Origin of the sequence: Tissierella praeacuta DSM 18095, assembly GCF_900128955.1 — a bacterium.
GTDB lineage: Bacteria > Bacillota > Clostridia > Tissierellales > Tissierellaceae > Tissierella > Tissierella praeacuta.
Map to the genome: position 1 here is coordinate 115,343 of NZ_FQTY01000005.1, position 57,671 is coordinate 173,013.

The following is a 57,671-nucleotide window of genomic DNA, read 5'->3' on the forward strand; positions in this document are numbered from 1 at the left end:
ATCCTAAAATTATAGGAATCTCTTTATTTTCAGTGTATCTACTTACAAGGTTTTGAAACTCTAGGGTATTTACATTAAACTTTGAAGATTTAACATTATATATCCAATCCATAATAAGCTCCTGATCTGAAGTATCTGGTTCTATAATGTTTAAATTAAACTCCCCAAAAATATTTTTGTAAATCTTTACTTTATAAGTTCCTTTTGTTGCTAGAAGTAAATAGTTCTTATGCTCAAAGTTTGCCTTTAGATATGAACCCGTTTCATAAATCATATTCAATATCTTGGTTTTAGTATATTTAATAATCTCGTTATAAAAATAATGAGCTGTATTACAAGGTATTGCTATATAATCTACTCCCATCATTTCCAATCTTCGAATAGACTTTATCATTTCCGGCATAGGATCCTGTCCTATACCTAAAATATAAGCAGTTCTATCAGGTATTTCTACATTGCTATCAATTATAATATGCAAATGCTCCTGATCTTTAGTTGCAGGTGTAAGGTCTGTTATCCTTTTGAATAAATCACAAGTAGCAGCAGGCCCCATTCCTCCCATTATTCCAAGAATCATTTTAATCACCTCTATATAATAAGCTTCTTGCTTATTATATGCAAATTATATGCCAATAAATAAATATTAAAATTTCAAGGATTAATAAATATTAAGCATTTTTTAGGGTGAAAATTCTTCCCATTATGTAACCCATTCTTCTTTAATTTTAAACTTATTACCATTTTAAAATAGAGAATATGTCTATCTAATATCATAAATTGAATATATTAGATTATATCCTTTTTCCGTCAGTACCGTTCCCTTTCTTCCTGTATTAGACTCAACTAGACCTAGTTCCTCAACACTATTAATTAGACTTCTAATCTTTCCTTCTGTCAAATCAATTTCTTCTTCTTTCGCCAGCTCTGCTAAGGCTCGTCTACCCAAACCATTAGAATCCATAATTTTTTTAAGCATCCATATTATATTTTCTCCCAAAATGTCTGTTAATATAGAACCTTCTAGTTTTTCACCTCTATCTGTAATATACTCTGGAAGTTCTTTTATAGACAGCTTTTTATTCATTCTACTAATACTAGCTATATATTCAATAGCATTTTCTAATTGTCTAATATTTCCGGGCCAATTATATTTATATAATAAATTAATAGCTTCCTTTTCTAAGATTTCCTCTATATTATTAATTTTATTCATGCTATGCTTTTTTAAAAAGAAATTTGATAATATTAATATATCTTCTTTTCTCTCTTTTAAACTCAACATTCTAACTGGTAAAACATTTAATCTATAGTATAAATCTGCTCTAAATTTACCTTTTTTAACTTCAGATACTAAGTCTTTATTAGTTGCAGCAATTATTCTTACATTTATGGGTATCTCCTTAAGTCCTCCAACTCTTCTCACTTGCCTTTCTTGTATAACCCTCAATAATCTACATTGAAAATCTAAGGAAGCATCCCCTATTTCATCAAGAAAAATAGTTCCCCCATGGGCTTCTTCAAAAAGTCCTCTTTTTCCACCTTTCATTGCTCCTGTAAAAGAGCCTTCTTCATAACCGAAGAGTTCACTCTCTATCAAGCTAGTGGAAATTGAAGCAAAATTCACTGGAACAAATGGTCCTGATGACCTATGAGAGGCTGAATGAATAGATTGTGCAAATAATTCCTTTCCTGTTCCACTTTCTCCTTGTATTAAAATAGTAGAATCTGTTGAAGCAAATGATTTTACCTTATCTATTAATGCTTTCATGTTGCTGCCTTTATAAATAAGATCATCAAATGTATAGTATTTTGTTCTAATAGCATTTTCAGAAGTTCTTCTACGTATCTCATGTTCATTTTTTTCAATATCTTTACTTTTTTCAAAGGTATATATAATCCCATCTTCACTGCCTTTTCCCTTTATAACCTTTAATGTAACAAATAAGTCATTATTATGAATTCTAACAACATCTACTTCATCATGACTATCTATCTTGGCTATTTGAGGTAATATATCTTTAATATTTCTACCAATAATTTCTTCACAAGGAGATTTTAATATATTACTCATTTCTTGATTGCTAACAATAACACTTCCAGATTTATCAACATATATAATAGCCTTTCCTAGACAATTAGCAACGGTTTCTAATCTGCTGCTAATAATTTTCATATCCTTAGCTGTGTCATTTAACCTGTTTAATAAATTTATTATATGATTTATATATTGAGATGAAAGTCTGTCACCTAAAGCCTTCATTAAACCAAGTCTATTGGCTATGTCAACTACTGTTACAATGTCTATTTGCCTAGTTCCTATATTAATTACTTTCTTTACTCCAAAAGGAACAAGATGTGGTTCTCCAACTGTAACGGATATGTCTAACTCAGGATAAGAAGTTATGCCTGGATAGTATGGATAATATTTTATATAGTTCACTCCTAAAGCTTGTAATTGAACCATTGCTTCATAACTAGATTCTGGTCTGTCATTAACTAATAATACCTCTGTACCCCTGGGTAAATTCAATAATTCAGATATATATCTATGGTTTATTACCCTTTGTGCTACAATATATTCTAAACCATTATCTATTAAATTTTGTATTCTTTTATCCATAGTATTGGGTGAAGAAAGAACAACTAATGAATCTGTAAAATCAAAATCTAGTTCATCTTCTAAACAATAAGATTTTACCTCTGTATATTCACCAAAAATACTTTCAAGTTGAATGGCTAGATTAACGGAAGTTACTTTTCCAGGAGTAATCATTACAATCTTCTTCATTATATTTACCTACCTTTCCATATTATAATAAAGATTAATAATGTTTTTAATATTATATAATATAATACTGAAAATTTGTACAATTAAGGAAAATAATAAAGGCTTCTATCTAAGGATTATTAGATTAAAGAAGCCTTTTTGAAACTCATTTAAAATTAATTTTTTATTGAGAAAAACCAATAGAATTCATCTTCAATTCTCCATTTTCCACAGAAACTGTTATCCTATCCTTATCTTTCAAATCTCCCTTAATAATCATTCTACCAATTTCAGTTTCAAGATGCTTTTGTAAAAATCTCTTAACTGGTCTTGCACCATATTGAATTGAATAAGCTCTATTTAAGACAAATTCCTTTGCTTCTTCTGTTAATTCTATGGAAATTTGTCTATCTTCTAGACGAGAGCTAACCTCTCCTATTTGTAAATCTATTATCTTAAATATTTCATCTCTCTGTAATGGTTTAAACATTACGATTTCATCCACACGATTTAAAAACTCTGGTCTAAAAATTCTTCTCATTTCATCCATTACTTTATCTCTTGCTGATTCATCTATACTTCCATCTGGTCTTATACCTTCAAGTAAATATGAAGAACCTATATTAGATGTCATTATAATAACAGTATTTTTAAAATCTACCGTTCTACCCTGATTATCAGTTAACCTCCCATCATCTAGCACTTGAAGCAATATATTGAATACATCTGGATGAGCCTTTTCTATTTCATCAAATAAAATAACTGAATAAGGTTTTCTCCTTACTGCTTCTGTTAATTGTCCTCCTTCATCATAACCTACATATCCTGGAGGTGCCCCTATAAGTCTTGATACAGAATGCTTTTCCATATATTCAGACATATCTATTCTTATCATATTTCTTTCATCATCAAATAAAGATGAAGTTAAAGCTTTAGACAGCTCTGTTTTTCCTACTCCTGTTGGGCCTAAAAATATAAAAGATCCTATAGGTCTATTTAAGGGTTTCATTCCAGCTCTTGCCCTGATTACAGAATCTACTACAGATGCTACTGCTTCATCTTGACCTATTACTTTCTTATGAAGGATTTCACCTAAAGATAAAAGTTTTTCTCTTTCTGTTTCAACTAATTTAGACACTGGAATTCCAGTCCATTTAGCTACTACTTCAGCTATTTCTTCTTCTGTAACTTCTTCCTTTAACATTCTTTCATCTTTTTCATTTTTTTCATTTGCTTCTTGTAGTTTTTTCTCTAATTCAACTAAAGTGCCATATTTTAATTGTGATAGTTTTTCTAAGTCATATTTTCTTTCAGCTTCTTCTATTTGCCTTTTTACTCTATCTATTTCTTCCTTGAGCTCTTTGACTCTAGATATATTCTTTTTCTCGTCTTCCCATTGAGCTTTCAGCACATCATATTTTTCTTTAAAGTCTGATAATTCTTTTTCTAACTTCTCTAGTCTTATTTTAGAGGCTTCGTCTGTTTCTTTTTTTAATGCGGCCTTTTCTATTTCTAATTGAAGTATTCTCCTTCTTATTTCATCAAGCTCCACAGGCATGGAGTCTATCTCTGTTCTTATCATAGCCGAAGCCTCATCCATCAAGTCTATAGCCTTATCAGGTAAGAACCTATCAGATATATATCTATCAGAAAGAGTTGCAGCAGCTATTACAGCACCATCTGATATCCTTATTCCATGATGGATTTCATATTTTTCTTTTAATCCCCTGAGTATGGATATGGTGTCTTCTACTGTAGGTTCTGTTACCAATACTTTTTGAAATCTTCTCTCTAAGGCTGCATCTTTTTCAATATATTGTCTATATTCATCTAAGGTAGTAGCACCTATGGTATGAACCTCTCCTCTTGCCAGCATAGGCTTCAAAAGATTTGATGCATCCATTGCCCCGTCAGTTCTACCAGCACCTACTATATTATGGAGTTCGTCTATAAACATTATTATTCGACCATCTGACTTTTCTATTTCAGATAATACTGCCTTTAATCTTTCTTCAAACTCTCCCCTATACTTTGCACCAGCTATTAATGCTCCCATATCTAGGGCAAATATAGTTTTATCTTTAAGCCCTTCTGGCACATCTCCATTAACTATTCTCTGAGCCAATCCTTCTACTATGGCTGTTTTTCCTACTCCCGGATCTCCTATTAAGACTGGGTTGTTCTTAGTTCTTCTAGATAATATTCTAATTACATTTCGTATCTCACTATCTCTTCCTATAACAGGGTCAACTTTTCCAGCTTTAGCCTCTTCTACTAAATCTCTTCCAAATCTAGTTAATGCTTCATAAGTTGCCTCTGGGTTGTCTGAAGTAATATTTTGATTTCCTCTTATTTTTTTCAAAGCCTCTAGGAATCTTTGAAGATTAATATTATATTTATTAAATATTCTCTCTGATGTAGTTGCCTTTTCCTTTAGAAGTGATATATAGATATGTTCAACCCCTACATATTCATCCCCAAACTTTTTAGCCTCCTCTTGGGAATTAAGCAAAATCTTGGTATATATCCTGCTAGGATATAAGGATGCTCCACTACCAGATTGTTTTGGTAGTTTATCTACTTCTCTCTCTACATCCATGGTAATCAACTCTGGATTTTCTCCCATGTAAGACAATACTTTTGGAATTAATCCATCATTCTGCATCATTAGGCCATAATGAATATGAATTTCTTGGAGTTCAGGATTCCCATTTTTTATGGCCATGTTTTGCGAATTTTGTATTGCTTCTAATGATTTTTGTGTAAATTTGTTTAAATCCATATTTATTCCTCCTTAAATTCACTTGATAATTAACAGTATTAATATCCAAATGCCACCTATGAAATTTAAAATATTGAATTTCATTGAAGATATTAATCCTTTAATCTTTAATTTATAATAGTTAATTATCTTTATTAATTGTTCTTTATTCCCTTTTAAGTGATAATTGCTTAAGTTTTTCATATAATTTAATTTCTTCTTCTGTCAAATTTTGTGGAATTACTATGTTCATTTCAATATATAAATCTCCTTGGTTACCTTTCATATCTTTATATCCCTTTTTAGGTACCCTAATCTTTTTCCCAGATGAAATGGATTTAGGAATATCTACTTTGATCTTTCCATCTAAGGTAGATACTACTACCTTATCACCAAGGGCAGCCTGCCATGGATACAGGTCTAACCTTGTTATTATATCCAGACCATCAAGTTTATTTTTACCATCCTCCACAAGATTTATTTTAAATAAAATATTTCCCTTTATTCCCCATTTTTCACCCTTTACCTTCAATTTTTTCCCGGGCAATATTCCCTTTGGAACATTTACAGATAGGGACTTATTCTCTCCACTTATATTGAGATTAACATTTTTTATTACACCATTATACCCTTCCTCTAATGTAATATTTAACTCTGATTCATATGATGGTGTTTGCCTTCCCGTAGACTTTCTACCACCACCAAATAAATTCCCTAAATCAAAACCACCCATTCTACTACTAGTTTTTTGACTTCCACCAAAAAACATATTAAAAAAATCACTAAAATCTCCAGAGGTAGTATAAGTATAACTTCCATTTCCAAATCCATATTGAGATGGATCAAAGTCTTGTCCCCCTGTAAAATTATAACCTGATCCAAATGTATCGTATTTTTTCTTTCTATCTGCATCACCTAATACTTCGTAAGCTTCATTTATTTCTTTAAATTTTTCTTGTGCCTTATCGTCATTGGGATGTAAGTCTGGATGATATTTTTTTGCCAGTTTTCTATATGCTTTTTTTATTTCATCTTGGGATGAAGATTTGTCTACTCCTAATATCTTATAATAATCTTTATACTCCATATGATCTGCTCCCTTTTTTAAATTCGATTTTATTTTTGACTTTCTTTGACCTTCAAATTAATTATACCCATTTTACTAAATAAAATCAATATAATATAAATTATTATATATCATAAAATTTTTCTTCAATTCTGTTTTCACTTTTAATATATTTTATTATTAATTCATCAAGTTCTTTGCTTATTTTTAATATTTCTTTATATTCATCATTTTTTATTGCTTTATGTAGCAACTCTCTTAACTTTTCTACTTCACTTTTTCTAACAGTCATTATTTTACCTCCACTAAATTCTATTGTATTTATTATATAATATCCGTTATGCTTAATACAATCCCTTTTATGCAAATAGGCAATTATATTTATATGCCAACAGCCAATTTAGTTAAGACCAATAAATGTATACAGTATAATTGAGGTGGCAAATATGAATGAAATTAAAAAGACATTAAATTACAACGACATGGGCTTGAGAATCAGATTAGAAAGGGAAAAACTAGGAATATCCAGGGAAAAATTTGCTGAAATAGTTGGACTTTCATCATTTTATATTGGCCAGATTGAAAGAGGTGATCGTAAGATGAGTTTAGACACCTTAGCAAATATCGCCAGTAGTCTAAATATATCCGTAGATTATCTTCTATACGGTCATAGCCGCTATATGGAAAACATGATTATTTTGGAAGCTTTTGATAATAGTTATAAAGAGTCTATTGATGATGAACTAAAAGAAATATTAAATATATTAAAAGGCAGCTCTAAAGAGCAGCTTTCCTTAATAAAGGATATCTATAAACTTATCTTGTCTTCTTCTGGAAAATAGCTAGAAATATCTATATAAGTTTGACCATTCCTGACCTTTAATTTAACGATAATTCTTTTTTGTAGGGAAATTTAAACCATAATTATTGCATAGTTATTACTGTAGTCTTCTTTCTTCTTCTAAATAGTATTGGACAATAAGTCTATCTAATTCTTCAGAGATTTCAATTATACTTTTTTTTGTAATTTCTTTAAGTTCCATTTCCTTATGCAATTTTTCCCTAATTTCATTTATTTCATTTTTCACATCTCTTCACTCCCAATAGCAATAATATTACTATTATACGGCAAAAAATATTGGTATACAATGTTTTTTTAGGAATATCTTATAAATTATATTTTAAAAATTTTAATAGCTTGTTGTTCACAAGCTATTTCTACATTTTTACTTTATATATTTATCTATAATATTTATTATTTCTTCTATCTTTTCTTCACCTTGCTTTTCACCTTCTAAAATTGCTGTAGTTACACAGGATCTTATATGTCCGTTTAATACATCTATATTTGCCTTTTTTAGAAGTCCTATAGCAGATAGGATTTGTGTAGAAACATCTACACAATACCTATCTTCTTCTATCATTTTTATTATGCCGTCTATCTGTCCTCTAGCCGTCTTTAATTTATTTGCTGCCTTCTTTTTTCCTTCATTCATTTAATCACTACTTTCTACCTTATTTCTATTAAATCATATCCTGCATCCTCTATAGCTCCTTTTATAAGAATATCATTTAAACCCTCTCCTTCAATTTCTACCTTTTTTGACGATAAGTCAACTTCTACCTTTAATACTCCATTTAATTCTTTTAATGCATTTTTTACCGCCTTCTCACAATGTCCACAGGACATACCTTCTACTAATAATGTTTTTTTCATTTTTATTCCTCCCATTTTTATCAATTATTAATTAACCATTAACGATTGTTAATTGAACTTTTTCAATCTTAGTGAGTTTGTCACTACAGATACTGAACTAAATGCCATTGCTGCCCCTGCAATCATTGGATCTAAAAATCCTAATGCTGCAAAGGGTATTCCTATACTATTATAAAAAAATGCCCAAAACAGATTTTGCTTTATAGTTCTCATAGTTCTATGACTAAGCCTTATGGCTGTAACTATACTAGATAAATCTCCCCTCATAAGAGTAATATCTGCAGCTTCCATAGCTACATCTGTCCCTGTACCTATGGCGAACCCTACATCTGCTGCTGCTAGGGCAGGAGCATCATTGATACCATCTCCAACCATTCCTACATTCTTACCTCTAGATTTAATCTCCTCTACTACTTCTGCTTTGTTCTCAGGCAATACTTCTGCTAATACATTAGTAATGCCTACTTCCTTAGCTATTGCTTTTGCTGTCCTTTTATTATCTCCTGTTATCATATATATATCTAATCCCATATTTTTTAATTCTTCTATGGCATCTCTTGATGTTTCTTTTATTTTGTCTGCTACTGCTAGTATACCCGATAATTTATTATCTAAGGACAATAACATTGCAGTTTTTCCTTCTTCTTCTAACTTTAATAAAATTTCTTCTCCCTTAGCTATAGAAATATTATTATCACTCATTAACTTTCTATTGCCAATAAATACTTCTTTTCCTTCAAAGGTAGCTTTAAGTCCCTTGCCTGGAATAGCAATAAACTTTTCCGGCTCTAATAGTTTTAATAACTCTTCTTCACCTTTTTTTACTATAGATTGACCTAGAGGATGCTCAGAAGTCCTTTCCACTGATGCAGCTATTCTAAGTATTTCATCCCTATCCATGTCATTAAAAGAAATGATATCTGTTACTTCTGGTTCACCTTTAGTTATTGTACCCGTTTTATCAAATACTATTGTATCTATTTTATGTGCTCTCTCTAAATGCTCTCCTGACTTAATTAATATTCCGTTTTCAGCACCTTTACCTGTACCTACCATAATAGCCGTAGGTGTAGCTAAACCCAATGCACATGGACAAGCTATAACTAGAACGGCAACTGCATTTATGAGTCCAATATTAAAATTCCCTCCTATAAGGTAAAATCCTAAAAATGTTATTAAGGCAATAACTACAACTACAGGAACGAATACTCCAGCTATTTTATCCGCCAGTCTTTGAACTGGTGCCTTTGAACCTTGGGCATCTTCAACAAGTTTAATTATCTGAGATAATACAGTATCCTTGCCTATTTTAGTTGCTCTAAACTTAAATGTACCGAATTTGTTAATAGTAGCACCTATTACTTCATCATCTACAGTTTTATCTATAGGAATACTTTCTCCCGTAATCATAGATTCATCTACAGCTGAATTTCCTTCCACAACTATCCCGTCTACTGGAATCCTTTCTCCTGGTCTAACTACTACAATATAACCAATTTCCACCTTTTCTATGGAAATATCCATTTCTACTCCATCTTTTATAATTCTAGCTGTTTTTGGTTGTAAACCTATTAATTTCTTTATTGCCTCAGAAGTCTTTCCTTTTGCTACTGCCTCAAAGGTTTTTCCTAAAAGAATTAATGTTATTATAACTGCAGAGGCCTCAAAATAATATTCATGAACTCCTGTTATAAGATTATATATACTATAAAAATAAGCTGAAGATGTTCCCATGGATACTAAAACATCCATATTAGCTCCTCCACCTCTTAAAGAGTTATATGCACCTTTATAAAATCTATAACCTATAAGAAACTGTACAGGAGTTGCAAGTATAAGTTGAAACCATCCATTGGTTAAAATAGTATGAATTCCAGCCATATGAAAAAACATAGCTGAAAATAAAGGTAGACTAAGTGCTGCAGAAAAGATAAATGATGTCTTAAGAGATTTAATTTCCTTTTCTCTTAATTCTTTTTCCCTATCTAAATCTCTTTCTATCTCTACCTCAGCTTTATACCCTGCCTTTTCTATAATCTTAACTAAAATATCTTCATCTATTACACCAGATGGATATTCTACTACAGCCTTATTAGTAGACAAATTTACAGTAGCCTTGACTACGCCTTCCTGTTTATTTAATACCTTCTCCACTCTAGAAGAACAAGCAGCACAAGTCATTCCTTCAACAATTAATGTTGTTTTCAATAATGGAACATTATATCCTGTTTTTTCTATAACTTTAACCAACTCTTCGGGCTTAATCTTATCTGTATCAAATTCAATATTCGCCTTATTCGCCAATAAATTTACTACTACAGATAATACTCCCTCCTGTTTTGCTAATACTCTTTCTACTCTATTAGAGCAAGCTGCACAGGTCATACCGACTATATCTATATTTACTTTTTTAACTGTCACTATATCACTCCTTTCCTTACCCCCCCACCAGGGGGGTGTGGTTATATTTTATTCTTCTTTAATTACTTTGTCAATATTATTTTAAAATAATATTGAATTATACATAGAGACCTCTGAAAATTTTAATTTTCAGAGGTCTTTTAAATATACTAAATATAAATATAAATTAATCTGTGAAAGTTTACAACTCTACTTTTTGTTTCTTCTTTTTTAAACTTACCTGTGGTTCTGATGGTATATTAAATAATGGAATAAACCTATCAAGCCCTGTCAATGTAAGAATTAACATTGAAAATACAGCTATTATTGCCATATAGTTATACTTAATAATATCTATAGCCGTGATTTCCTTCAAAGGATAAACTGCCATGCATATTGCTACATAAAATCCCATATAGCAATGCCAAGGAATAAGCTGAGAACCGAATACCCCCATTGCATCTGAAAAAGTAGCATTTCTTAATCTAAGTTTATACATATCCTCTTCTGATGCCTCTACATTTTTATCAGTCATTTCTTTTATTATTGGACCAATAGTTACTATTTGTGCCATCTCATCAGCTAAAGCCGCATTACCAATTATAGAAAGAAGACCATTGTAAAACATTAATTGCCTTACTGATTTAGATATTCTAAGTACAAAATTAGATATTGGTTCAAAGGCTCCAATACTGCTCATAATACCCCCAAAGGCACCTATCCAAAGCATCATAACAACTGACCAGCTGCCTGCCGACTCAAATCCAGCCTGAACTAATTCTAAAAACTCATTTAGAGAACCTACTGTACCAGCAGCTAATCCAAAGATTAATGCAGATATAATTCCTATGCCAAGACAAATCATTGTAGGAACTCCCTTGAATGCTATAGCTATTACAAGAAACATAGGTATTACCATAAAATAGGGGACTCCTGATTTTACCTGCTCTAATAATGTAACTGCTGCAGGTCTAACTTCTGCCAACCTTTCAAATACATCTGCTGGTATAGAATCAATAGCATCAGCAGCATTACCTACTGTATTAGGCAGCCCCATTGAAATACTAACTAAATATATTACTAATCCAGATATTAAAAGAACTAATGCAGACCATACTCCTTGATGTCTTACTCTATCTGTTACATTAACTTTTTGCAATCCCGAACTAACAACTGTAGTATCTGAAATCAAACCAATATTATCTCCAAAACAGGATCCTCCAGCTATGGCAGCTGCTGTAAGTAGGACATGACCTCCTACTATATGGTTGAGCCATAAAAATACAGGAGCACAAGATGCAAAGGTTCCCCAAGAGGTTCCAGTAGCTATTGATAAAAGTGATGTAACTACAAATCCTACTATTGCAACAGTCTTTGCAGTAACTCCAAGTTTCAAAGAAATTATTATAATAGATGCCCCAACTCCTGTAGCCATAAAGGTTTCTGCCACTGCATATGCAAACATTAAAATGAAAAATACAAGTATCATTTCCTTTACAGCTTTAAAACCATTTTCCATTATTTCATCATATTTATGTTTTTCAGTAAATCCAGCTATGAATCCAGCATAAATTGTAGCTAAAGGTGCTGCCATAACCAAATCCATACCAGATATCATTAAACCTGCTAATAAAAATATAGGTGTTAATTTAATAATTGCCATCATATTACCTCCTTATAATTTAAGTTTGTTAATATTCTGTCAATTTTCCCAATTTTCTGAAAGTTCTTCTTATAAAATAAGGTTTCAATATACTCCTGAAACCTTATATATAATATCCATTTTGTATCCAACCTTAATTCTATAATATCCTGCTAATTTTTTATCAGTTGTTTCATCTCCTGTATAGATTAAGAGAGGATTTCCTCTTAAATCAACTATTTTAGAATTAGGAGCTATTATTAAAATATTATCTTTTCCAATTATTTTAAGTACTTTGGGGCTTATTTGTTGATTACCTCTTCCTAAAAGATATCCTTGCCCTCCTGTTGGAGTTATGATTAACCTTCCTTTTTTATCAGCTAAAACATTTAATATATCTTCTTCATTACAGTCTAATTTAATTACCTTTTTATCCTTAACAATATCTACACCTAATAAAGTACTAGGAAGATTCAATGTTTCCATAATAGCCCTAGTAGTTGTACCTGGTCCTATAATATAATATATTTCTTCTTCCATATTATCTATAATATCTAAGGCAATAGCTTTTTGACTTGCTTCCTCTATCAAAGGAGTAGGAGCCTTTTTATTTTGCAATAATTCTTTTTTATAGGGTATTTTCAAATAACCAAAAAGTTGAGTTCTTACTATATCATTTCTAAAGGCTTCCTCATCTATATCAATAACCTCTTCTTCTTTTACATTAAGATTGTCACCCTTTAGATATAATAGAGCTAATTCTCCAGCAGATTCTGGTGTGTTTCCATAGACTGGAGAGTGAATTTTTACTCCTGCGGGAATACCAAGTACGACTACCCTATTATTTATAGCCTCATATATATTCCTAGCAGTACCATCTCCACCTACAAAAATAATTAGTTCTACACCTCTTTTCTCCATTAATTTAGCTGCATTTATAGTATCTAAAGCATTAGTTTCTTGGGTAGATTTATGAATTATTTCATAATCAAAACCTAAAAGTTTACATTGATTCTCTCCCATATCAAAAGAAGAAGTTAGTATCAACAATTCTTCCTTAATGGGCTCTAGCTTTTTTAAAGCCTTAACGGCTTTACTAGGGGCTTCTTTCACAGCCCCTAGCTTTATTGCTTTATCCAAAATTTCCCTACCGTCAGTTCCCTTTAGTCCAACTTTACCACCCATTCCAGACACAGGATTGATAATTAGTCCAATAGTTTTCATAATGCAGTACCTAATTAATCTTCTTTTGTCTTTCTAAGATAAACCCTCCAAGATGGACACCATTTTTCCGGATCATCAAGGCTTGATTCATCTACTTGATGGATAGTACTATTATGAGGTGCTTTATGAATTATTTCTGGAGATTCATAAGCCTCATTAAATATATGATGTAGCGTATCTATATACTCATCTAAATCTTCCCTAGAAGGTGTTTCTGTTGGCTCTAAAGTAATTGGCTCTGGAATATAATACGGATGATGACTTGACCATATATGCATGCCAAAATCCATTACTCTGCGGGATATATCAGCAGAAGTAATTCCTGTATCCTCAGTTATTTTCTCAACAGTATATCTAGCCTGTTCAACTCTTTGAGTATCTATTTTATAAGGAACTGTTATTCCTTTATGCTCTAATAGTCTTTTAATTAAATAAACATTGTTAAGAGATGCTACCTTAGCAACTTCATATAATCCTTCTGCTCCCAAACTCATTATCCAAGCATATGCTTTAAGAACAACTTGCGGTGTACCATAAAAAGCCTTCACTTTTCCAATACTATTCTTTAAATCATAATCTAAAAAATATTTTTCTCCATCATAAGCAATTAATGGCTTTGGTAAATATTGTTTCAGTTCTTCTACTACCCCTATTGCACCAGAACCTGGTCCTCCACATCCATGTGGTGTTCCAAAGGATTTATGAAGATTGAAATAACACATATGAAATCCTGCTTCCTTTGCCCTAGCTACACCGAAAAGTCCATTGGCATTAGCCTGATCATAACAATTTAATCCTCCCGCCTTAGTCACTAAATCTGTAAACTCCTTGACTCTTGGATTAAATATACCAGTATCTTCAGGGTTTGCTACAACAAAAGCAGCTGTTCTATCACTTACTGCGGCTTTAAAAGCCTCATAGTCGGGATGTCCATTTTCATCGGCCATAATTGTAATTATCTTATATCCCTTTAAAGCTGGTGCTGCTGCATCAGAAGGATGAGAGTATACAGTAGTTATTATTTCATCTCTTTTTTCTTCTTCTCCCCTTAATCTATGATACATTCTAACAATTGAGGCCATAGTCATAGTGGCTTGAGAGCCTCCTCCAGGTTGGAAACTAAAATAATCCATACCTGAAATTTCCCTCATCATTAAATCCGTTTTATACATTATTTCTAATATACCCTGAACTGTACTTTCATCTTGTAAAGGATGAAGTGCTGTCATCTTTTCAGTATTAGCAATTTTATCATTGATCTTAGGATTATATTTTACAGTACAAGTTCCTTGACCGATTTCCACATTTATATCTCCACCTAAAGTTTCCTGTGAAAGTCTTAAATAATGCATTAAAACTCTCTTCTGATTTATTTCTGGTAAATTAGGTGCTCCATTTCTTCTCATAGATAAAGGAAGTTTAGACAATCCATCTCCCACTTGATTAATTATAGCTTCTTCTGCCTTGGGAACTAACACTCCCCTTTCGCCCTTGCGACTTAATTCAAATATAATTGGCTCATTCCATCTTGCTTGATGAAAGTCTCTAACCTTAGAGCTTCTCTTTATTCTCTTCATTTAATCAATCCTTTCTATAGATTATCCTTCGATGATTTTTCTAATGGCATTTACTAAAGTATCAATATCTTCCTTTAAATGAACTTCAGTAACACAGTACAAAGCCGATTGACCTAATTCAGGGAACTCCTCAGATAAATCTTTGCCACCAAATATACCTTCATCTAGTAATTTCTTATTTATCTCATTTACGGTTTTTCCAGTATTATTGAAATCAACTACAAATTCTTTAAATCCTATATTATTAAACCTTGAGCCTTTAACGCCTTTTACTTTAGATAGTTCTTCTATAGCGTATAAGGATTTCTGTATAATATTTTGCCCTAATTCAACCATTCCCTTAGGTCCCATTAAAGACAAATAAACTCCTGCTGTAATACCAAGCAGAGCAGTTTGTGTACCTACGTATTCCTTACCTTTCTCTCTCAAGTTTCCAAAGGAAGTTCTTTCATAGGCTATATCTCCAAATCCATATTCTCCTTCTTTTATAGTGGGAGCTACACCGAATAATCTAGATGGATACTCCATTACAAATCTTTCTTCATCTCTAGTAGAAATAAAACCTGATTGTCCTCCACCATAATTCATATGCATCCCCAAAGGTTGAAGATCTCCACATATAATATCTGCTCCATAGGATGATGGAGGTGCTATAACTCCCAAGCTACTTGGATCAACACCTACTACTGATATTGCACCAGCTTCATGAGCTATCTTAGAAATCTCAGCCCCTTGGTCTTCAATAAATCCTAAATATGAAGGATTCTCAAAATATACTGCTGCAGTATTATCAGAAATCTTTTTCCTCAAATCTTCTAAATCCATCTTTCCAGTTTCTTTATCATAATCAATTAAAGTAATTTTAACCCCTGGATCACAATAATTTTTTATTATCATCAACCTTTCAGTACTTATAGTCCCAACAACTAAAGCTTCAGACCTTTCAGTAATTCTAGATGACATCCTGAGGGATGTAGCAGCTCCTTGAGCCCAATCAAAGGTAGGAACATTTACAACATCCATATCAAGTAATTCCGCTAATAAGGACTCATATTCAAACAAAGTCTGAAATCTACCATGGTCATTATATGGCTCTCCAGCATAAGCAGTCAAAAATTCAGATCTGCTATTTATTTCATCACAAACTGCTGGTACATAATGCTGCCAGCATCCTGCTCCTAGAAAATTCAAATATTCCTTAGATGATATATTCTTTCTCAAAATTTTATCTATGCCTCTTTTTAATTCATACTCTGACTCAAAAGGCTTTGGCAAATTCAACGGTCTTTTTAATTTTAATTCTTCTGGTACTTCTGCATGTAATTCATCTAAAGATTTTAATCCTATTTTTTCTAACATTTCCCTTTGAACTTCTAAATCTGAATTTGGAATATAGGGATGATTTTTAAATCCACGTATTGTCATACTTCTACCTCCTAAATTTTATTATGCAATTCCTCCACCATCTACAACTAAAGCAGTTCCAGTAACCCAAGTTGATAAATCACTACATAAAAACAGTACTGCCTTTGCAATATCCAATGGTGTTCCCAGTCTTTCTAGGGGTCTGCCCTTAGCTGATTCCACAAGGAAAGCATCTATCTCCTTTTCTCCAAGCTGTCTTCCTTCATCTCTTAACATTGCTGTGTCAGTATCCCCAGGATTTATAGAGTTAACTCTAATATTTTGTGGTCCATGATCAATTGCCATGGCTCGAGTTAAATTTACAATTCCACCCTTTACAGCACAGTAAACAGCGGCCTTATCTCCACCTTTTAGTCCCCAGCCTGAACCAGTATTTATTATGCTTCCTCCTCCATTTTTAGCCATAATTGGTATTGTATATTTAGATAATAAATATGTTCCTTTAAGTCCTACATCAATTACAAAATCCCATTCTTCTTCTGTTAAATCTACTACTGTCTTTCTAACAGTAACCCCCGCATTATTAAATAATATATCAATTCTGCCAAATTCTTCTTCTATTGATTTAATAGTATTTTTACAATCTTCATTATTAGTCACATCGCATTTCTTGAAAATAGCAAAACTACCCTCATTAATGATTTCTTTAGCTGCCGAGTCTCCTTTTTCTTGATTAACATCAAGTAGCACAACCTTTGCACCATGTTGAGCTAATAATTTTCCCGTTCCCAGTCCAATACCAGAAGCTCCACCTGAAATAACCGCTACTTTTCCCTCTAAATTTAATGGATTATTCATAATTCTCCCCCTCACAAAATAGTTTTCGCCAAATGCTATTGGTATTACTATCTTGCATAAATCATGCCAAAAAATTAGATAAAAAATATCTTTTAGCAATCTACCTATTTTTTCAGACTTTTAGCAATTTTATAATTGTTTTATTGAGTTAATGTGGTATAATTAAATTGTCTTTATTGACAAATATAGCAACTTTTTTGCTAGATATGGCAGGTGCCTGATATGATTGATTTAAAAAGCTTAAAAAGTAGTTTAGCAAATATAGTATCAACAATGGCTAACTTAACCAATATGGAATATGCAATATTTAACACCAATGCTGAATTAGTAAGTAGTACACAAGTTTATTTGCAAAGGAAAGGTCTAAAAGTACATTTAACCTCTATAGAAGAAGTCTTAAATCAAGGAAATGTAATTGTGAATAAACCTGGACTTATGAAATCATGTGTTGGATGCAGATTTGTTAATAACTGTCCTTCTACTATAGAAATTCTATCCTGTATAAAACTAAATGGAGAACCTATAGGTGTAGTGAGTCTCACATCATTTTCTCAAGAAGGACATAATATGATTGAAGAAAACATTCGAATATATACAGATATGTTGGAGGATATTTCAAACTTAATATCTATGTTTGCATTTAATGAAAACTCAAAAAAAGATACTCAAGTCTTACATGAAATAATTAGTAACATTATTGAAGAAACAGAAGATAACTATCTTATAGTAAATAATAGGGGTCTTTTAATTCATTGGACTAAAGGTATTGAAGAACTATTTTCTTATTGCGATTTATATACACAAACTATTGATTTAATGTTTCCTAAAGACATTACTAATTGGATATTTAATGAAGAAAAACAGGGGAAAAAATATTGTGTTATAGAAGGATTTAAAGGAATTTTATACTCCAGACCTTTAAAAATAGAAGAAGATATAGTGGGTTACATTCTAAAATTAGAAAAAGATAAAAATAGTTCAAATTCACATATTAAAGAAGATTATTTAGGCTCCATTATCTCCAATGATTACAAAATAGAAAATATAAAATCACAAATAAAAAAAATATCCAATTCATCTTCTTCAGTTTTAATAACTGGTGATACAGGCACAGGAAAGGAAGTAGTGGCAAAAGCAATTCACTATACAAGTAAAAGAGCTAATAATCCTTTCATTCCAATTAACTGTGCTAATATACCAGACTCTTTATTTGAATCTGAACTCTTTGGATATGAGGAAGGTGCTTTTACTGGTGCAAAAAAAGGTGGTAAATTAGGTTTGTTTGAATTGGCTAATGGTGGTTCAATCTTTTTAGATGAAATTGGTGAATTGCCAATTTACTTACAAGCCAAATTACTTAGAGTTCTTCAAGAAAATGCTATACAAAGATTAGGTAGTATCACAAATATCCCAGTGGATATTAGAATAATAGCAGCTACTAATCAAGATTTAGAGTCAATGGTAAATGAAAATAAATTTAGAGCTGATTTGTTCTATAGATTAAATGTTATACCTATTTATTTACCTCCATTAAATCAAAGATTATCGGATATAGACATACTCTCAACCCATTTTATAGAAAAATATAATAGAAAACTAATGAAAAACATTAATAATATTTCCAAAGAAGCCTTGGAACTTATGAAATCATATTCATGGCCAGGAAATGTAAGAGAACTTGAAAACACTATAGAATATGCAATTAATATGGAAGATACAGAAATTATTCATATTGAAAGCCTTCCCCATAGAATAAGAAAAAAAGCTAATGGAAAAAACGATTTTAAAGAGCTAATTGCACAAAAAGAAGCAGATTTAATTATAAATGTCCTCAATAAACACGGTTGGGATTTAGAAGGAAAACAAAAAGCATCAAAAGAATTAGGAATTAGTATTAGAACATTATATAGAAAACTCAAAGAACTGGAAATATAGGTTCCTGAAATAATAGACAAGTAGCTTATATGTAAGTTGCCTGTCTATAATAAATTTATTGCATTTATCTGAGAAATATATTATACTTATAACGTTGATAATCGTTATCATTATGGCTTATTTTGTATAAAATGGAAGGATGATATTTATGAGCACTTTATCTTTAGTTTCTTTAAAGCCTAATGAATGTGGAAGAATTAAGGAAATCTCAGGATGCTGTAAGGCTAAAAAAAGGTTGTACGAGCTTGGTCTCCATAAAAATGCCTATGTTAAAGTTATAAAAAATGATTTTGGTCCTCTAATCATTAGTTTATCCGGTAATAAATTGGCTCTAGGTCGCGGGTTAGCCTGTCATATTATAGTTGAGCGTTAATTTTTTGTTATTAGTTGATAATGGCTATCATTTATAAAGGGGGAATTTTTTTGAATACCATTGCTCTTGTAGGTAATCCTAATAGTGGAAAAACTACATTGTTTAATGCTCTAACTGGTTCCAATCAACATGTTGGCAATTGGCCCGGAGTTACTGTTGAAAAAAAAGAAGGAAAATTTAAATATAAAGGAAATCACTATAATGTCGTCGACTTGCCGGGAACTTATAGCCTTGGAGCTTATTCAGAAGATGAAGTAGTTGCTCGTGACTATATACTTAAAGGAAATCCAGATATTGTAATTAATGTAGTTGATGCTACTAATATAGAAAGAAATTTATATTTAACAACACAATTAATCGAAATGGGTGCAAAGGTTATTATAGCACTTAATATGATGGATGAAGCCAAGCAAAAAAATATTGAAATTGATTTAGAAAAATTATCTAAAGAGCTAGGAGTTCCAATAATCCCTACTGTAGCTTCCAAATCTAAGGGGTTAGATATGCTAATAGAAAAATCTATTCAATATGCGGAAAATAAAGAAAATCCTAATTTGAAATTTAGTTATGGAGAGGACATTGATAAAGAAATTGAAGATATAAACTCAATGCTTAGTAATTCAAACTTAGAATACCCTGGCAAGTGGGTGGCAATAAAACTCTTAGAGGGTGATAAGGAAGTCTATAGACTTATAGAGAATAAAGGTACTGCACCTATTAAAGAAAGATTAATATCATTAGAGGAAAAGTCCACAGAATATGAATTACAAATTGTAGATAAAAGATATGATTTTATAAACACTATTGTAAATAAGACTGTGAAAAAACCATCTGATACAGTAGAAACTCCAACTGATAAAATAGATAAGATTATTACACATAAATATTTAGGACTTCCTATATTTGCTTTAATTATGTTTACCATATTTCAACTTACATTTGTTCTTGGTCAAGATATACTTGGTGGATATGTAGCAACTATTGTGGAAACCATTGGAGAATATGTAGTTAATCTATTAGTTATGATAAATGCTCCTGAATGGGTGCAATCTTTTATTTCTGAAGGTATATTTGCTGGGGTTGGTGCTGTATTTGAATTTGTTCCTCTCATTACAGTATTATATTTTTTTATAGGTATATTAGAGGATACAGGTTATATGGCTAGAGCTGCTTATGTAATGGATGGATTGATGAGAACCCTTGGTCTTCATGGTAAAACTTTTATTTCCATGATAGTAGGCTTTGGATGTAATGTCCCTGGAATAATGTCTGCTAGAACCTTAGATAATAAAAAGGATAAAATGATTGCTATTCTTATTAATCCATTTATGTCTTGTGGAGCAAGATTACCTATTTATTTAGTGTTTATTGCTGCGTTTTTCCCTAAACATGGGGGAATAGTATTGTTTTCTCTTTATACTCTCGGTATTATAATGGCTTTATTAGTTGGTAAAATATTTTCAAAAACACTATTTAAAGGTGAATCTTCACATTTTATTATGGAACTACCTCCTTATAGACTACCTATATTTAAGTATGTTATAAGGGATATGTGGGATAAGGTATGGGATTTCTTATATAGAGCTGGAACTATTATATTTGTTGTAGTTTCTCTACTTTGGGTTTTATCTGTATTGCCATTTGGAGTAGAACCCTATAGTCAAGAAAGTATTTTAGGTAAAATAGGTACTATTTTAGCTCCTATATTTATACCTGCTGGATTTGGTACTTGGCAAGCTACAGTTAGTTTGTTTGCAGGTATAGCAGCTAAGGAAGCTGTAGTAGCTGTTCTAGGTATGGTTTATGCTGGAGTATCTGAAGGTTCTCAGCTAGTTAGTGCTTTACAAAATGTATTTACTCCTCTTACTGCTATATCTTTTATGGTAATGGTACTTTTATACACACCCTGTGCCGCAGTAATAGGTACTGTAAAAAAGGAAACTAATTCTACTAAATGGGCAGTATTTATGACAGTTTATCCTTTTATAATAGGTTGGATATCCTCTGTACTTGTTTACCAAGTTGGTAGATTATTAGGTTTTTAGGAGGGAATTTAATGCTTAGGGACGTCTTAAAAGAAATATCTAATGCTAAAGTATTTTCTGTTTCTTTGATAGCAAAAAAGTTAAATATATCTGAAACTTTAGTTGAAGATGCAGTAAAAGAATTATCTAGAATGAATTACATTATAGAAGATATGGGTTCCCCTACTTGTGAAACAAAATGCAGCGGATGCTCAATGAAAGCTTTTTGCAATACAGTCCCAATAAAAACCATTAGTTTAACAGATAAGGGAATGAAGTTGTTAAAACATTAATATAACTTTTTGTAATTTTTCAATATTTTACTTGACTAACTTGTTAAAGCGATGTATAATTAATTTAAATAAAACTTTAACTTTTCCACCCTAAAGATTTAAAAAATTTGATAGTTTATTTTATTAGTAAGGATTGGAAAAACAATAGTTAGTTTGTAGTATAATAAAAAAGTATTCTGTGTAGTAAAATGTAGAAACCTTTTAAACCCTCATTAAATCAACGTAAGGAGTGTATCAGAAGATTGAATTTAGTAGTTGAATTAAATCAATCAGGTTGGAAAGGTTGTAAAAAGTTTTATTTTAAATAATAGGTAGTTTCTAGAGATATTAGAGACTACCTATTTATTTTTTGTTATTTCCTTTGTTGAACTTTCTTTGCTATAGGTCTATAATTAGAGTAACAATATATAAAAAGGAGACTACCGATGATAAGCTTAGATTGGAAAGAGAGAAAAAATCTTACTATGTTAGCAGATTTCTATGAATTCACTATGGCCAACGGATATCTAGAAAATAACATGGAAAATCAAATTGGATATTTTGACATGTTTTTTAGGAGTATACCAGATGATGGTGGATTTGCTATTATGGCTGGTGTTGAGCAATTAATAGAATATCTAAGAAATCTTAAGTTCAATGAGGAGGACATTGCCTATTTTGAATCCAAGAAAATTTTTGGAGAAAAGTTTTTAAACTATTTAAGAAATTTTAAGTTTAAATGCGATGTATGGGCAATTCCAGAAGGTACTCCCATATTTCCTCAAGAACCTATAGTAATTGTAAGAGGACCTGTAGTTCAAGCTCAACTTATAGAAACCATGGTTCTTCTAACTATAAACCATCAAAGTTTAATTGCTACTAAAGCTAATAGAATAGTTAGGGCTGCAAATGGAAGAACTGTAATGGAATTTGGTTCTAGACGTGCTCAGGGTTATGAAGGTGCTATCCTTGGTGCTAGAGCTGCTTATATTGGCGGATGTATCGGAACCGCTAATACCATAGTGGATAGGGATTTTAATATTCCAGCATTGGGAACTATGGCTCATAGCTGGGTACAAATGTTTCCTACTGAATTAGATGCTTTTAGGGCATACGCTAAGATTTATCCAGATAACTGTACTCTTCTAGTCGATACTTACAATACCTTAAAAGAAGGCATTCCAAATGCAATAACAGTATTTAATGAGGAAATTGTACCATTAGGATTTAGACCAAAGGGAATTAGAATAGATAGCGGAGATATTGCTTATCTATCTAAGGAAGCCCGCAAAATGCTTGATGAAGCTGGATTCCCTGATTGCATGATTGTAGCATCATCCAGTTTAGATGAATATGTTATAAGAGATTTATTAATCCAAGGTGCACAAATTGATTCTTTTGGCGTTGGTGAAAGACTTATAACTGCAAAATCTCAACCTGTTTTTGGCGGGGTCTATAAATTAACTACAATAGAAAAGGACGGAAAACTTATACCAACAATTAAAGTTAGTGAAAATGTAGGTAAAATAACTACACCAGGATTTAAACAAGTTTATAGATTATTCGACAAAGCAACAAATAAAGCTATTGCTGATGTCATTACTTTACATGATGAAATCATTGATGACACTAAGCCCTATGAAATCTTCCACCCTTTATATACATGGAAGAGAAAGACCTTAGAAAATTTTTATTCTAAGAAACTATTAGTAAAAATCTTTGAAGATGGACATTGTATTTATGAAAACCCTACTATTCATGAAATAAAATCTTACTGCAAAGACCAATTAGATTTAATGTGGGATGAAGTCAAGAGATTTGAAAGACCCCATAGATATTTCGTAGACTTATCTCAGAAACTATGGAATATTAAGGATGAATTATTAAAGAAACATAAATAAGTGTAAATAATAAGTGCTATTTTTGATATCAAATACAAAAATAGCACTTATTATTTTTCTAAAATATATCTGGTTATATCAATATTTTTACTATCAAAAAAAGTAGTTTTGGGGAATTCCATATTCTTATCTTTAAACCTATTTACAATCAAATAATAATCTTTTTGGGATATATCTTCTTTTTTAACAATATCTCCAAAATCTAATTCAAAATGTGAAATTCTCCTATTATTATTTTTCCCATAAACAATATATAATTGATGCTTATCCTTACAAGCATCAGTGATATAATAAATATTAAATAAATATGGAGAAGCTTTATTTGCTGCAAGTCTGATATACTTATTTATAAATACCTTTTCATATATAACTAACCCAATTTCATTTGAATTCTTTATAGAATAAATTACATATAAATATTTTTTATCATGATCATCATAAATAAATTCCTTTATTTCTATAGGTCTCCCCTCTTTTAATTCAATATCCAAAGCTAAGTTTTCATATTTTATTGGAGGAGTTGAAAATAAATATTTACTACTAACTTTATATATAATAGACATCCATATGAATAAAATAATAAATAGCACAAAAATATATCTCAAATTTTCATTGATACGATCCAAAACATACACCTCTTTTTTTGCTAAATCAATAGAATAGGAAGAAACAATATTTTATCTATAAGTTCATTCTACATTATTAGAAGTTATTTAATATGAGTTCAAAAGATATTAATTTTAGATCCGTTTTTATATTAATTAAATATAGTGCTTTAAAACCTCAATGCTATTAATAAAAAATATATATAATATAGGACATATAACTTTAAAAAATCACCACTTTAACAATTGCATCTTAATAATAAAATGAAAATTAAAAACACTGGTTTTCAGATTAGTTCTGAAAACCAGTGTTTTTTGATTTAATGGATTTGAACAGATTAAATAATCTGGCTACTAGGTTTTCATTGAAAAAGTCAAATTATTAACCTTTATTATATTGTTAATGCAAATCTGTAGAAATTAATTATGTTTGATATTAAAAAGTAATCTTTCCAAAACTCTTGTCTTATTTCTTTAGAGCCTTAGGTGCCTTAGGTTCATAATATAAAAATGCAGAAATTGTGTTTGGAGATTCCTCTGCAACTTTTTTTGCTACCTTGCTTATTTTCTCCATCCCTTTACTTAAAACTTTCTTCATATCCATCTTCCTCCCCTTTAGTTTTATTATTAATACTTAATGCCACTATCATTAAAGAACTACTAATGGCAAAGAAGTAATTAATTTCATTTACTAAGCCTAGTACTGTTAATATATGGCATATGGTTGCTAAAGCCAAGATAACACTTAACCATTTATCCTTTTTCGTATTGCTTTTATTTATAATCTCTTGATTTACAATTCTATTTTTATGTACTGTAGGTTTAGAGAGATAAATTTTTATAGTAGCATAAATAATAAATATTATTCCTATAATTTCTTTTAAATTCTGATTCAGCCATTTTTCTAAAAACACTATAATAATAAAATTTATACTTGTAACAGATAAACATCCTAAATATGTCTTACTATGATAGCCTCCAACATTTCTCCTAAGTAAAATCAGTGTACCTAGGTAAATCACAGCAGATACTGCTTGTCCCATAATAATTCCAATCAATATAACAATTAGAGATGTTAAGATACTAGTTCCTATTATTTTCATTCCATAAAATATTATTTCAGCTTCATCTTCATCCATTGTGGATTGTGAAAAACAATATCTAATAAACTGATTTATCACTTTCAATCCTAACCCCTTTCTCTTACAATAATTATAACAAGTAAATTTTTAAATAGTTAAAAATTGGAGTAAGTGGTCTTTTTTTGGATTGAACGGTTATTTAAGAGTGAATACCATAAATAACACAATAAAATCTTATGTGAATTGCAGTGGAAAGAAAAGATATATTTATTTAAAATTACATCCTCATAAAAATTCCCTACGTAATAAAACAAAAACATATATATGCCTGTTAATAATAATTTCCTTAATAAAATCAAAAGCAATGTATTTCCTCTAGACATTGCTTCAGTATAATAGAATATATTATAAATAAATATATTGGATTTATGAATAACTCGATTGTTATTGTTCTTTTTAACTCCTCCTATTTATTGTTTATAAATTTTTCCTTCAAATGTTGCTAAATAGTACCCCGTTATGGGGTCTATAGTTATGCTTCCTACTCGTGCAAGTACTCCTGACCACCAGTACCCATCTGTGTATTCACTGTATTCTACAGCTGCAGGAATATTATTCTTTGAAGAATATCTTTTTTGTATACTTATAAATTTTCCTCCAAAAAGCGGTTCAGGATTAGCTTTTATATATTCCTCATACTCCTCCTGTGAAAGATTAGGTGAATGTTTTATTGAATCCTGTGTATATTGTCCCTCACTTTGTCTATTAAAGTTGTTTTCAGCAAATATTGTATTGTAAGAAAAAAGTACAGACAAAAGAATCATCATTGATAGACAAGTACCTAATTTTCTTTTCATACCATTTACCTCCTTCTATTTTTGTTGTTCTTTTTATACCATATATGTCTGCTTTTTATTACTGATTTTTCATTCTTTACCAATGATTTATGGTGGTATTTACAAGGAAAAATGTAAATTCTATATTTGTTGACCCTTCTGTATTCTTCTTTACTTCATTACTTATTTTCTCCATCCCTCCCACTACTGTTGATACATGACATATTGTTGCTAAAGCTAGGATAATACTTAGCCATATATCCTTTTTTGTATTACTTTTATTTATAATTTCTTTTAAATTCTGATTCAGCCATTGTGGATTGTGAAAAACAATATCTAATAAACTGATTTATCACTTTCAATCCTAACCCCTTTCTCTTACAATAATTATAACAAGTAGATTTTTAAATAGTTAAAAATTGGAGTAAGTGGTCTTTTTTTGGATTGAAGGGTTATTTAAGAGTGATATTCTCAATATAGTTATGAATAAAATAAGGTACATACATAACTCCATATGAGTACTCATATATACATCTGCTTATATTAGAAAAAAAGAGGGCTGTTTAACCCTCGATAATCAGTTATTCAACTAAACATGGTACTCCACCACAATTACAGCCACAACCACATCCACAGCCACTCCCAGAACTACAACCACGTCCGCAGGAACATCCTTGTACACAGCCTGCACCACATCCTGCAACTATCAAATCTCTTAAACTTCTCTCATCTCTTAAAATTTCCATAATCTTATTCCTCCCCTCATATAATATATATCACTATTCCCATGGGGTAATAATACAGGTAGATGTTGTGATTTCCTTTTTCCACCAAACCAACCAAGTAATTACTCATATCATAGGAATTAGAGATGTCTTCATTTTAAACATAGTATTTCGCCTGGGTTTGATAATATTTAGCATAATCTCCATTTTTATCTATAAGTTCTCTATGAGAGCCCTGTTCAAATATAGTCTTATTCTTTATAAAAATAATTTGATCAGCAGTTGATGCACAAGTCATTCTATGAGAAATATAAATAACAAGTTTATCTGCAGCTAAATTCTTGAATTTGCTTAATAAATCATCTTCAGATATTGGGTCTAATGCAGATGACGGCTCGTCCAGCATTATTACTGGTGTTTCTCTAAACAAAGCTCTAGCCAATGCAAGCTTTTGATTTTCTCCTCCTGAAAGAATTACTCCGTCTTCATAAAAAATCTTATCAAGGTTTGTATGTATCCCTTTAGGTAAAGTTTTAATCTTACCACCTAATCCAACTTCTTGAAGATATGAAGAAATCTTAAATTCATTACTATCATTGGATTTATTCAAAGCTACATTTTCAGCAATTGTAAAAGAAAAGTATTTAAAATCTTGAAAAACTATGCTAAATATATTTCTATAATCCATATAATCTATTTGATTTATTGGAATATTATTTAAGTATATGGTTCCTGAAGTTGGTTCATATAATCCGCTTATTAAATTAATTAGGGTACTCTTTCCTGCTCCATTTTCTCCAACAATAACGTAGACTTTACCATATTCAAAAACATAATTTATATTTTCCAGAACATATTTATCTGTTCCTGGATAAGCAAAATATACATTCTCTAAACGTATTGTTAAATCATTACCTTTTAATACACTCTCTATTGTTTTTATTTCTCCATTTTTTAATAAGATATCATTATTTCTCTTAATATCACTTTCCAGCTCCATAAATTCTCTAAAAGATTCTATATACTTTCCATTTATATTTAATTGAGTTATAAATCCTACAAAGTTTAATATAGCACTTGAAAGCTGACTTGTAGCAGTAAAATATTGAGAAAATTGTCCCACAGTTATATTACCAATAAAAGTTTTCCATGCTAAATATAAATAAATGCCGTTACTTTTTAAATTTTCTCCTATTATACTTACTATTTTAATATTCATACTCGTATTGTATAATTTTTTCAATCTAATTCTTAAAAAGCTTAGAGTAGTCAAATATTTGTTCATAATCCAGTCAACAAATCCAAACATCTTCATTTCTTTTGCAGAACTACTCTCCCCCATAATCCTTATATAATAGTTAAGAATACGTGTTAAATATATATTTTCATCTCTTTGTGAGATTTTCCAATTCTCCGATTTTAAATTTAGATAAACAGAAAAAAATGAAAAAAGTATTATAACGAAAATTAAATTAATATCTGCAGAGATTATTATAATGGTAGTAGATATAATTAATACTATACTTGATAAAGAATGAAATAAACTATTTATTAAATTGATACCTATTCCTTTATAGATTATATCTTGGGCTAAAGCTAATTTTTGATGAGTTTCCGGCAAGTCTAATTGTGCCATATCTAATGATACGACCTTTTTATTAATAATTAATAAAAAATGCATTGCATAAAGATGCCCATTAAGATTCACATATTTTTCAGTCAAAATCGCAGTAATTAGTGATGCTGTCAATTGAATTAAAATATAAATTAAAATATAGTTTACTATTTCACTAAAATTCTTACGGTTAATTAATCCATCAATTATTAGTTTCGGTATTATTATATATATTAATGGAATTAAACCTTCTATAATTGAAATTATTCCTTGGGATATGACATAGGATTTACTAAACTCAAAAACATATTTGAAAAAATAAAAATTATTCTTTATATTGTTTTTATAATTTTTTTTAGAGTCCATATAAGCTCCTTTTTTCTTGATAATATAAACATCAAGGGGCTGGTATTTAAATAAATAACAATTTAAGTACCAGCCAACTGATATTTAACTAATTTGCAGTCCCGCAGCCGCAGCCACAGCCCATTCCATTTGGAGGGCAGGTATTACCGCCACCTTCACCAGAACAATTACAACCACACCCATAGCCAGGATAATCCCCGCCATTCCCTGGCGGAAAGCCTGTACAGCCACAGCCATAACCATTTTGACAACCACAGCCACAACCCATACCAGGATTATCATTACCATTAAAGCATGAATTTCTAACTATCTCCATGGAATATCACCTCTTTTCTAAAATATATTATTAATATATTTTAAGCCCATGAATTAATAAAATATTGTCTGAAATAAACTAGATTACTATATTCATACTCATTTATATCTTTAAAATCTCAATATTTTAATATACGATTTTCATATTAATACCTACTAATCAAGTCCTTAAAAATTACATACTTTGAATTATGCTTTAGTCCCACAACCACAACCACATCCACATCCGCAGCCACATCCTGCCCCACTAGCCATAATCGATATACCATTATTTTTTTCATCTCTAATTATATCCACATTATCACCTCCACATTAATATATTATTTATTATTCTATATTCATGTGCTTAAAACCAAAGAATTTAAGCATATTACCTATAAGTACTTATTAAATTTTCTAATTCGCTTTCTTCAATTTTGGGATCACAAAAATATTTTTCCCCATGAACACGTCCATTTACACATCTACCGCCAAAACAAATTGGTAATACCCTACACTCCTTGCACTCATCTTGCAAGTCAACCTTATTACTAATCCACCTAGAATGTTTATCTTCAGCTAAATTCATTGAACCATCTTCTGATATGTATCCAATTTTATTAAGATCATCATCTAATGATAAGGTACATTTTAAAATCGAACCATCATAATCAATTATTAAATTATTGTGTTTAGAAGCATAACATACCCTACTATAAGGTCGTGTCATAACATCCACCACATCATTGTTTATGTTTAGCTGTTTTATTACTTTAGCAATATTTACAGAGGATTTAGCAACATCTAATTTATCTAGTATATCTAATTTATCATCATTACAGCCACCAAGTCTTTTTATACCTTCATAATATATACTAAACCTATTATCAAAATTTTCTTTTATATATTTATAAAATTCTTCTGCCCGTAAAAATACTTCATCATTAAAATTAGTGCGTATTGTTACTTTAAAATTATAATCCGTGCTAGCCATATATTTCAAATTTTCCATTATCTTGTCCCAACTACCTCTACCATCAACACTAGCCCTATACTTATCATGAGTTTCTTTAAATCCATCTACTGTTATCTGATAATATCTACAGTTTAAAGAAGAAAGAACTTCAAACCTTTCTGGATATATCAACGCACCATTTGTTGTTGCGCTTGCACTATAAGGAATTCCGTACTCTTCACATAATGATTTTACTTTTCCTAAAAAAGCTACAACTTTATCATATTCTACAAATGGTTCTCCGCCAAAAAGTGATATAGCAACACCTGTATATAATTTATTTCTTAGAGAATTATCTATATACTTCAATATACTGCTATAAAGGTCTTCTGTCATAGCTTTATTCTCATGTTCTTCATAGCAGTAAATACATCTGAGATTACATTGCCTTGTTACAATTAAAGTCAGTACTAAGGTAGTATCTCTTACAACATCCCTTTCATAACAATACCTAGCAAATTCATATTCTCTTCTATCTTTAGGAACTAGAATCCCTTTTTCATAAAAAGTCAATATCATCTCATCAGAGTTATCATAAATAATTGTATCTTTTTCCATTATCTCTCTCAATTTTCTAACATTTATTTCTGAATAAATGTAAATTATTGCACCAGAAAGAGAATTATAAACCAAATATGTACCGTCCTCTTTAGGTATAAAAAAATTATAATAGCTTTTTTTCAATACATTTGGTTTTATCATAAGCTTTTCCATTAAATCATCTCCTCATATAATATGATCATCCCCAACTTATAAGCCACCTAAGTATATTTAATTCTTTACATAGCTATATTTCCCCTATCCTCCCCTCTAGTTTTAATATCATTAAAAAACTGCTAATGGAAAAGAAGTAATTAAATTTCATCCATTAATCACATTACTGTCAAATTTATTATTGTTAGAATTAAGATAATAAGCCATATATCCTTTTTGCATTGCTTATATCATACTCTTTCCCTTATAATAATAATAGCAGGTACGATTTTAAATAGTTAAAACTTGGAGTAAGTGGTCTTTTTTTGGGCTGAACGGTTTTTAGGAGGATAGTTATGTTCAAAATTGGGATTTGTGAGGATAATAAAATTTTTTCATTAGAATTGAAGTCAATTATTGAAAGAAAATTTACTCAGTACAATTTAGAATCTAAAATAAATTGCTTTTATTCAGGAGAAGACACTCTTGAAGGTATTCTAAATGCAAAGGAAAGGTATGATATTATATTTTTTGATATAGAGCTACCAAAATTAAATGGAATAGAAGTAGCACGAAAAATTAGGGAATTATATGATGATACCATATTTATATTTATCACATATCTAGATGAAAAGGTATATGAAGCTTTAGATTTAACAATTTTTCATTTTATTAGAAAAAGTCATTTTCAAAAGGAAATTAATTTAATTCTTGATTCATTAATAAAAAAACTTGACTATTTAACTGAAAAATATGCCTTTCCCATAGGGGAAGATAATGTTTATTTTAGACTTTATGATATTTTATATCTTGAAATATTAAATAGACAATTAATTATACATACTAAAGAAAATGTATATACTTCAACCTATCGTTCCTTAAAAGATATTTCATTTGATTTAACAAAAAAACATTTTTATGAAGTATATCGAGGGATTATGGTTAATCTCAATCATGTAAAGGATTTTATAGATAATAAAATTATCCTTTCTAATGGAGATATAGTTTATATAGCAAGAAGAAGACTCAATGGATTTAAAGAAGAATTCTATAAATATATTTCATCCAAGAGAGAGGGATAATAATGTCACGTCTTAATATTATATTAAACTTTTTATTCTGTATAATAGATGCTATGATCTTTATAAATCTGTTATATATTTTTAAAGATAATAAAAGCGAATACAAATTCACTGATAATATCTCTATAATAGCAGGAATATCCATTGCAATATTCTTCTTTACTCAGTTGGGAATTATTCCTTACACTAAGGTAATCCTTATTTCAATAGTTCTGTTTTTTATAACATTTTTATATGAACTTAGATTATATCAACAACTTTTAATTGTTATATTATATTATTTTATATTAATTATATCAGAATTATTAATTACATTATTAGCTTCAAATATTTTAAGTGTAGGTGTAGATAGTATTGGAAAACACAACTATTCTTTCTTTTTTTTAGGAACAATTAGTAAGTTCTTATCTATATTAATTCTTTCGTTAGTTAAAAGAAGATTTGCCAATAGGAAAATCATACTTCCTATAATTCTAAATTATATTATTATATTGATATTACTAATATCTACTATTTCAATGGTTTTATTGTTTTATTCTAATTTAAATTCGCATTCTAAAAGTATTCAATTTATTTTATTTCTTGTTTGTTTATTTACCTTATTTACTAGCATAGGCATCTTGATAATTTATTTTTATGCAAACGATTTTTATATTGATTTACAAAAAGAAACTACTAAAAAAATTTATGATAAGTCATACGAAAAATTTATAGCTAATGCTGAATTGAGAAATGACTCTTTAGCTAAAATATGGCATGATATAGGAAACCATATTAAAGTCTTAGAAAAAATGAACAAAATAGAAAATAATACTGATATTGAATATATTAATTCAATAAAAAATAGACTTAAATCAATTCCCAATACCATAAATACTGGAAATAAATTAATAGATATAATATTGAATGATAAGTATTCAGAAGGTATTATGAAAGGTATAGACTTTGATATAAAAGCAATAGCTCCTCCTAAAATAGACATTGATGATATGGACTTAAGTTCTATATTGTTTAATACTATAGATAATGCAATAGAAGCTTGTCTAAATTATAGTGGGAAGAATAAATATATTTATTTAGAGTTATATCCAGATGGAAACTTTTTATGTTATAAAATTAAAAACACATATACTCCTATTAAAAATACCTCTGTTAAAAATTTTTACTTTAACAAAAAACAATATATTTCTTCTGGATATGGGCTTAGTATAATAAAAGATATTGTAAATAAGTATGATGGCTACATGGATATAAATAAAGATGATAAAGAGTATTCAGTTACTATTGTTCTTCATTTAAATAACCAATCAGTCCAAGAAATAACCACTTAGTCCAAATTTAAACTGTCTTTAGTTTTGTTTGTTATAATAATTATAAAATTTGGTACAAAATAAAGGAGGTATTTATGAAGGATTTTGTAAAAGATTTTTTTACAAAAAGATTAGAATTAAATTTTATTAATATTTTAATGATAGCTTTACTTGTTTATGTCTATAATCTTTCTGGAAACAAATATTTTTTAGTCTACCTTTTTTTCTTTAGACTTATTGCATTATGTATAGATTATCTGACAGATTATTTAAAAAATTAAATACATCCTAGCCTAAAATTTTCTTAATCAAAATTTTTCTTGAAAAATCATTCACCTTATCTTTAGATTTTTATATATTTTAATTTTAAAGATAAATAAACCTTTTATAATAAACAGACAGTGGCTTTATGTAAAGCCACTGTCTGTTTATTATAAATTACAAATCATAATCGTCCCAATAAAAATCAAATTCATCTCCCATATTATCTATATAATATTTATAATCACGATCTTCATATGCCCATATAGATTCTCTACCCCTATCTCCTTCATAATTTCTATATGGACCACCATTATAATAAAACCTCTTAAGATTAGTATCATATAATTTGCGTGCTATCCCAATCACTATACATAGTAGCAGTACCCTTAGCGTAAATATAGCAATTAATATAGTAGCAATATTAGAAACAGTAGCATTTTTTTCAATTCCATTATCATCAAATAGCTACTATCAATGATTAATTTACAATAAGTATAACAGATATAATTGATTTATTGCTAAAGCTTGGATTAAATTGAATGGGATACTTAATAATATTAAACAATAAATATTCAGAAAGAACTATGAAAAATATAGACTTTGATATAAAAACAATAATTCTTCTTGAAATAGACATTGATAATATGGACTTAAGCTCTATATTGTTTAATACTATAGATAATGCAATAGAAGCTTATCTAAATTATAGTGGGAAATAAATATATTTATTTAGAGTTATATCCAGATGGAAACTTCTTATGTTATAAGATTAAAAATAGTTATGCTCCTATTAAGAATACTCCTGTTAAAAATTTTTATTTTAACAAAAACATTATATTTCTTCTGGATATGGTCTTAGTATAATAAAAGGTATTATAAATAAGTATGGTGCTACATGGATTATAACCTTGCTATATTTCTTTTGAATTAAAGTTCTTAATTTCTTTCAACAATCCTAGTTTAGGTTTTTATATCTTATTTATTAAATATTAAATAGTTTCAAAATGAATTCTATTTTTTTATTATCCATCAACAGTTAACAAAAGTAAAATGATACAATTCACAGCAAATATCAGCAATAATAAGGACTCAATTTTGTTCATTTGTGAATATGTTACATATATTTTCCCTATTATTATTGATATAAGAAAAATAATTAAAGAAAAACCTGTTTTTTTATTTTTTTCATTAATATTTCACCCCTCTCATACTAATATATAAGTTTCATTGCTTGTCTACTCCTAATAAAGGAAATGAACCCTTAAATCCTTTGCTACTTCATCCAATAATCATAGTTCCTTTAATAGTTTCACAATTGTTATTAAGTTTATTGCTAATAGTAATTTATTTAGTGTATACAAACCCATAATTCCAATGACTTACTTGTTTGTGGAATAATATTATATATCTTCTTTATTTAAGATTTCTTACATTTTATAGGGACACATTTCTTTTTCTATGTTTAAGACCTATTTGAATATTTAAATTTAATACTATTGTGATTTATATTTTCATATCATGTAATTCATAAATCCCATTCTCTATTATTTATATCCACAACTCTATTTCCATCTTATATATTAAATTCTTGAAATCATAATATCCTTATATTTGTAAAAATTATTTTTATATTATAATTATATAACAGAGGCAAAAAAAGAACTCCAATGAGTTCTTAGTATTATCTAGCTGCTTTTAACTTTGCTATGTCGTTCCAATTCTTTGATGTGACTATTTCCATCGTATAAAATTCCTCTGCTAATTTATCTATTTTATCATTAATTTCATATCTAAATTCAGTTAGTTCAGCTGTTTGCTCAATTATAGCTTTTATATCTCTCTTGATTTCTTCTTGGTCTCTTCTAATTTGTTCTTGATCTCTTCTAATTTCCTCTTGACCTTTTTCAAGATTCATCTGACCCTTTTCAAGATTCATCTGCCTCTCTTTAAGATTCATCTGACCCTCTTCAAGACCACCTATCCTGTCTTCAATATTACCTAATTTCTCAAGTACTATCTTTTGAAATTCCTCGTTAGTCATTTTCTAAGACCTCCTTCATCTCATTTCAATTATAACTTAATAATAATTATATATTATTATAATTATTTATACAATGAATATCATATAATATAAAAGTTGTTTCATAAACTACTTATAAAATAATTGTATATGCCAAATAATTAAATAACTCTTCTACTGGAAAATATCTTAAGGGATTTCCAAATTCAACATCTAAAAGCATATCTTTATATTTTATAATATGAATTGAAAGAAAGTTAATCTAATACTAAACTAGGTTATAGATATTATAATTTTACATCATGAATTTTGCAAACTAGAAAGATATAAAGAAGGTTTTCTCTTATATTAAAATATTAGTAGTTAATAAAAGATTTTAAAAAACTTATATGGGGAAATTTTTACCTATTATACTTTAATTAAATTAAGAATAAAAGATAATCATTTCTTATATCCCTAGTTTATATATAGTCTTCTAAGGATATTTTATTAATGTTAATGGAATTTCGCTAGTTTCATCATTAAAGCTTATAACTACATATACATCTTTGTAGTTTCTTTCTAAATATTTATTTGAGTCAAAAGTAGACTTATATACACCAAATTTTGAAAAATTCTTGTTTTTTATTATTCTTAACTTATCAGTATATATACTTTTATTCTTCACTAAAACATCAACATTTATTTCAGAAGGCAATTCAAATTCATCTGTAGCTGGTGAAATTACTAATTCACAATTATACCTTGGAGTTATGTTTAGAGATGCTCTCCAAAAATCATTATTTCCTCTTACATCAACAATATCTGTTTTCACACTTTTTGTATAAAGAATTGAACATATACTTATAAAGATAATAATTATTAAAATTTTAGAAATGTTCTTTTTCACAAAATAATCTTCCTTTAACTTTTACATATCTAATTATGATACTATTATACAAACATATACAGTGAAATGTGTAACTATATATAATTATGGAATTAATTTAGTTATATATTGAAATATTTATAATTACTTACTATTTAAATTGTACACCCAGCATAGGCTAAACTATATGAAAAATATTCTTAAAATCGTTACTGCTAATAATACAAATATAATGATATATCTTTTTCATCTTATTAATCCTTCTACTTCAAAGAAATTACCAGAAAATATATTTATTTTATTTCATATTCCAGATTCATGAGTTTTAGATTTCCATAGCTGAAAATATATCCTTATTTCAATATGTCTACAACAATTTCAAATTTCTGTCCATCACCTTTACAATTAAAAATATATACTGGTCGGTAGAATCCCTTTGAATCCAATTTATAGTCCATATATACATCCAAAACCTTAATGGAATTAATCTCCTCAGCTGAAAAGAATATCCATGCATTTCCTTTCAGTATTTTCTCAGCTGCCTCTTTCTCACTTATAATAAGAACATCTTTTACCTTGGTATAAGTAATTATATTATTTTTGATTGTTTCGATTGTTCCATCATCATAACATATACACTCCAGCTGTCCATCCGTTAATAAATCTCCATATATGTGCTTGTCTATTTTCCATGTATAGGTGTTGTCATTTTGTGAGCTAAATATTGCTCCTTCCGGAATTTTTATATTAAAATAACTTAATTCTTCTAGCAATATCTTTTCATCCATATTTATATATTCAGTTTCCTCATGCTTTAAAAAATTTGTATAATCATAGCTTCCATCTAAAAATTTTATCATCAATACATAGTTATTATTGTTAGTCTTTAACCAATAATAAACTAAATTAGTATATAAGTCTTCTTCTAACTCTATACCCTCAGTGTTTATATTTTTAAAAAAACTTTCAGCAAAGATTTTTGTTTTATTACTATTAAAATCAGGAGCTTTGTATATAGGAATCATGTATTCCCCACTGTCTAATCCAGTTTCAAACTTAATATCTACATTTTTAGTATTCATTTTTATGTACCCTGGTAATTTTAAAATGCCAAACTCCTTAGTATTGTAATATATAACCATTCCTGCAAATATAATTGTCATAATGAAAAGCGGAAGTGTATATTTTAATGCTTTTGAAAATCGGTTTTTTTGTCCCTTTCTTATATTCAAAACTGACATTATAGTACAATACCCTATCAATATTCCAATACTGTTATTAAAAATGTCATCTACATCAAAAACTCTCGAATTTGTTTTTAATTGTGTAAATTCAATTGCTAATATAAATATTATACTTGCTGTCATTGTCCATTTTACTTTATAAAACTTATTATGTAGAAGTGGCAACAGTATCCCTAATGGTACAGTCATTAATATATTTAATATTATATGCTGCAGACTTGATATTGAAAGTATCACAGATCTGTCTATAGGAACTAAACAAATTAAAATTAACATATTTATCAACGTATATTCCTCTATTTAAGAGAGTAACATCAAAAATTAGAATTATATAAGAAAAGGTAATAAAAATTACAAGCATTTGTTTTTTCAATAGATTTTTCTCTTCTATTAATATTCTAGTTCTCTTAGATCTTCTATAAAATATACAACAAGCTATAGCTACTAATACAATAGCTACTCCATATACTTTTAAATTTAATTTTGTAATCACTCTAATTATTTCATGAATTATCATACTTCAATCCTCCAGTGAAATTGATGATTTCTACATTATATAAAAAAATAATATATTAAAAATTTAAACAACGAAAAGCAATAGGTTACCTATAATGGTAACCATTGCTTCCTTTGAAATTAATTTATTGGCTTATTGTCCATATAATCATCTAAAAGCATGTCTTTATATTTTATAATATACATTGAAAGAAAGTTAATCTAATACTAAACTATAAATAACTAAAACCAGACCACACAATAGATTTTTCTAAATCTTACTTTATTTAATAAGCCTACCTAATTCACTGAAGAACATATCCCCAAATGAAATATATCTATGCTTGTCCATTAAAACTACATACTTTCCATCTAATGTTTGCCATTCATCATAATCTAGGTCTTCTTTTCTTTTTTTATTAATCAATTTAACTTTTCTTTGAGTTCTTGGTGTCATTACCTTAATTGTTCTGATAACTTTATCATCTTTAACAAATTCCATTGTATATAACCGTTTCATATTTAAAATTGACATGTATAAGTCTTTCTCTCTTACAATCTTTACTACAATTATTTCATTTTCATCCACTTTAAGAGTAGCATCTTTGAAAATATTTTAGAATCCAGTTTTATATAAAACTTTCCAATGCCCTATCTAAGAAATAGTCATTGCTCTTGTCATAATCAGCAGATTTTACATATGACCTAGCCTTATACTTTCCTTCTCCTGGACCTAGTAAAACAGACCATTTTCCAGTAATACCTGCATTAAAATATGTTCCGTTATTAATTCTTACATATTTCGTTTGCGAATTCTCAACTAAATATGTTGCTGCTTCACCAGCTTTCTTTGCTACGTAATGTCCCCCAGCATCTTTAATAAGTACTAATACATCTACAAAATCCAAGAGACTGAAATCACCACCTATACCAAGTAGAGATATTATTGTTGCACCTACTTAATACAATTTAGTTGTTAAATAAAAAACATTTTCAAATACAATCTTTTTTCCTACCCCGCCCATTCTCTTAATCCCCCTGATTAAAACCTTTTTACCTCTATCCCTCATCTCTAGTTTTATTATTAATACTTAATTCAACTACCATCAAAAAAACTTCTATGACAAAAAGTAATTAATTTTATCTACTAATTCCATTACTGTTAATACATAACATATTATTACTAAAGCCAAGATAATAAACCATATATCCTTTTTATAATGCTTGTCTCATACCATTTCCCTTATACTAATTATAACAAGTATAACTTAAAATAGTTTAAATTTGGACTAAGTGGTCATTTTTTGGATTAAACGGATACTTATAAAACAAAATACCAGAAGAACTTTCCATCCTTCTGGTATCTTTATTTTGTCCTATTTCCCCTTAACTTTTTTAAGTCTAAAGAAATCTTCTCTTTCCTTTTCTTCTAATACTTCCTCAATATATTTAATAGTTGAAGTGTATTTAGGAATTTGAATTTTTTCTAGGGCATTAGCCCTTTTTTGTGTCTTTTTTATTTCCATTGCTAGTTTATATACTGAATTTTCTAGCTCTGCTAATTCATAGATAAGTTTTTTTATATCATTAAACTGTAATACAGCCTTATCAAAGGCTGGATTTGTTCTAAAAAATCCATATTCTGTGGTAAATGTAGTATCTTCCCCTTTTATAACTGGAACTTCTACACCCATGACTGATTTAAATAATATATGAAAATCCTTTTCCTTCTCAATAGATATGGCTATTTCCTCCACTGCTTCAGCACCCACAGTTATATTAGCTAGTTTTAAAGCTTCATAAGCTTCTTTAAATTCTATATCTATTCTTTCCTGTAAATCCCTAGCTTTATCTATTAAAGACATCATTTCTCTTATGAGAACCGTTCTCTTTCTATCTAATAATTCATATCCTTTCTTTGCAAACTGAAGGGAATTTTTAGATTTTATTAAATTTGCCTTTGTAGGTGTCAATTTATATACTGCCATCTAATCACCTAATTTCATATACTTTTCTATTAAGTCTGGTTTCAATCTATCTAATTCTTCCTGTGATAATAAAGAAAGAATTTTCCATGATAGCTCTAGAGTATTATCTATATCTCTATTTTCATTATAGCTTTGAGTAACAAAATTTGCCTCAAAGGCGTCTCCAAATTTCATATATCTTTTATCTCTATCAGACAAATCGTCTTCCCCAACTATTTGTGCCAATGCCCTTATATCTTGAACCTTTGAATATGCAGAAAATAATTGGTTAGATATATCTGGATGATCATCCCTTGTATATCCTTCTCCTATACCATCTTTCATAAGCCTTGACAAGGAAGGAAGTACATTTATAGGTGGATAAATGTTCTTTTGATGTAATTCCCTTGATAATACAATCTGCCCCTCTGTTATATAACCAGTTAAATCTGGTATAGGATGAGTTATATCATCATTGGGCATTGTTAAAATAGGTATTAATGTTACAGAACCTTCCCTGTCCTTTAACATACCAGCTCTTTCATAAAGGGATGCTAAGTCTGAGTAAAGGTATCCTGGATAACCCCTTCTACTAGGTACTTCTTCTCTTAAAGAAGAGACCTCCCTCAATGCTTCACCATAGCTAGTTATATCTGTCATTATAACTAAAACGTGCTGATTTTCTTCAAATGCAAGATACTCAGCTGCTGTTAGTGCTGCTCTTGGGGCTATTATTCTTTCCATTATTGGATCGTCTGCATAATTAATATACATGACTACTTTATTTTGAACTCCTGCCTTCTTAAAAGCTTCTTTAAAGAAAAATGCTTCATCATGTTTTACACCTATGGCTGCAAATACTATGGAAAAATTATTTCTTTCTTCTCCCTTTACTTTAATCTTTGCTTGTCTAACTATTTGAGCAGCCAATTCATTATGAGGAAGCCCTGAACCTGAAAATATAGGTAACTTTTGCCCCCTAATTAATGTAATAAGTCCATCTATAGAAGATATTCCTGTTTGAATATAGTCCCTTGGATATTCTCTAGATACTGGATTTATAGGTCTACCATTTACATTATAAAAATTATCTGAGTATATATCTCCACCCTTATCTATGGGCATACCTATACCATTGAACGTTCTTCCTAATATATCCCTGGATAAAGGTATTTCAAATGGTCTTCCTTCAAAGCTTACCTTAGTATTCTCTACAGAATGTCCCAAGGTAGAACCAAAGACCTGTACTACTACTTTATCTCCATCTATTTTAATAACTCTGCCTAGTTTCTTTTCACCTAAATTGTTTTCTACCTGTACTATTTCTCCATATCCAACTGCATGAACCTTTGATAGCTCAATCAATGCCCCTTCTACTTTATCTAATACTAAATATTCCTTTTTCATAGCTTCACCTACTATTTAGAATAATCTAATTCTAATTTATTGTAAAAATCATTTATCATATTGTTTAATTCCTCTATTTTACTAATATTATCATTAGGTATAGAGTATTTCATCTTTATAATCTCACCATAAACTTCTCCATTTCTAACTTGAGAAATAGGGATACCCTTTTTTATAGCTTGTAGACCTCTTTCATATAATAAGTCTATAGTCTTTAACATCTCTAATTGCTTCTTCAATGGTACATAGGTATCTTCCTTATGAAAAGCATTTTGTTGCAAGAACCCTATTTTAATTACCCTTGCAATCTCTAAGATTAATCTTTGGTCATCTGGTAGAACATCTTCTCCAACTAGAAGAACTATTTCAAGAAGTCTGCTTTCCTCGAATAAAAGCTTTAACATCTTTTCACGAAGACCTTCTACTTCTTCATTTAATTCCATTTCATAGAAGTTTCTCAACATTTCAGTATATCCACTATAACTATTTAGCCAATTAATAGCTGGATAATGTCTTGAATAAGCTAATTCCCTATCTAATCCCAAGAATACATTGACAAACCTCTTAGTATTTTCTGTAACTGGTTCAGAAAAGTCTCCCCCTGCTGGAGAAACTGCTCCTATAATAGTTACAGAACCTTCACTTCCAGATAAAGCCTTTACATATCCTGCCCTTTCATAGAACTGAGCAAGTCTTGAAGGAAGATATGCTGGATATCCTTCTTCTGCAGGCATTTCTTCTAATCTTCCCGATATCTCCCTTAGAGCCTCTGCCCAACGGGAAGTAGAGTCTGCCATTATAGCTACATGATAACCCATATCTCTAAAATACTCTGCCATGGTAATTCCTGTATATATACTAGCCTCCCTTGCGGCTACTGGCATATTAGATGTATTAGCTATAAGAACAGTTCTTTCCATTATAGGTTTGCCAGTTTTCGGGTCTATAAGCTCTGGGAAATCCTCTAGTACTTCTGTCATTTCATTTCCTCTTTCACCACAACCAATATAGACAATAATATCTGCATCTGACCATTTTGCTAGTTGGTGTTGAGTCATAGTCTTTCCTGTACCAAAGCCACCAGGGATTGCAGCTGTTCCACCCTTAGCTATGGGAAAAAATATATCTAATACCCTTTGTCCTGTGACTAAAAGTTTATCTATAGGTAATCTATCCTTAACAGGTCTTGGAATTCTAACAGGCCACTCTTGATACATTTTAAGGAATTGTTTATTTCCAAAACTATCTTCTAATTCAACTAATTCTTCTTCAATATTATATTCTCCATCTTTAACTACCTTAACAACCTTACCTTCCAATCCCATAGGAACTAGAAGTCTATGAGTAATTAAAGAAGTTTCCTGTACAGTTCCAAATGTTTGACCTTCTTTTAAATAATCTCCAACCTTTACATTTAATTTTACTTCCCATAGTTTTTTCTCATCTATAGATATAAGACCTATCCCCTCAGGTATAAAGCTGCCAAAATCATCTCTTATTTTCTTTAGTGGTCTTTGGATTCCATCAAACATATTACCAAGCATACCTGGTCCTAATTTTAAAGAAAGTGGTTTACCCGTTGATACTATAAGCTCTCCTCTCTTTAATCCCTCTGTTTCCTCATATACTTGTACTGTACCATAATCACCATCTATGGATATAATTTCACCGATTAACTTCTTATGTCCTACTAATACCATTTCCCTCATCTTAAATCCAGTCATATTTTCACCAAGTATTACTGGACCATTTATCATAGCTATTTTCCCCATTAAATTATCCATTTAAACCACCTGTCTTTTCTAGAGATGAATATAATCTCTTACCTATTAGGTATTTATTTTCTTCAATAATAGTTTTAAAGCTATTATCTAAATTATAAGATCTATCCTTATCTGATAATGTGAATCCTCCTATTATATCTGGTGAAATAAGGTTTAAGGATATATCTTTATTATTCTCCTTGCCTATATCAAGAATAAAATCTTCAAATCTTTCTTTATCTATCTCTGTAATACTTATAATAATTTCTTTTTCAGATACTTCTCTTATTATTTGTACAATTTTATTAAGAAGATAGCCTTCATAATCACTGGATAAAACAAATTTTCTTGCTCTATCTTCTAAAGAAGAGATTAAATCTCTTAAAACTTCTTCTCTTTTTTCAAGAATTTTCCCTCTACTTTCCCCCACAGCCTTTGAAACCATCTCATTTTTTTGGATTTCTGCTAAAATTCTCTTTCTTTTAATTATTTCTTCTTTCTTCTTTTCTAACTCTATTTTTTTCTCCTCTAGTATAGAGTTATTCTTAAACTCTAGCTCTTCTAATAGTTTCTTACATTTTGCCTCTTCTTCTTTAAATACTACTTTATAAAATATATCTAACTTATCCTCGAGAGTAATCATCCAATCACCACCTAAATTTTTATACCTATAGATTCCTTTATATGTCTCATTATAAAGTTCTTATCCCTTAGACCAGTTCTATCTGGAATAGTAGCTATGATTTGAGAGTTTCCAGTTCTTTTAAGATCTAATACCTTTTCTTTCATTTCTTCAAATATCTTTTCCGTTATAATGATAATACCAACATTTGGATCATGAACAGCCTTAGAAAAATAAAACTCAACATCTTCTTTTGTTTCTGCCAAAGCTCCCTCTATTCCAGCTAATCTTAGACCTATGATTGTATCCTTGTTATCACTAATTAGAAAGGATTTCATATTATAACCTTCCAAGGATTAAAATAGATACTATTAGACCATAGATGGCAATACCTTCTGCAAGACCTACAAAAATTAAAGTCTTACCTAATATACTAGGATCCTCAGAAACAGCTCCAAGAGCTGAAGAACCTACTACAGCAACTGCATATCCAGCACCTACTGTTGCTAAACCTGTTGATAATGCTGCTGCAATAAAGCCAAATCCTGATACTGATGATGTGCTAGCTGTTTCAGCGTTGATTATTCCTGGTACTAAAGTTATTATAGTTGCAACAAGTATTGGCAAAAATACATATAGATTTGTTCTTAAAACCTTCTTTAATTTCTTTCTATTACCTTCTACATTCTTATAAATCATAAAAATTCCAGTTCCTATGGTCATTAAAACCATTAAAGTTGTTGATATTAATATAAATTCCATTTTAATTCCTCCTAATTATTTAATATTCACAGGTTTAAATTCTTTACCTTCACCCTTATAATATCTACTGAATAGTTCATAGTATTGAAGTCTTAGACCTTGAATAAATACTATCAGTCCTTCCATACCTATGATAACAATATTACCTATAATGAGTACTATAATATTTCCAGCAGGGGTTCCTATCATATGTCCTATGGTTTCAAAGGCTATAAATAAACCAACATGGGTTAAAGCAAAGGCTCCCACCCTAATAAAAGAAACTGTACCACTTAACATACTAAGTAAAGTTTCTATAATAGAAAATACAGATTCTATATAGTATCCTGTAATATCTTCACCATGTAACGGACGTTTCCCCTTTATTAAATGAGTCAACGGCTGTTTAAATATCATAACTGCCATACATAATATAATGATTACTGCACCCAGTTCCATGGAAAGTATAGGTTTTTTCAAAAGATTTCCACCTATTAAAATAAGTAAACATAAATAGAATAAAAAACCTGCTAAACCTTCTTTTCCAAATAATCCATCTTCCATATCTTTTCTTTTGATGCTATTAATCATCCCATAGATATAAGATATAAGTATAAGTGCTATACCTACGAATATGGCTGATACTAAAATCGTATTAATATTTTCAAAGGGTTTGATAAGTAATGCTGGTATAATAGTTTCTATTCCAAATACTGCCCCATATAAAATACCAAATATCATAGAGCTAGCTCCTAACCTACTTAACAATCCACCGAACATCTTATTTTTGCGGCTTAATAGCATGCCTCCTAGTAATAATATAACTCCTTGTCCCAAATCTCCAAACATGGCTCCAAATAAAAACATATATGAAAGAGATAAAAATGGAGTAGGATCCAACTCATTATATGATGGCATTCCATACATCTTAACTAAAGACTCAAAGGGTTTAAATATCCAAATATTCCTAAGTTTCGTAGGAGGTGTTAAATCAGTTTCATCTTTAAATATTACCAATATATCCTTATATTCCTTCAACATTTCTCCTATTATTTCCTTATCCTTCTTAGACACCCAACCTGAAAGGTAGAAAAATTTATTGGATCTAGCCAATTCTTCCTTGATATCTTCAATCTTTTCCTTTGTTCTCAATTGATTTACTAAAGATATTATAGTATCTTTGTGAACTTCTCTTAAATTCCATAATGTTTTTTCTAAAGAATCTATATCTTTTTTCAGTCTCTCTTTTTTATCTCTTAAATACTCTATCATCTCAATAGGTGTTCCCTTATACTCATCTTGTACTTGAATTTCCTTGAAATTAAGGGATTTTAAAATTCTATTCATTTCTTCTCTTATATTGGAAGGATATAAAACTAAATATACTTCCCCTTCATTACCTGTTCCAGTATGAAGAATAACAGCCAAAATATTGTCATAGTTCTTCTTAAGTTTTATTCTATCCTCTTTAGATAAAATTCCAAATCTAAAATCGAAGTATGAAAGTTCCCGTAAGCTCTCTATAGGAGTATTTATATCCCTAATTTCAGAAAAATTCTTATAGAAATTTTCTATTTTTTCTAGTTCTTCTTTAGTTGATTTTAAAATTTCACTGGGTTCTTTTACTTCTTTATATATATTGTCTATAATTTGAGAGATTTCACCTATATCCATATTGTCTTTAAGATTAAGGTTCAAATAATTAGATTTTATATTTAAAACTTCTTCTAATTCTTCTCCTTTTTTTAAAAGCTCTTCATAGCCTTTGTCCCTGGAAAAGGATGTAATATAGTTTAAATCTATAACTTTTTCCAAGTTTTCATCCTTTACATTAAAAACAAAACTATTATCTTCTATTTGTGATAATGCAGATACTAAATTTACCTTGCTAGATAAAATTATATCCTTTAATACATTATCTACATCTGATATATTTCCAATGATATTCATCATAGTCATCTTCTCAACAGCCATTATTTATCACTTCCTTCTACTTTCCTTACTAAATAATCCTTTGTTTCATGTAAGGTCAATTGGTATTTCTTAGCTTCCAATATAGAGATAATATCCCTTATTTCATACTCTAAAAGATGGATATATGCTATAGATAAGTCTATGTCCAATTTCCCTTTTTTAAAAACATTTAAGAATTTATAATATAGATATCTCTGAATTCTTCTCTCCATATATAAATCCACATCTTTTTCAGTATCAAATAAAAAATCATAATCAGTATCTAACACTATTTTTCTTAATTTCTCTTCATTGGAATAACACATCTCTTTTAATTTCTTATAGTTAAATTCATATCCATGGGGTAGTGTAAAGTTTATCAACTCTTCTGGAAGTAATTTATAAAACTTAATACCTCTATAAATCCATTCAATATTTAATAAGTCTTCGTTTATTCCCAGGAGATTTTCAAATATAATTTTATCTTCCTTTTTTAAGTTTTGAGATTGAAATTTTAACTGATTAAAATATAATCTATCTAAATTCATTTCCATATAAAATATAATTTTGGTCTGTCCTTCATCTTTATATGGATTAAGAGCATTATAATAAATTGTACCTTTTAAATTTTCAATAAAATCTTCTAAATTAGAGGAATTCTTTATCTTCCTAATGTCAAAACTATAGTATTTTTCTTTTAGCACCCTTAGATTTTCTATTTTAGAGAGTTCTTCTTTTCTCTCAAATGCTCTTAAATATAGTTTCAAATCTTCTATCTCGTGCCTTAACATTAAAGTCCTGAAGAATTTTTTATATTCATCTGTAAAGTATTTCATTATCTTTTCAAATTCAGATATTAAATGATGTTTTAATTCTATCTCTACTTTTTGTATATCATTCAAATACCCTATACTGTTTAATTCTTCTTTATAAATGGTATTCTCCTTAAGATAATTTATTTGTTCTTCTGTATTTTCCTTTTCCATTAGACTTATATAATCTTTCCTATCCAGTAGATTTCCCCTTAGAACTCTTATCTTTGTATTTATAGCTGAAAATATTCTTACATTGCCCATAGCCTTACCTCTATTCTTTTCCTTTAATTAGGGAATTCCATAGGATATTGATTAGTTTATCTTTATTATTTTTATATTCCTTATCTATAGCTTTTAACATCTCCATATCCTGAGATTGTAAACTTCTTATTTCCGTTTCACCGTCTTCCATTATTTCTTTATAAATCCTTTCCCCTTCTAATCTGCCTTCTTCCACATATTCCCTTTCAATTTTTTGAAGAGTTTCTCTTAATACTTTTTCTTTATCCCTTATAATCTCCTCAGTTTTCTGCTTCATCCTAACAGTTTCTTTATCAATATTTATTATCTTATTGACAATCTCATCCATGGCTCATCACTCCTTGACTAAACTATTATACTCCTCTAATATCTTATGTAAACTTAAATAATTGCTCTATATAATCAATAAGAGTTAAAATAAATAATATATTAATTATCCATAATAAGACTTTCTTTACTTATCTTTCATTTTCTATTCTATTCTTTGATTTTCTCATGTTCTGATAAATGTTACAAATATTTAATAAAGTTTCTCCCCCTATAATTGTTTGATTAAAGGGAAAATAGATGGGTAAAATTAATAAAGAAAATATTAATATTTTCTTTAAAATAGTGTGTAAATTACTAAGGGGGTAGATTAAATGAAAATTAAAAATGTACTGGCTATTGTTTTGTTATTAACAATAGTAATTTTAACACCTATGGAAAATTATGCACAAAATGTTCAGCTAAGTATCAATGAAGAAATTGCAAAAGAAGTGATTGAAGAGATTAATACAGAATTAGGTACTGAATTAAGATTAGTCACTGCGGAAGAAATGGGGATTACTTCTGAGCAATTAGAAGAAAATCGAACTAAAGTATGGACCAATATGACAAGAAAAGAATACAAAGATTTTTTAATAAATTCCATCAATGAACTTAATCAATATTTGGAAGAAAATGAAACTAAAATTATTCCTCTAGAAGAAGAGGATGAAGTAATTCATTATGAAAGTAATCTATCAAGTACCAGAGTTGAAGTAGCTGGTGCAGCTGTAGACAGATATGCAGCTTATATTGCCTCTGGATATGGAATAAAACAAACCCTCGTTCACTTACCCGTATGGGATTTATTAACTAGTTTTAAATCAGAACCAGATGTTACTTCATCAATTCAGTTTAAAATGTCTAACTATAGAAGAAGTTCTCCATATGGAAAAAGAGATTTAGATATTACAGCTGAAGGTAGTTTTTATACAATTGATGGAACTTGGATAAGAAATGGTTCTACAACAAATAGTTTTAGAGCAAATGAAAGGTAATTTTTATCAACTATTTAGTTATAAGTAAGTAAAAAAATATTTAATAAAATTTAACAACTACCTAGGTAGTTGTTAAATTTTTGCGTATGAAAATTAAATCTTTTAATTGTATAATACAAATTTTTGAAGTTATAATTCTTCATAGTCGATAGCAATAATTTCTGGAATTAAATTATCCTCTTCATTAATAATTTGATTTAATACACCCCAAAACTTAATATTTGTATCTATTTTAAAGTCGCCCTTCTTATCACCAATATAAAGTATCTTGAAGTGTTCTTCATTAGAATTAGATGCATTGCTACTTATAATCATTTCATTGCTATCAATTATGGATATAATATAACCTTCCATATATAATGATGTCAATAGATTTATATTTCCTTGAATTATTTGTTCATAATTGGCAAAAATTGCTTTAGATTTAATATTTTCAATCATATTTTTATTATCTTTAGTTGTATTATCTATTTCGATTTCAAAGTCTTTTACAGAGATAATCGGTGAATTGGTAGCCTTATCAATTCCATCAAATATACCCCAAATTCTTATTGTTTCATTATTTGTAAGCAAATTAAATTTAGGTTCTCCTTTTCCAGTATATTTAATTATATACATATTTAAATTATCTATATTTTCAGTATTTGAGTTTCCATCAATTAAATACCCTTTTGAAGTATCTTCCATCAGATTTAACAATGTCCCTTTTATTGTAACAGCCTCTGATACCTTGACTTTATTATTCATAAAATCTTCAAATGAATAACTCTTTGAGTTAGATTTCACATTATATACCGTATTATTCCACTTATAGCTTATACCGATAATAATGGCAATCATAAATATTACAAAAAAAATAATTTTTTTCTTCATTTTTAACTCCCTCCTAGTAATCCCATTTTATCATAAAATTTAAAACCATTCCACTTTCTTTTCAATAAAAAACTTCATTTATAATCAGCATAAAAATGAATGATTTGCTCTAACTCTCCAGACTATAAATTATTTCTCCCACTTTACTTACACGATATCGTTTACTCTGTAAAACTTGACATACTAAACTTTAATGGGATATTTACTAGCATCTATAATATAATCTTTAACATCTCTATACTTCTATTATCTCTCTCCCTTTATATTATCATAACTATCTTAATATTTTTCCAGTATCTATTTTTATCTTTCCATATATTATTTGTCTTCTATAATTTAGTTCAAAACCTATGTAACATTTACAATATTATTTAGTATGTGTAAATTAAAATCTGAAAATACATAAATATTATAATTTAAATTGTTATTTAATAATATATAGATTTCAAAAAATTAAATATTCAGAAAGTCTTACCATTTACATTAAGATGCTTATAAAAATAGTGGACACATTTTTATATGTGTCCACTATTTTTATAAACTTATTCCTCGTTCAAATGCTTTAATATTTACTTCATGTACTCTTTCTGGAAGAAACTTTTTGATTTTACTCTTCCAATCTATATTTTCTAATCCTAATGCCTTAACTATAAGTCCTAGCATCACTATATTTTGTGATCTTGGTTCACCAAGTTCCTCTGCTATTTCTCTTGCATTTATGGATATTATATTATCTACCTTAGACCTTAGCTCTTCCATTATTCCTTCAGGATATTTTTCAAGCCCTGTTAATACTGGCAAAGGCCACATTTCCTCTTCATTAACTATCAATCTTCCATCTTTCTTTAATTGAGGTATATATCTTGCTGCTTCTAATTTTTCAAAGGATACCAAAACATCTGCTTCTCCTAGGTTTATAGTTGGTGAATATACCTTATCTCCAAATCTGATTTGAGTAGTAACACTACCTCCCCTTTGAGACATCCCATGGATTTCTGACATTTTTACATCATAGCCTTCTTCCAATAGTCCTTCTGATAATATTTTAGATACTAAAATCGTACCCTGTCCTCCAACACCTACTAAAAGTAAAGATTTTGTCAATTAAATCACCTCTTCCCCAAAAGATTCTATAGCATTAAATGGACATACTTGCAGACATACGGTACAGCCATTACACATTGCAGTATCTATGCTAACTACATTGTCCTTCATAGATATGGCTGGGCAGCCTATTCTCAAGCAGGTCTTACATTTTCTGCATTTTTCTTGATTTACTTGACTATATAAATTTGCTCTTCTCTTTTGTACATCTTTAATAAGTGCACAAGGTTGCTTTGTAATAATTACAAATGGTTCAGTAGCTTCCAAGGCATCCTTTATGGCATTTGTATTTTCCTCCATATTATATGGATCTATAACTCTTATATTGCTTTCTTTTACCCCTATGGCTTTTACTAATCCTTCTATGTCAATCTGTGGTGCTTCCATACCAGATATATTCTTGCCTGTACCTGGGTTTTCCTGATGTCCTGTCATAGCTGTAATTCTATTATCAAGTATTACAACTACCATATTACTCTTATTATATACTGCATTAACTAATCCTGTCATACCAGAATGGAAGAATGTTGAATCCCCTACGAATCCAAATACTTTCTTTTCTCTTTCTGCCATTTGATTAACCTTATCAAAACCAATACCTGCAGTAATTCCAGCACCCATACAGATTACCGTATCTCCTACGCCTAATGGAGGTGCAGAACCTAGTGTATAACATCCTATATCAGAAGTAACTATTACTTTGTTTTTATGCTTAGACAATGCATAAAATATTCCTCTATGTGGACATCCTGCACATAATGCAGGTGGTCTTGAAGGTACTTCTAGTTCTAATTTATGTCCCTCTTCTATTTTTTCACCTAAAATTGCTTGTCTTATAATCTGTGGATTTATTTCTCCACATACAGAAAATATTTCTTTACCAATACACTTTATTCCCATGGCTTTAATGAATTGCTCCATATAAGGCTCATTTTCTTCTATTACATATAGTTTGTCCACACCATCTGCAAACTCTTTAAATAATTTGTCTGGTAATGGCCAACTAAATCCTACCTTTAGATAAGAAACTGTATCTCCAAATACTTCCTTTGCATGAAGATAAGATGCACCAGATGTTATAATACCTATTTTCTTATCATTCCATTCAATTCTATTTAATGGGCTATTGTTTGAGTATTCCCTAAGTTTTGGAATTCTATCTGTTTCCATTTCTATATGCTTAGCCTTAGAATTTGCTGGTACCATTATGTATTTCCTAGGGTTCTTTTCATACTCTCTTATACCTACGTCAATTCTTTCTCCTAATTCTACTACACCCTTACTATGACAGACTCTAGTAGTCACCTTAAATAATACTGGAGTATCATAGGTTTCGGATATTTCAAAAGCGTGTTTTACAAAATCTTTACATTCTTGACTATCTGATGGCTCTACCATAGCTACTTTTGCATGAGGTGCAAAGAGTCTGTTGTCCTGCTCATTTTGAGAACTATGCATACCTGGTTCATCAGCTGTAACTACTATAAGTCCTCCATTTACACCTTCATATGCAATGGTGAATAATGGATCCGCTGCTACATTTAAGCCTACATGTTTCATTGCAACTAAGGATCTGGCTCCTGCAATAGATGCACCTGAACCAACCTCTAAAGCAACTTTTTCATTTGTAGACCATTCTGAATATATTTCATCATAACTAGAAATATTTTCAAGAATTTCAGTACTTGGTGTACCTGGATATGCTGCTGCTACTAAACATCCTGCTTCATAAGCTCCTCTTGCAATAGCTTCATTACCTGTTAAAAGTTTCTTCATGGAATCCCTCCTATCAAATATAGTACAACTACATTATATCAAATATACTTTTAATTGTACTAAGTTTTTTAATTTCAGGTAAATATTTTAACAATTCAATCTTTTAATCCAATCTTTAAACATATTAATATCTATATCAGTTACTATATCTATATTCTTTTCATCATCAGAAATATTCCTATATTCTAATAACAACATGCCTAGACTTTTATTATTATCTAATTCTATAGATAAGCAAAATTTTGTCTTATTAACTAATTGTGGTAAGACCATAGCTGCAAGGGCTACTACATCATGAATTGCAATGACCTTATCACCACAAAAACATTCTCTATTATGTATTAAAAGGAGAATTTCCGCTATTAATTTACTATGAATATTATTAAAGCTCTTAAAATAATCTATATCTTCAATAGTTAAAAAAGCCTTTCTAGTTATATCTAGTCCTACCATAGTTATAGGTATTTTTGATTTAAAGACTATATCTGCTGCATGAGGGTCTACATACATATTAAACTCAGATGATGGTGTAATATTTCCTCTTCCCATTGTTCCACCCATAAAAGTTATAGATTTAATTAGTGGTACTATATTAGGATATTTTATTATTGTTTTTGCAATATTAGTCATAGGTGCTAAAGCAAGAATTTCTAGATTGCCATCATATTTTTTAGCTTCTTTATATATAAAGTCAGATACATCTATTTTACAAAATTCTCTATTAGATTGTTGTAGTACCAGTTCCCCTATACCAGTTTTTTTATTAGATAAGCTTCTCTCTTTAATTAAAGGATGTTCTGAACCAATTACAACTGGTAATTCCCAATCTATTGTATATAGTAAATTCAATGCATTTTTGCTAGTATTTTTTAAACTAGCATTTCCAGCTACAGTTGTTACTCCTACTACTTCTATATCTTGTATTTTATTAGCCAATATCAATGCCATTGCATCATCTAATCCTGGATCACAATCTATAATAATTGGTCTTACCATAAATATCCCCCTAGCCATTAATTATTTCTCTAAATAATCCATAGTTTTTGCTCCACTTTTTAGTTCCCAATGTAATACAAATGTTAATACTACCCTAAGTATTGCTACTGCTGCAAGTATAATAAATTCATCTATTGTTCTTATTACTACTGTTTTTATAATCTCTGCTGCTAATTTAAATTCTAAGCTCAAGGACATTGCTTTGGCAAAATCAATAGCTACATCGTCATCTTTAAAATCAAATCCATTTTTTACAAACTGAAATATTCCCCTTAAAGCTGCTATTGTAATTATAAACACCCCAATAGATTCTAGTGAACCTGTTATATATGGGATTATCATTTCTAAAAAATGTTCAATTATCAATTAACTCTCTCCTCTTTTGTAAAATATGCTAGGGGGAAGGTTCCAAGATTTTTTACCTTTCTCCATATTATATTTTAACATAAAGGTATTAATTATGTTAGTATATAATTGGGAAGAAAGCAAAATGGTATAATGGGAGATGATATTTTGATTAAGGTAATATTCGATTGTGATAATACTATGGGATTGCCAAATAAAGATGTTGATGATGGTTTAACTTTAATGTATCTATTAGGTAGTAGAGCCATAGAGCTAGTTGGTGTAACTAATACCTTTGGCAATAGTAATATAGAAGATGTATTTGCGGCTACAACTAAATTATTTAGGGATTTAAACATTACAAATATTCCATTAAATAAAGGCTCAGCACAGAACTGTAATAGAAGAAGTGAAGCCTCTAAATTTCTCGTAGATATGGTCAATAAATATCCTAATAAAATCACTATATTAGCAACAGGTTCCTTATCCAATCTATATGGTGCATATCTTCTTGATAGTGATTTCTATAAAAAGGTTAAAGAAATCGTATTGATGGGAGGGCTTACTCAGCCACTTATAATCAATGGTAAAAAATTAAATGAATTAAATTTCTCTGTTGATAATGAAGCGAGTTATAATGTTCTATACTCTGGAGCAAAAGTAACAACTATGACAGGTCATATATGTTTACAAGCAGAATTTAAAAAAGAAGAATATAAAAGATTGATGAATAATAAAGATATACCGTCTTATATATATATTAAAGAGAATTCCTATGCTTGGTTTGAGTATTTTAGGGAATTATTTAATACGGAAGGGTTTTTCAATTGGGATATAGTTTCAGCTATATATATAACAAATCCTGAACTATTCAACGATAATTTTAAATCCATAGTTTCAACTGTAGAGGATTTAAAAACTGGTTTCTTGAGAATAGATGAAGGAAATAAAAAAGGAAGTAAAATAAATATCCCTACAGTGATAAAGGATATAGAATTATTTAATGAATTGATTTTTGAGGCTTGGAAAAATATAATTATAGGGTGATTTAATTTATGAATTTTAAAAAATTTATAGCATATTTTTTACTTGGAGCTTTTAGTTTTTATACTCTCTATTTTTTTATTATTTTACCTAAATATGAAATCAAACAAAGTCAGTTTTTTATAAGAAGTATAATTTTAATTATTTTGGTATTAATAATCGATAAATTTATTATAAAAAAAATAAAATAACAAAGGGGACTATCCCCTTTGTTATTTACTTATATAAACTCTATTATTTTATCTAAAGAACTATATACATCATTTTCATTAATTGCTATAAAAGGTATTTCTATTCCAACTTCCTCCAGATAATCTTTTAATTCCTCAATGAATACACCTGACTCTTTAATCTCTTTTAAAGTCTCAAGAATATTTTCCAATTCACTATTGTTTGACATTTCTCCTCTGAAGTCTCCAGAGCAAGTATAGTTAACTCCACAACTTGGGCTACCATCTATTCCCACAACTCCTAAAATTTCATATCCTGCATCCATATAACTTTTAGTCTGTTGAACTATTGGTCTAAGCATTTCTCTACATTGTTGTCTATAAAATAAAGTATCAAATTGTTCCTTTACATGACCCCATCTTTTTATTCCATATATAATCATTTCCGGACATGGAAGTTGAATAATACCAATATCTTTCTCCCCAATAATATCTATAAACTCCTTAAAAATTCCTCCATATTGGCTAAGCCCTTCAACTTTGGAATTAGCATTAATTATACAGTGACAAATTAATATTATCTTTTTATTTCTTTTCAATTTACTATCCTCCCTAGCCATTAAGTAGTTATAGACCAATACAATGCTTTTTCTTTAATTTTAAATATACCTCTTGTCCCAAAGCATAAAGTTCTAAATCATTAAATAGCACATCAACTTTCAAAAAAATAGAATTAATATCAACTGTATATCTTATAATATTACCTTGAGGAAGTATATCAGTAATTTTACCGAAAATAAAATATGAATCTTTACAATTTTCCATTTCAATAGGAGATATTTCAATAGTCTCTGGTCTAATTACAATTCTTGAATAAGCTGGGTATTCTTGATTTATTAGCTTTGAAAATTGATTCCTTTCCAATATATTGTAATTGCCAACAAAGCTTGCCGTAAAAATACTCTTGGGATTACTATATATTTCAAAGGGACTTCCTGATTGTTCTATAACTCCATCCCTCATTATATGAATTGTATCTGACATAGTCATTGCTTCATCTTGATCATGGGTGACAAATATAGATGTCATATTAAGCTCCTTGTGTATTTCCTTTATTCTAGATTGTAAAGATTTACGAAGCTTTGCATCTACTGCACTCAAAGGTTCATCTAATAATAGCACCTTAGGTTTAGTAACAATACATCTTGCCAATGCTACTCTTTGCTGCTCTCCACCTGAAAGCTGATATGGATACCTCTCTTCATAGCCTTGAAGATCAACCATTTTCAACGCATTTTTCACTAAATCATCAATAGTATCCTTTTTAACCTTCTTCATCCTAAGACCAAATGAAATATTATTATATACATCCATATTGGGGAAAAGACTATATTGTTGAAATATCATTCCAATATTTCTCTCCTTAGGATTTCTAAAGGTAATATCTTCTCCATCTAGAAATATTTTTCCACTTGTTACACCTTCTAATCCTGCAAGGCAACGAAGAAGCGTACTTTTCCCACAACCAGAGGAACCTAGTAATGTAACAAATTCTCCCTTCTGAATTGAAAGATTGGTATTTTTAAGAACATGATTTTCACCATAGTATTTTTCTATATTTTCAAAAACAATATATGCCATATTTATCTCCTTAATTTACTTAAATCATCTATCAACAATAAACTAAAGTTAATCTAAGTTTTAATATACTTTTCTTAGAAATTGACCGTTATAATATATTTTTAAGAATCCTATTTCTCTAATGATTTTCTTGCATTATTTACATAAGACATATCAATAATATTTTCATATCCAATAGGATTTTTAATAATTCCTTGATCTAAGCAAAAACTTTCAATTGCATTATATCCTTCTTCAGAGAAGAAACCATCATTAGAAAGTGATCCTCTCAATATGCCAACAATTTCAACTAAATCCCTGTCCTCAAACATAGGAGAAACTAATTTTGCAAGTTCCTCATCAGTATGTTCTGCTTGCCAAGCCATAGCTTTTATAACAGCATTTACAAATTTCTGAATTGTTTCAGGATTTTTTTCTGCAAATTCCTTAGTAACTGTAACCATTTGTGATTCATAGTATTTAGAACCATAAAGTGCCTCATGTTGTGCAGGAT

58 protein-coding genes (2 of these 58 running past the window's edge) are annotated in these 57,671 nt (G+C 29.4%); 12 read left to right on the top strand and 46 right to left on the bottom strand.

Annotated features, from left to right (window positions below; translation table 11 throughout):
* From cuyB to BUB33_RS15715, 5 genes are all read right to left on the bottom strand, one after another.
* Positions 1 to 577, bottom strand: partial view of a cysteate racemase gene (cuyB, locus tag BUB33_RS07615; protein WP_072975031.1) — the 5' portion only. Its footprint begins 119 nt before the window's first position; the window shows 577 of its 696 coding nt (coding positions 1-577); it begins with the start codon at positions 575 to 577; its stop codon lies beyond the left edge, outside the window.
* A 183-nt stretch (positions 578 to 760) separates the two neighbouring features.
* A complete protein-coding gene (locus BUB33_RS07620) occupies positions 761 to 2,788 on the bottom strand; it encodes a sigma-54 interaction domain-containing protein (protein ID WP_072975033.1) in 2,028 nt (675 codons plus the stop codon).
* Between the two features lie 163 nt (positions 2,789 to 2,951).
* Positions 2,952 to 5,549 (bottom strand): ATP-dependent chaperone ClpB, encoded by a 2,598-nt coding sequence (clpB, locus tag BUB33_RS07625; RefSeq protein WP_072975035.1) that lies wholly within the window; start codon positions 5,547 to 5,549, stop codon positions 2,952 to 2,954.
* Between the two features lie 145 nt (positions 5,550 to 5,694).
* Positions 5,695 to 6,615: a DnaJ C-terminal domain-containing protein gene (locus BUB33_RS07630; protein ID WP_072975038.1), complete on the bottom strand. Its 921-nt coding sequence runs from the start codon at positions 6,613 to 6,615 to the stop codon at positions 5,695 to 5,697.
* A 103-nt stretch (positions 6,616 to 6,718) separates the two neighbouring features.
* The gene (locus BUB33_RS15715; protein ID WP_084725266.1) at positions 6,719 to 6,886 is read right to left on the bottom strand and encodes a Spo0E family sporulation regulatory protein-aspartic acid phosphatase; all 168 of its coding nucleotides are present in this window, start codon (positions 6,884 to 6,886) and stop codon (positions 6,719 to 6,721) included.
* 154 nt (positions 6,887 to 7,040) lie between these two features.
* Between BUB33_RS15715 and BUB33_RS07640 the strand changes: the two genes are divergently transcribed.
* Positions 7,041 to 7,436, top strand: coding sequence for a helix-turn-helix domain-containing protein (locus BUB33_RS07640; RefSeq protein ID WP_072975040.1), 396 nt, complete (start codon positions 7,041 to 7,043; stop codon positions 7,434 to 7,436).
* 96 nt (positions 7,437 to 7,532) lie between these two features.
* Here BUB33_RS07640 and BUB33_RS07645 read toward each other — a convergent pair whose 3' ends face one another.
* The 9 genes from BUB33_RS07645 to BUB33_RS07685 all read right to left on the bottom strand — a co-directional run bounded on the left by BUB33_RS07645 (position 7,533) and on the right by BUB33_RS07685 (position 17,377).
* The gene (locus BUB33_RS07645; RefSeq protein WP_084725268.1) at positions 7,533 to 7,682 is read right to left on the bottom strand and encodes an aspartyl-phosphate phosphatase Spo0E family protein; all 150 of its coding nucleotides are present in this window, start codon (positions 7,680 to 7,682) and stop codon (positions 7,533 to 7,535) included.
* Between the two features lie 138 nt (positions 7,683 to 7,820).
* Positions 7,821 to 8,090, bottom strand: a complete 270-nt coding sequence (locus tag BUB33_RS07650) for a metal-sensing transcriptional repressor (RefSeq protein ID WP_072975042.1) — start codon at positions 8,088 to 8,090, stop codon at positions 7,821 to 7,823.
* A gap of 14 nt (positions 8,091 to 8,104) precedes the next feature.
* Positions 8,105 to 8,311, bottom strand: a complete 207-nt coding sequence (locus BUB33_RS07655) for a heavy-metal-associated domain-containing protein (protein ID WP_072975044.1) — start codon at positions 8,309 to 8,311, stop codon at positions 8,105 to 8,107.
* Positions 8,312 to 8,359: 48 nt separating this feature from the next.
* Positions 8,360 to 10,732 (bottom strand): heavy metal translocating P-type ATPase, encoded by a 2,373-nt coding sequence (locus BUB33_RS07660; RefSeq protein ID WP_340148001.1) that lies wholly within the window; start codon positions 10,730 to 10,732, stop codon positions 8,360 to 8,362.
* A gap of 181 nt (positions 10,733 to 10,913) precedes the next feature.
* Positions 10,914 to 12,374, bottom strand: a complete 1,461-nt coding sequence (locus BUB33_RS07665) for a Na+/H+ antiporter NhaC family protein (RefSeq protein WP_234950015.1) — start codon at positions 12,372 to 12,374, stop codon at positions 10,914 to 10,916.
* 84 nt (positions 12,375 to 12,458) lie between these two features.
* Positions 12,459 to 13,577: an ATP-NAD kinase family protein gene (locus BUB33_RS07670; RefSeq protein ID WP_072975051.1), complete on the bottom strand. Its 1,119-nt coding sequence runs from the start codon at positions 13,575 to 13,577 to the stop codon at positions 12,459 to 12,461.
* Positions 13,578 to 13,591: 14 nt separating this feature from the next.
* Complete coding sequence (gene gcvPB / locus BUB33_RS07675) at positions 13,592 to 15,154, bottom strand: aminomethyl-transferring glycine dehydrogenase subunit GcvPB (protein WP_072975053.1); 1,563 nt, start codon at positions 15,152 to 15,154, stop codon at positions 13,592 to 13,594.
* A gap of 21 nt (positions 15,155 to 15,175) precedes the next feature.
* Entirely contained in the window at positions 15,176 to 16,579 is a 1,404-nt protein-coding gene (gene gcvPA / locus BUB33_RS07680) for an aminomethyl-transferring glycine dehydrogenase subunit GcvPA (RefSeq protein ID WP_084725270.1), read from the bottom strand.
* Between the two features lie 21 nt (positions 16,580 to 16,600).
* Positions 16,601 to 17,377: an SDR family NAD(P)-dependent oxidoreductase gene (locus tag BUB33_RS07685; protein WP_072975055.1), complete on the bottom strand. Its 777-nt coding sequence runs from the start codon at positions 17,375 to 17,377 to the stop codon at positions 16,601 to 16,603.
* Between the two features lie 222 nt (positions 17,378 to 17,599).
* On the opposite strand from BUB33_RS07685, the gene BUB33_RS07690 reads away from it, so the two are divergent.
* From BUB33_RS07690 to BUB33_RS07710, 5 genes are all read left to right on the top strand, one after another.
* The gene (locus BUB33_RS07690; protein ID WP_072975057.1) at positions 17,600 to 19,312 is read left to right on the top strand and encodes a sigma-54 interaction domain-containing protein; all 1,713 of its coding nucleotides are present in this window, start codon (positions 17,600 to 17,602) and stop codon (positions 19,310 to 19,312) included.
* Positions 19,313 to 19,460: 148 nt separating this feature from the next.
* Entirely contained in the window at positions 19,461 to 19,685 is a 225-nt protein-coding gene (locus tag BUB33_RS07695; protein ID WP_072975059.1) for a FeoA family protein, read from the top strand.
* Between the two features lie 50 nt (positions 19,686 to 19,735).
* Positions 19,736 to 21,730, top strand: coding sequence for a ferrous iron transport protein B (gene feoB / locus BUB33_RS07700; protein WP_072975062.1), 1,995 nt, complete (start codon positions 19,736 to 19,738; stop codon positions 21,728 to 21,730).
* Between the two features lie 11 nt (positions 21,731 to 21,741).
* On the top strand, positions 21,742 to 22,002 hold the full coding sequence (locus BUB33_RS07705) for an HTH domain-containing protein (protein ID WP_072975065.1): 261 nt from the start codon (positions 21,742 to 21,744) through the stop codon (positions 22,000 to 22,002).
* Between the two features lie 425 nt (positions 22,003 to 22,427).
* Positions 22,428 to 23,882, top strand: coding sequence for a nicotinate phosphoribosyltransferase (locus BUB33_RS07710; protein WP_072975067.1), 1,455 nt, complete (start codon positions 22,428 to 22,430; stop codon positions 23,880 to 23,882).
* A gap of 50 nt (positions 23,883 to 23,932) precedes the next feature.
* On the opposite strand, the gene BUB33_RS07715 is transcribed toward BUB33_RS07710, so the two are convergent.
* The 8 genes from BUB33_RS07715 to BUB33_RS07745 all read right to left on the bottom strand — a co-directional run bounded on the left by BUB33_RS07715 (position 23,933) and on the right by BUB33_RS07745 (position 31,134).
* On the bottom strand, positions 23,933 to 24,508 hold the full coding sequence (locus BUB33_RS07715) for a hypothetical protein (RefSeq protein WP_072975070.1): 576 nt from the start codon (positions 24,506 to 24,508) through the stop codon (positions 23,933 to 23,935).
* Positions 24,509 to 24,953: 445 nt separating this feature from the next.
* A complete protein-coding gene (locus BUB33_RS07720; protein WP_159429176.1) occupies positions 24,954 to 25,085 on the bottom strand; it encodes a cyclic lactone autoinducer peptide in 132 nt (43 codons plus the stop codon).
* The gene (locus BUB33_RS07725) at positions 25,066 to 25,668 is read right to left on the bottom strand and encodes an accessory gene regulator ArgB-like protein (RefSeq protein WP_115322109.1); all 603 of its coding nucleotides are present in this window, start codon (positions 25,666 to 25,668) and stop codon (positions 25,066 to 25,068) included. Before BUB33_RS07725 ends, BUB33_RS07720 begins: the two co-directional genes overlap by 20 nt.
* A gap of 371 nt (positions 25,669 to 26,039) precedes the next feature.
* Complete coding sequence (locus BUB33_RS07730) at positions 26,040 to 26,426, bottom strand: hypothetical protein (protein ID WP_072975076.1); 387 nt, start codon at positions 26,424 to 26,426, stop codon at positions 26,040 to 26,042.
* Positions 26,427 to 26,986: 560 nt separating this feature from the next.
* Entirely contained in the window at positions 26,987 to 27,151 is a 165-nt protein-coding gene (locus tag BUB33_RS16035) for a hypothetical protein (RefSeq protein ID WP_159429177.1), read from the bottom strand.
* A gap of 136 nt (positions 27,152 to 27,287) precedes the next feature.
* Positions 27,288 to 29,111 carry an ABC transporter ATP-binding protein gene (locus BUB33_RS07735; protein ID WP_072975078.1) on the bottom strand — a complete coding sequence of 608 codons (1,824 nt, stop codon included), beginning with the start codon at positions 29,109 to 29,111 and terminating at the stop codon, positions 27,288 to 27,290.
* Positions 29,112 to 29,199: 88 nt separating this feature from the next.
* Positions 29,200 to 29,427, bottom strand: coding sequence for a hypothetical protein (locus BUB33_RS15820; protein ID WP_115322108.1), 228 nt, complete (start codon positions 29,425 to 29,427; stop codon positions 29,200 to 29,202).
* A gap of 369 nt (positions 29,428 to 29,796) precedes the next feature.
* Positions 29,797 to 31,134, bottom strand: coding sequence for a radical SAM/SPASM domain-containing protein (locus tag BUB33_RS07745; protein WP_072975084.1), 1,338 nt, complete (start codon positions 31,132 to 31,134; stop codon positions 29,797 to 29,799).
* Between the two features lie 335 nt (positions 31,135 to 31,469).
* Here BUB33_RS07745 and BUB33_RS07750 point away from each other — a divergent pair, with 335 nt between their 5' ends.
* The 3 genes from BUB33_RS07750 (at position 31,470) to BUB33_RS07760 (ending at position 33,786) form a co-directional block, all read left to right on the top strand.
* Entirely contained in the window at positions 31,470 to 32,195 is a 726-nt protein-coding gene (locus tag BUB33_RS07750) for a LytR/AlgR family response regulator transcription factor (protein ID WP_072975086.1), read from the top strand.
* A gap of 2 nt (positions 32,196 to 32,197) precedes the next feature.
* On the top strand, positions 32,198 to 33,526 hold the full coding sequence (locus BUB33_RS07755; RefSeq protein WP_072975088.1) for a sensor histidine kinase: 1,329 nt from the start codon (positions 32,198 to 32,200) through the stop codon (positions 33,524 to 33,526).
* A gap of 74 nt (positions 33,527 to 33,600) precedes the next feature.
* On the top strand, positions 33,601 to 33,786 hold the full coding sequence (locus BUB33_RS07760; RefSeq protein ID WP_072975090.1) for a hypothetical protein: 186 nt from the start codon (positions 33,601 to 33,603) through the stop codon (positions 33,784 to 33,786).
* 157 nt (positions 33,787 to 33,943) lie between these two features.
* Here BUB33_RS07760 and BUB33_RS07765 read toward each other — a convergent pair whose 3' ends face one another.
* Positions 33,944 to 34,135, bottom strand: coding sequence for a hypothetical protein (locus BUB33_RS07765; RefSeq protein ID WP_072975093.1), 192 nt, complete (start codon positions 34,133 to 34,135; stop codon positions 33,944 to 33,946).
* Between the two features lie 173 nt (positions 34,136 to 34,308).
* Here BUB33_RS07765 and BUB33_RS07770 point away from each other — a divergent pair, with 173 nt between their 5' ends.
* Positions 34,309 to 34,488 carry a hypothetical protein gene (locus BUB33_RS07770; RefSeq protein WP_072975096.1) on the top strand — a complete coding sequence of 60 codons (180 nt, stop codon included), beginning with the start codon at positions 34,309 to 34,311 and terminating at the stop codon, positions 34,486 to 34,488.
* Between the two features lie 962 nt (positions 34,489 to 35,450).
* On the opposite strand, the gene BUB33_RS07775 is transcribed toward BUB33_RS07770, so the two are convergent.
* The 15 genes from BUB33_RS07775 to BUB33_RS07845 all read right to left on the bottom strand — a co-directional run bounded on the left by BUB33_RS07775 (position 35,451) and on the right by BUB33_RS07845 (position 48,253).
* Complete coding sequence (locus BUB33_RS07775) at positions 35,451 to 35,810, bottom strand: hypothetical protein (protein ID WP_072975099.1); 360 nt, start codon at positions 35,808 to 35,810, stop codon at positions 35,451 to 35,453.
* Between the two features lie 454 nt (positions 35,811 to 36,264).
* Positions 36,265 to 36,678: a hypothetical protein gene (locus tag BUB33_RS07780; protein ID WP_072975102.1), complete on the bottom strand. Its 414-nt coding sequence runs from the start codon at positions 36,676 to 36,678 to the stop codon at positions 36,265 to 36,267.
* Between the two features lie 332 nt (positions 36,679 to 37,010).
* Positions 37,011 to 38,090, bottom strand: coding sequence for a VanZ family protein (locus BUB33_RS07785; RefSeq protein ID WP_072975108.1), 1,080 nt, complete (start codon positions 38,088 to 38,090; stop codon positions 37,011 to 37,013).
* Positions 38,050 to 38,418 (bottom strand): hypothetical protein, encoded by a 369-nt coding sequence (locus tag BUB33_RS16040; protein ID WP_072975111.1) that lies wholly within the window; start codon positions 38,416 to 38,418, stop codon positions 38,050 to 38,052. Before BUB33_RS16040 ends, BUB33_RS07785 begins: the two co-directional genes overlap by 41 nt.
* A 261-nt stretch (positions 38,419 to 38,679) precedes the next feature.
* Positions 38,680 to 38,916: a hypothetical protein gene (locus tag BUB33_RS07795; protein ID WP_143154892.1), complete on the bottom strand. Its 237-nt coding sequence runs from the start codon at positions 38,914 to 38,916 to the stop codon at positions 38,680 to 38,682.
* A 109-nt stretch (positions 38,917 to 39,025) separates the two neighbouring features.
* Positions 39,026 to 39,304: a hypothetical protein gene (locus tag BUB33_RS07800; protein ID WP_072975115.1), complete on the bottom strand. Its 279-nt coding sequence runs from the start codon at positions 39,302 to 39,304 to the stop codon at positions 39,026 to 39,028.
* A gap of 468 nt (positions 39,305 to 39,772) precedes the next feature.
* Positions 39,773 to 40,384 (bottom strand): V-type ATP synthase subunit D, encoded by a 612-nt coding sequence (locus tag BUB33_RS07805; protein ID WP_072975117.1) that lies wholly within the window; start codon positions 40,382 to 40,384, stop codon positions 39,773 to 39,775.
* The gene (locus BUB33_RS07810; RefSeq protein WP_072975119.1) at positions 40,385 to 41,770 is read right to left on the bottom strand and encodes a V-type ATP synthase subunit B; all 1,386 of its coding nucleotides are present in this window, start codon (positions 41,768 to 41,770) and stop codon (positions 40,385 to 40,387) included.
* An 11-nt stretch (positions 41,771 to 41,781) separates the two neighbouring features.
* Positions 41,782 to 43,554, bottom strand: a complete 1,773-nt coding sequence (locus BUB33_RS07815) for a V-type ATP synthase subunit A (RefSeq protein WP_115322107.1) — start codon at positions 43,552 to 43,554, stop codon at positions 41,782 to 41,784.
* Entirely contained in the window at positions 43,547 to 44,176 is a 630-nt protein-coding gene (locus BUB33_RS07820; protein WP_072975122.1) for a V-type ATP synthase subunit E, read from the bottom strand. Before BUB33_RS07820 ends, BUB33_RS07815 begins: the two co-directional genes overlap by 8 nt.
* 11 nt (positions 44,177 to 44,187) lie before the next feature.
* The gene (locus tag BUB33_RS07825; RefSeq protein ID WP_072975124.1) at positions 44,188 to 44,493 is read right to left on the bottom strand and encodes a V-type ATP synthase subunit F; all 306 of its coding nucleotides are present in this window, start codon (positions 44,491 to 44,493) and stop codon (positions 44,188 to 44,190) included.
* A 1-nt stretch (position 44,494) separates the two neighbouring features.
* Complete coding sequence (locus BUB33_RS07830) at positions 44,495 to 44,917, bottom strand: ATP synthase subunit C (protein ID WP_072975125.1); 423 nt, start codon at positions 44,915 to 44,917, stop codon at positions 44,495 to 44,497.
* Between the two features lie 15 nt (positions 44,918 to 44,932).
* Positions 44,933 to 46,870, bottom strand: a complete 1,938-nt coding sequence (locus BUB33_RS07835; protein ID WP_072975127.1) for a V-type ATP synthase subunit I — start codon at positions 46,868 to 46,870, stop codon at positions 44,933 to 44,935.
* Positions 46,870 to 47,925, bottom strand: coding sequence for a V-type ATPase subunit (locus BUB33_RS07840; protein ID WP_072975129.1), 1,056 nt, complete (start codon positions 47,923 to 47,925; stop codon positions 46,870 to 46,872). Before BUB33_RS07840 ends, BUB33_RS07835 begins: the two co-directional genes overlap by 1 nt.
* 10 nt (positions 47,926 to 47,935) lie before the next feature.
* Positions 47,936 to 48,253 (bottom strand): hypothetical protein, encoded by a 318-nt coding sequence (locus BUB33_RS07845; RefSeq protein ID WP_072975131.1) that lies wholly within the window; start codon positions 48,251 to 48,253, stop codon positions 47,936 to 47,938.
* A 313-nt stretch (positions 48,254 to 48,566) separates the two neighbouring features.
* Here BUB33_RS07845 and BUB33_RS07850 point away from each other — a divergent pair, with 313 nt between their 5' ends.
* Positions 48,567 to 49,229, top strand: a complete 663-nt coding sequence (locus BUB33_RS07850; protein ID WP_072975133.1) for a hypothetical protein — start codon at positions 48,567 to 48,569, stop codon at positions 49,227 to 49,229.
* A gap of 129 nt (positions 49,230 to 49,358) precedes the next feature.
* Here BUB33_RS07850 and BUB33_RS07855 read toward each other — a convergent pair whose 3' ends face one another.
* The 5 genes from BUB33_RS07855 to BUB33_RS07875 form a co-directional block, all read right to left on the bottom strand.
* On the bottom strand, positions 49,359 to 50,102 hold the full coding sequence (locus BUB33_RS07855) for a hypothetical protein (RefSeq protein WP_072975135.1): 744 nt from the start codon (positions 50,100 to 50,102) through the stop codon (positions 49,359 to 49,361).
* Between the two features lie 534 nt (positions 50,103 to 50,636).
* Positions 50,637 to 51,206, bottom strand: a complete 570-nt coding sequence (locus tag BUB33_RS07860) for an indolepyruvate oxidoreductase subunit beta (protein ID WP_072975137.1) — start codon at positions 51,204 to 51,206, stop codon at positions 50,637 to 50,639.
* A complete protein-coding gene (iorA, locus tag BUB33_RS07865) occupies positions 51,207 to 52,982 on the bottom strand; it encodes an indolepyruvate ferredoxin oxidoreductase subunit alpha (RefSeq protein WP_072975139.1) in 1,776 nt (591 codons plus the stop codon).
* Positions 52,983 to 53,069: 87 nt separating this feature from the next.
* On the bottom strand, positions 53,070 to 53,978 hold the full coding sequence (locus BUB33_RS07870) for a nucleoside hydrolase (protein WP_072975141.1): 909 nt from the start codon (positions 53,976 to 53,978) through the stop codon (positions 53,070 to 53,072).
* 21 nt (positions 53,979 to 53,999) lie between these two features.
* The gene (locus BUB33_RS07875; protein WP_084725278.1) at positions 54,000 to 54,344 is read right to left on the bottom strand and encodes a DUF1622 domain-containing protein; all 345 of its coding nucleotides are present in this window, start codon (positions 54,342 to 54,344) and stop codon (positions 54,000 to 54,002) included.
* 132 nt (positions 54,345 to 54,476) lie between these two features.
* On the opposite strand from BUB33_RS07875, the gene BUB33_RS07880 reads away from it, so the two are divergent.
* Positions 54,477 to 55,370, top strand: a complete 894-nt coding sequence (locus tag BUB33_RS07880) for a nucleoside hydrolase (protein ID WP_234950016.1) — start codon at positions 54,477 to 54,479, stop codon at positions 55,368 to 55,370.
* A 217-nt stretch (positions 55,371 to 55,587) separates the two neighbouring features.
* Here the strand turns inward: BUB33_RS07880 and BUB33_RS07890 are convergent, their stop codons facing one another.
* From BUB33_RS07890 to BUB33_RS07900, 3 genes are all read right to left on the bottom strand, one after another.
* Positions 55,588 to 56,136, bottom strand: coding sequence for a CD3072 family TudS-related putative desulfidase (locus BUB33_RS07890; protein WP_072975149.1), 549 nt, complete (start codon positions 56,134 to 56,136; stop codon positions 55,588 to 55,590).
* A gap of 28 nt (positions 56,137 to 56,164) precedes the next feature.
* The gene (locus tag BUB33_RS07895; RefSeq protein ID WP_072975151.1) at positions 56,165 to 57,178 is read right to left on the bottom strand and encodes an ABC transporter ATP-binding protein; all 1,014 of its coding nucleotides are present in this window, start codon (positions 57,176 to 57,178) and stop codon (positions 56,165 to 56,167) included.
* Between the two features lie 110 nt (positions 57,179 to 57,288).
* A protein-coding gene (locus BUB33_RS07900; protein WP_072975153.1) for an ABC transporter substrate-binding protein crosses the window boundary here: on the bottom strand, positions 57,289 to 57,671 show its 3' end. Its footprint extends 619 nt past the window's final position; only the last 383 of its 1,002 coding nucleotides appear in the window; its start codon lies off the right edge, out of view — the gene reads right to left on this strand; it ends in the stop codon at positions 57,289 to 57,291.

Bases quoted from the DNA above. Each gene is read 5' to 3' on its own strand.
- BUB33_RS07620 (WP_072975033.1), bottom strand. From the start codon at position 2,788: ATGAAGAAGATTGTAATGATTACTCCTGGAAAAGTAACTTCCGTTAAT.
- clpB (WP_072975035.1), bottom strand. From the start codon at position 5,549: ATGGATTTAAACAAATTTACACAAAAATCATTAGAAGCAATACAAAAT.
- BUB33_RS07630 (WP_072975038.1), bottom strand. From the start codon at position 6,615: ATGGAGTATAAAGATTATTATAAGATATTAGGAGTAGACAAATCTTCA.
- BUB33_RS15715 (WP_084725266.1), bottom strand. From the start codon at position 6,886: ATGACTGTTAGAAAAAGTGAAGTAGAAAAGTTAAGAGAGTTGCTACAT.
- BUB33_RS07640 (WP_072975040.1), top strand. From the start codon at position 7,041: ATGAATGAAATTAAAAAGACATTAAATTACAACGACATGGGCTTGAGA.
- BUB33_RS07650 (WP_072975042.1), bottom strand. From the start codon at position 8,090: ATGAATGAAGGAAAAAAGAAGGCAGCAAATAAATTAAAGACGGCTAGA.
- BUB33_RS07655 (WP_072975044.1), bottom strand. From the start codon at position 8,311: ATGAAAAAAACATTATTAGTAGAAGGTATGTCCTGTGGACATTGTGAG.
- BUB33_RS07665 (WP_234950015.1), bottom strand. From the start codon at position 12,374: ATGGCAATTATTAAATTAACACCTATATTTTTATTAGCAGGTTTAATG.
- BUB33_RS07670 (WP_072975051.1), bottom strand. From the start codon at position 13,577: ATGAAAACTATTGGACTAATTATCAATCCTGTGTCTGGAATGGGTGGT.
- gcvPB (WP_072975053.1), bottom strand. From the start codon at position 15,154: ATGAAGAGAATAAAGAGAAGCTCTAAGGTTAGAGACTTTCATCAAGCA.
- gcvPA (WP_084725270.1), bottom strand. From the start codon at position 16,579: ATGACAATACGTGGATTTAAAAATCATCCCTATATTCCAAATTCAGAT.
- BUB33_RS07685 (WP_072975055.1), bottom strand. From the start codon at position 17,377: ATGAATAATCCATTAAATTTAGAGGGAAAAGTAGCGGTTATTTCAGGT.
- BUB33_RS07690 (WP_072975057.1), top strand. From the start codon at position 17,600: ATGATTGATTTAAAAAGCTTAAAAAGTAGTTTAGCAAATATAGTATCA.
- BUB33_RS07695 (WP_072975059.1), top strand. From the start codon at position 19,461: ATGAGCACTTTATCTTTAGTTTCTTTAAAGCCTAATGAATGTGGAAGA.
- BUB33_RS07705 (WP_072975065.1), top strand. From the start codon at position 21,742: ATGCTTAGGGACGTCTTAAAAGAAATATCTAATGCTAAAGTATTTTCT.
- BUB33_RS07710 (WP_072975067.1), top strand. From the start codon at position 22,428: ATGATAAGCTTAGATTGGAAAGAGAGAAAAAATCTTACTATGTTAGCA.
- BUB33_RS07720 (WP_159429176.1), bottom strand. From the start codon at position 25,085: ATGAAGAAAGTTTTAAGTAAAGGGATGGAGAAAATAAGCAAGGTAGCA.
- BUB33_RS07730 (WP_072975076.1), bottom strand. From the start codon at position 26,426: ATGAAAAGAAAATTAGGTACTTGTCTATCAATGATGATTCTTTTGTCT.
- BUB33_RS16035 (WP_159429177.1), bottom strand. From the start codon at position 27,151: ATGGAAATTTTAAGAGATGAGAGAAGTTTAAGAGATTTGATAGTTGCA.
- BUB33_RS07735 (WP_072975078.1), bottom strand. From the start codon at position 29,111: ATGGACTCTAAAAAAAATTATAAAAACAATATAAAGAATAATTTTTAT.
- BUB33_RS15820 (WP_115322108.1), bottom strand. From the start codon at position 29,427: ATGGAGATAGTTAGAAATTCATGCTTTAATGGTAATGATAATCCTGGT.
- BUB33_RS07745 (WP_072975084.1), bottom strand. From the start codon at position 31,134: ATGGAAAAGCTTATGATAAAACCAAATGTATTGAAAAAAAGCTATTAT.
- BUB33_RS07750 (WP_072975086.1), top strand. From the start codon at position 31,470: ATGTTCAAAATTGGGATTTGTGAGGATAATAAAATTTTTTCATTAGAA.
- BUB33_RS07755 (WP_072975088.1), top strand. From the start codon at position 32,198: ATGTCACGTCTTAATATTATATTAAACTTTTTATTCTGTATAATAGAT.
- BUB33_RS07760 (WP_072975090.1), top strand. From the start codon at position 33,601: ATGAAGGATTTTGTAAAAGATTTTTTTACAAAAAGATTAGAATTAAAT.
- BUB33_RS07770 (WP_072975096.1), top strand. From the start codon at position 34,309: ATGGGATACTTAATAATATTAAACAATAAATATTCAGAAAGAACTATG.
- BUB33_RS07775 (WP_072975099.1), bottom strand. From the start codon at position 35,810: ATGACTAACGAGGAATTTCAAAAGATAGTACTTGAGAAATTAGGTAAT.
- BUB33_RS07785 (WP_072975108.1), bottom strand. From the start codon at position 38,090: ATGACTGTACCATTAGGGATACTGTTGCCACTTCTACATAATAAGTTT.
- BUB33_RS16040 (WP_072975111.1), bottom strand. From the start codon at position 38,418: ATGATAATTCATGAAATAATTAGAGTGATTACAAAATTAAATTTAAAA.
- BUB33_RS07795 (WP_143154892.1), bottom strand. From the start codon at position 38,916: ATGAAACGGTTATATACAATGGAATTTGTTAAAGATGATAAAGTTATC.
- BUB33_RS07805 (WP_072975117.1), bottom strand. From the start codon at position 40,384: ATGGCAGTATATAAATTGACACCTACAAAGGCAAATTTAATAAAATCT.
- BUB33_RS07810 (WP_072975119.1), bottom strand. From the start codon at position 41,770: ATGAAAAAGGAATATTTAGTATTAGATAAAGTAGAAGGGGCATTGATT.
- BUB33_RS07815 (WP_115322107.1), bottom strand. From the start codon at position 43,554: ATGGATAATTTAATGGGGAAAATAGCTATGATAAATGGTCCAGTAATA.
- BUB33_RS07820 (WP_072975122.1), bottom strand. From the start codon at position 44,176: ATGATTACTCTCGAGGATAAGTTAGATATATTTTATAAAGTAGTATTT.
- BUB33_RS07825 (WP_072975124.1), bottom strand. From the start codon at position 44,493: ATGAAATCCTTTCTAATTAGTGATAACAAGGATACAATCATAGGTCTA.
- BUB33_RS07830 (WP_072975125.1), bottom strand. From the start codon at position 44,917: ATGGAATTTATATTAATATCAACAACTTTAATGGTTTTAATGACCATA.
- BUB33_RS07835 (WP_072975127.1), bottom strand. From the start codon at position 46,870: ATGGCTGTTGAGAAGATGACTATGATGAATATCATTGGAAATATATCA.
- BUB33_RS07840 (WP_072975129.1), bottom strand. From the start codon at position 47,925: ATGGGCAATGTAAGAATATTTTCAGCTATAAATACAAAGATAAGAGTT.
- BUB33_RS07845 (WP_072975131.1), bottom strand. From the start codon at position 48,253: ATGGATGAGATTGTCAATAAGATAATAAATATTGATAAAGAAACTGTT.
- BUB33_RS07850 (WP_072975133.1), top strand. From the start codon at position 48,567: ATGAAAATTAAAAATGTACTGGCTATTGTTTTGTTATTAACAATAGTA.
- BUB33_RS07855 (WP_072975135.1), bottom strand. From the start codon at position 50,102: ATGAAGAAAAAAATTATTTTTTTTGTAATATTTATGATTGCCATTATT.
- iorA (WP_072975139.1), bottom strand. From the start codon at position 52,982: ATGAAGAAACTTTTAACAGGTAATGAAGCTATTGCAAGAGGAGCTTAT.
- BUB33_RS07870 (WP_072975141.1), bottom strand. From the start codon at position 53,978: ATGGTAAGACCAATTATTATAGATTGTGATCCAGGATTAGATGATGCA.
- BUB33_RS07880 (WP_234950016.1), top strand. From the start codon at position 54,477: ATGGGAGATGATATTTTGATTAAGGTAATATTCGATTGTGATAATACT.
- BUB33_RS07895 (WP_072975151.1), bottom strand. From the start codon at position 57,178: ATGGCATATATTGTTTTTGAAAATATAGAAAAATACTATGGTGAAAAT.